Consider the following 57,671-nt stretch of genomic DNA (forward strand, 5'->3'; position numbering starts at 1 on the left):
CACCAGCTTCTCGGACGGCAGCTACAGCGGCAGCTCGGGCGACTTTGGCGGCGCCGAAAGCTCGGATGGAGGTGGAAGCGACGGCGGAGGGGATGGCGGCGGCTGTGGTGGCGGGGGCGGCGATTGACAGACTGTTTGACAGACTGTGCCTATGAACGTCCGCCGCCCGTTCTGCCGCAGGCGCGCAAAATAACTCCTGTTTTCATAGCTGCCAGCGCTTACCAGATAAGCGCTGGCAGCCAAAATAGATCAAAGTCACTCAGGCGACGACCCGACCTGCATTCAGCGGTCTACAGTGGCACCCCATGAACACCCTCACCTGCTTTTCCCTCAGCATCACCAAACACGTGGCCCATCTGGTGCTGAACCGCCCCGAGGCCATGAACACCATGCACCCCACCTTCTGGCGTGAGCTGGACGAGGTGCTGGCCCAGCTCAACAAGGCGGGCGAAGCGCGGGCGCTGGTCATCAGCAGCACCGGCAAACATTTCAGCGCAGGCATGGCGCTCGAAACCTTTGGCGGCGCCATCACCATGGACGACCAGAGCCCCGAGGGCCGCGCCGCCATCTTTGACCTGCTGACCGACATGCAGGCCACCTTCACCCGCATCGACAACCTGCGCATCCCCGTCATCATGGCCATCCACGGCGGCTGCATCGGGGGCGCGGTGGACATGGTGACGGCCGCCTGCATCCGCTACGCCACGACCGACACGTTCTTCTGTATCCAGGAGATCAACATCGGCATGGTGGCCGACGTGGGCACGCTGCAGCGCCTGCCCAAGCTGATCCCGCTGGGTGTGGTGAAAGAGCTGGCCTACACCGGCCGCCGCCTGAGCGCAGCCAAGGCCCTGGGCTACGGCCTCGTCAACGAAGTGTTCGAGACCCAAGAAGCAATGCTTGCCGCCGCGCTGCAGTGCGCGCAAGAGATCGCCGGCAAGCCGCCCGTGGCCATCTGGGGCACCAAACAGGCCGTGAACTACGCCCGCGACCATTCGGTGGAAGACAGCCTGCGCCAGATGGGCTGGCTGCAAGGCGCCATCTGGAGCAACCAGCATGTGCGCGAGTCGGTCACGGCGATGAAGCAAAAGCGCGCGGGCGACTTCCCGGCACTGACGCCGCTGCAACGGTTCAGCGAGCTGGGCTGACCCGCCATCCACCTTCAAAATCTATAGCTGCTCGCGCTTGCCACACAAGCGCGTAAGGCCATTTTGGCTTGAAACCACGCGGCAACCCGCTATCATCCGAGGGCTGAAGGGGCAAGCGTTTGCCCCGCCACCAGGGATGCCGCCATGACCTTGCCCAGCCTCACCCCGCCCACCTACGACGACGTGGCCGCCGCCGCGCACCGGCTCAAGGGCATGGCGCACCACACGCCGGTGCTGCGCTCCACCACCGCCGACGACCTCCTGGGTGCGCAACTGTTCTTCAAATGCGAGAACCTGCAGCGCACCGGCGCCTTCAAGTTCCGGGGCGCCTTCAACACCCTGGCCCAGTTCACCGATGAGCAGCGCGAGCGCGGCGTGCTGGCTTTTTCGGCCGGCAACCACGCGCAGGCCATCGCGCTGTCGGCCCGCATGCTGGACATGCCCGCCGTCATCGTCATGCCCGCAGACGCGCCCGCCTCCAAGATGGCGGCCACACGGGCCTACGGCGCCCAGGTCGTCACCTACGACCGCTACACCGAAGACCGCGAAGCCATCAGCCGCCACCTGGCGCTGGAGCGCGGCATGACGCTGGTGCCGCCGTTTGACCACCCGCACGTCATTGCGGGCCAGGGCACCGCCGCCAAAGAACTGTTTGAAGAAGTGCCCGACCTGGACTACCTGTTTGTCTGCGTGGGCGGTGGCGGCTTGCTGGCAGGCAGCCTGCTGGCCGCGCAGGCCCTGGCCCCCCAGTGCCGCGTGGTGGGTGTCGAGCCCGAAACGGGCAACGACGCCCAGCAGTCACTGCGCGCCGGGCACATCGTGCGCATCCCCACGCCCCACACCATCGCCGACGGCGCGCAAACCCAGGCGCTGGGCGAGCTCACCTTCCCCATCATCCGCGACCATGCCGAAGACATCATCAGCGTGAGCGACGAACAGCTCATGCAATCCCTGCGCTTCTTTGCCGAGCGCATGAAGATCGTGGTGGAGCCCACCGGCGCCCTGGCCTATGCGGGTGCGCAGGCCTTCTCTGGCGCTGACAACGGAGGCAAGCTGCTGCACGGTGAGCGCGTGGGCGTTCTCATCAGCGGCGGCAACGTCGACCTGGCGCGCTATGCGCGGTTTCTGGCGGACTAGCCCGCGCCCCCCTGAGTCGCCTGCGGCGCCTTCCCCTCAAGAGGACGCCGCCAGTGGCCTGGCGAAGCCAGTTCCACGGCGTCCACTGGCCTGGGCCGCGCCAGTTTTTACGGGCGCTGGCGCAAGTACCGTCAAAATACCGCCACCCCTTTCATTTCTACCTGTAGACCATAGGCCTCGCCATGAGCACTGCCAGCACCAACAACAACGTCACCGTCATCACCCACCCCCTCGTCCAGCACAAGCTCACGCTCATGCGCCGAAAGGACGCCAGCACCAACAGCTTTCGCCGCTTGCTGGGCGAGCTAAGCACGCTGATGGCGTATGAAGTCACGCGCGACATGCCGCTGCAGGACATCGAGATTGAAACCCCGCTGGAGACCATGACCGGCAAGGTCATCGACGGCAAGAAGCTGGTGCTGGTCTCCATCCTGCGCGCGGGCAACGGGTTCCTGGATGGCATGCTCAACGTGGTGCCCGGCGCCCGCGTGGGCCACATCGGCCTGTACCGCGACCCGGCCACACTGCAGCCCGTGGAGTACTACTTCAAGATGCCGTCCGAAATGGACGAGCGCGACATCATCGTGGTGGACCCCATGCTGGCGACCGGCAATTCGGCCTCCGCCTGCGTAGACCGCCTGAAAAAGCTCAACCCCCGCTCCATCAAGTTCGTCTGCCTGCTGGCCGCCCCCGAAGGCATCGCCACCATGCAAAAGGCACACCCCGACGTACCTATTTTCACCGCAGCGATTGACCGCGAACTGAGCGACCACGGCTACATCCTGCCGGGCCTGGGCGATGCGGGCGACCGGATTTTTGGCACCAAATAGGCCACGCACCCGCAAAAAAGCCCCGCAAATGCGGGGCTTTTTTGATACTGCGGGTACCGCAGTTCAGCAGATGGCTCCAGGGAGTTGCTGCATGCACTGGTGCGAGGTTGTGTTCGAACGGCCGGGCGCGGGTGCGTTTGCCTTTGCCGTAACCGAGCCAGCCGCTAGGCCTTTCACCACGGCATCCCCGGTCTGAAGCGATCGGTCGAACACCAGCGACTCGCCAAATACCAGCTCCACCCAGGTCGGGTAGGTGTAGGCTGTACCACGGTTATGGTCCACCACTGCGCCGATGACGCCGCCAAGGACGATATTCCCCGCCATCCCGCCATTGGGACGGGATATCAAGCGTGCGTTGGCTGGCTGCTCTCCATTCTTCGTGCAGACGATCGTCATATCGCCCGCTGAACGGCGCAGTGCCTGCGTGCCACCAGACTTGAAGCTTGTCGATCCATAGTCGTTAGTTGCCACACAGTCGGCGCCAGCTACCACCGCGCCACTCTTTTGCCTTGTATCCACGCGGACGCCGTGGGTGGTGTCGTTCGTTACCGAAGCACACCCGACCAACGTCATTGCGGTTGCCACTGCCATCAATGCTTTCACAAGAATCCCTCCCAAGTCATTTTGTAGTCACACACAAGCGCTTCGGGCGAGTTCAGGGGAACCTCGCAAGGCCCCGTCTTCAGCGCCGCCCCCGGCATCCATCCAACGAATTCAAGGGACACCTGAAAACTCCCCGCGCCGTCTCGTACCAGCCAGCCGGTCCAGACGCCCTCATTCGAGCGCAGGATGGTAGTGTGAGAAATACGCTCGACAGCGATGGGCTTGCGAATTTGGGGGGCTACCGAAACACAATGTTTTAACGCTTGCATCTTGCAATCAAGATGCCGCCATGCCCTTTGTGTGCATACTTATTGCTTGGACCCGAGCGCACATCCCCTTTTGTTGCATTTCACAAGGACCCCAACCATGACCACTCGCCGCATCTTCACTGGCAGCCTACTCTGCACCTCCATGGCCCTGTCCACAGCCCTGACGCTCGCACCATCGCTGGCCACAGCGCAGTCCAAGCTCAAGGTCGCGGCGATCTACACGGTGCCCTTCGAGCAGCAATGGGTCAGCCGCATCCACAAGGCCCTGAAAGCCGCCGAAGCACGTGGCGAGATCGAATACAAAGCCAGCGAGAACGTCAGCAACGCCGACTACGAGCGGGTGATGCGCGAATACGCGACCGGCGGCAACCAGCTCATCCTAGGCGAAGCCTTTGCGGTGGAAGCCGCCGCCCGCAAGGTGGCCAAGGATTTCCCCAAGACGTCCTTTCTGCTCGGTTCCTCCGGCAAGCCGCAGGCGCCCAACTTCAGCGTGTTCGACAACTACATCCAGGAACCCGCGTACCTCAGCGGCATGGTCGCGGGCGGCATGACCAAGACGAACAAGATCGGCATGGTGGGCGGCTTCCCCATCCCCGAGGTCAACCGCCTGATGCACGCCTTCATGGCGGGCGCCAAAGAGACCAATCCCAAGGTCGAGTTCACCATCACCTTCATCAACAGCTGGTTTGACCCGCCGAAGGCCAAGGAAGCCACCTTTGCAATGATCGACAAAGGCGCCGACGTGCTCTACGCCGAGCGCTTTGGCGTGAGTGACGCGGCCAAGGAAAAGGGCAAGCTCGCCATCGGCAACGTGATCGACACCCAGCCGCAGTACCCCGACACGGTGGTGGCATCGGCCATCTGGCACATGGAGCCCAGCATCGACCGTGCGCTCAAGCTGGTCAAGGAAGGCAAGTTCACCGCCGAAGACTACGGCCCGTACTCGATGATGAAGCACAAGGGCTCTGAACTCGCGCCGCTGGGCACGTTCGAGAAGAAGGTGCCCGCCGACATCGTGGCCAAGGTCAAGGCGAAAGAGGCCGACATCCTGGCGGGCAAGTTCACCGTCAAGGTGGACGACAGCCAGCCGAAATCGACGGCCAAGTAAGCACTGAATGTGGCGGGCACCCACCCTGCCCGCCCCTGTTCCAGTCTGTGCACAGGCCACCCCAGCAAAGCGGTGGCCTGTTTGTTTTTTCGCGTTGACTGCGCGCACCGCTGTTTTTCTTTGACGAGGCACCACACCCATGCAATCCCTCCCCGCCGCCAAGCCCTCCCTGATCTCCCGGTGCACACGCCTGCTGGGCGCCCTCACCCTCGCCGCCGTGGTGGCAGGCTGTGCCGCCACCTCGCCTGGCAAAACAGCCGTGCGGCTGGACGACACGCCCCGCATCGCCGTCATCTCCGCCTTTGCGCCCGAGCTGACCGTGCTGCTGCCCCAGGTGCAGCAGCCCGCCAAACACAGCATCAACGGCGTGGAGTTCACCACCGGCACGCTGGAGGGCAAACCTGTGGTGCTCTTCCTCTCCGGCATCAGCATGACCAACGCGGCCATGAACACGCAGTTGGTGCTGGACCGCTTCCACGTGAGCCACGTGGTCTTCAGCGGCATTGCGGGCGGCGTGAACCCTAGCCTGCACATTGGCGACGTGACGGTGCCCGCACAGTGGGGCCAGTACATGGAATGGCTGATGGCGCGCGAAGAGCAGCCCGGCCAGTACAGCGCCCCCGCGTGGATGAAAAGCGAGCTGACGATGCCCGCTTTCGGCATGATGCACCCGCGCCCGGTGGAGGTGCGATCGGCTGCCAACCCCCAGCTCAGCAAGAAGTTCTGGTTCGAAGCCGACCCGAAGATGCTGGCCACCGCCCGCAGCCTGCAGAACGTCGGCCTGGAGCACTGCCTGGCCGCCACCTGCCTCAAGCAGCGCCCACAACTGGTGGTGGGCGGCAACGGCGTATCGGGCCAGGCCTTTGTGGACAACAAGGCCTTCCGCGAATACGCCTTCAAGACCTTCGGGGCCAACGTGCTCGACATGGAAACCGCCGCCACCGCCATGGTCGCCCACAGCAACGGCGTACCCTACATCGCCTTCCGGTCGCTGAGCGATCTCGCCGGTGGTGGTGATGGCGAGAACGAAATGGGCACCTTCATGGGCCTGGCGGCCGCCAACTCGGCCAAGGTGTTGCGGGCGTTTCTGGCGGCGTGGAAGTAGATGGCCTCCACCAACGCCCCCGTCCTGAAACTGTCGGGCATCACCAAGCGTTTTGGCAAGCTCGTCGCCAACGACGCCATCAGCCTGACCCTGGCACGCGGCGAGGTGCTGGCCCTGCTGGGCGAAAACGGCGCAGGCAAATCCACGCTGATGTCCATCCTGTTCGGGCACTACGTGGCCGACGAAGGCAGTATCGAAGTCTTCGGCCAGCCCCTGCCGCCCGGCCAGCCGCGTGCAGCGCTGGCGGCGGGCATTGGCATGGTGCACCAGCACTTCACGCTGGCCGACAACCTCACGGTGCTGGACAACGTGCTGCTGGGCAGCGAGCCGCTGTGGCAGCCTTTTTCGCGCCGCAGCGACGCCCGCGCCAAGCTGCTGGCGGTGTCGCAGCAGTTCGGCCTGCCAGTGAACCCCGATGCAAAGGTCGGCAGCCTCTCGGTAGGCGAGCGCCAGCGGGTCGAAATTTTGAAAGCGCTCTACCGGGGCGCCCGCATCCTGATCCTGGACGAACCCACCGCCGTACTCACGCCGCAGGAGAGCGAGGCGCTGTTCGACACCCTGGCGCAGATGGTGGCGCAGGGCCTGTCCATCATCTTCATCAGCCACAAGCTGGGCGAGGTGCTGCGTGTATCGCACCGCGTGGCCGTGCTGCGCCAGGGCAAGCTGGTGGCCGAGGCGCCTGCACAGGGCACCACGCAGGGGCAGCTAGCACAATGGATGGTGGGCCATGCGATTGAGGTGGCCGAGCGCCGCCCAACACAGCATATAGGCGAGCCTGTCTGCACCCTGAGCAACGTCAGCACTGCCCCCATGGGGCGCGATCGATTGAACAATGTGTCTCTCACCCTGCGCACGGGCGAGATCGTGGCAATTGCAGGCGTCAGCGGCAACGGCCAGGTGGCGCTGGCCGATGTGTTGTGTGGCGTACGTGCGGCCTCCTCCGGCGCGGTCACGCTGCGTGGCGCACCGCTCCAAGCCCGGCCCGCGTGGCTGGTGAGCCAGGGCGTGGCCCGCATCCCCGAAGACCGGCACGCCGTGGGCGTCGTGGGCGACTTGCCGGTGTGGGAGAACGCCGTGTCCGAACGCCTGCGCGGCCCTTGGTTCGCACACCCGTGGTTCCGTGCCTTCTGGGTCAAGCGCCGCGCGGCGCGACAGCATGCGCAGCGGGTGGCCGAGACCTTTGACGTGCGTGGCGGCGGGCCGGATGCGCCTGCGCGGTCGCTGTCGGGCGGCAACATGCAAAAGCTCATCCTGGGCCGGGCGCTGATGCCGCCACAGAATGGCGCGGGCAACACCGCGCCCGCCCCCCAGCTCATCGTGGCCCACCAGCCCACCTGGGGGCTAGACATTGGCGCGGTGATGTTTGTGCAGCAGCAGCTCATCAACGCTCGCGACAGTGGTGCTGCGGTATTGCTGATCTCCGACGACCTGGACGAAGTGCTGGCGCTGGGTGACCGCGTGGCAGTGATGCACGACGGGCACTTGAGCGAGGCCCGGCCCGCAGAAGACTGGACGCGCGAAGCCATCGGTCTGGCCATGGCCGGTGCGACCCACTGAGCGACAACAAGAAAAATCCATGAGACTCGAAAAACGCAACCACACCTCCCCCGCCGCCTACGTGCTGGCACCGGTGGGCGCCGTGGTGTTCACACTGATCGTCAGCGCTTTGCTGGTGCTGTGGGCTGGCGCGCCCGTGGGCCAGACCTATGCGCTGCTGCTGCAAGGCGCGTTCGGCTCGGTGTTCGCACTGACCGAAACCCTCACCCGCGCCACGCCGCTGATCCTGACGGGGCTGGCGGCCGCCGTGGCCTTCCGCGCCCGGCTGTTCAACATTGGGGCTGAAGGCCAGCTCTATGCAGGCGCGCTGGCCGCCGTGGCCGTGGGCGGCATGCACGGCGGCACGGGACTGGAGTGGTCGCCCTACCTGCTCTTCCCGCTCATGATGCTGGCGGCTGCGCTGGCCGGTGCCGCGCTGCTGCTGGGCCCGGCGCTGATGAAGGCGCGGCTGGGGGTGGACGAGGTGGTCACCACGCTGCTGCTCAACTTCATCATGCTGCTGCTGGTGTCGGCCCTGCTGGATGGGCCGATGAAAGACCCGCTTTCCATGGGCTGGCCGCAGAGTGTGGCGCTGCAGGGCGACCTGGAACTTTCCAAGCTGGTGCCGCAGACGCGGCTGCACACGGGGCTGCTGTGGGCCATCTCTCTGGCCGTGATGCTGTGGGCGCTGCTGGCGCGCACGGTGCCGGGGTTTGACATCCGCGCCGCCGGGGCCAATGCGCGAGCGGCCGCGTTTGCGGGCGTGCCCATCACCCGCACGGTGGTGCTGGTGGCCCTGCTCTCGGGCGGTCTGGCGGGGCTGGCGGGTGCCATCGAGGTGGCGGGCCGCACTGGATATGTGACGCTCGACATGTCGCCCGGCTACGGCTACAGCGGCATCGTGATCGCCATGCTGGCGGGGCTGCACCCGCTGGGCGTGATTGCGGCGGGCACCTTTGTGGCGGGCGTGCTGGTGGGTGCCGACAGCATGAGCCGTGCGGTGGGCGTGCCGACCTACATTGCGGATGTGATCGTGGCGACCTCGCTGATCGCAGTGCTGGTGGCGGGGCTGCTCACGCAGTACCGCGTGCGCTGGAAGTGAGGGCGGCATGAACCTTCATTCACACCAAAATTTCAAGCAAAATTGGCCTCTGGCGCTTATCCATCAAGCGCCAACAGCTATCAAAACAGAAGTAACTCGCACTGAGGCGGGCACATGACCGAACTGCTCGACATCCTCGCCAACCCCGCGTTCTGGATCGCCACCCTGCGCGTGGCCACGCCGCTCATCCTGGGCACGCTGGGGGTGCTGCTGTGCGAACGCGCGGGTGTGCTCAATCTGGGCATTGAAGGGATCATGGTCGCGGGCGCTTTCACCGGCTGGCTGGCGGTGTACGCCGGCTACGGGCTGTGGACGGGCGTGCTGGTGGCGGCGCTCACCGGCGCTGTCTTCGGGCTATTGCACGCCTGGCTGACCGTGGGGCTGGCGCTGTCGCAGCATGTGTCGGGGCTCGGCATCACGCTGCTGGCCACGGCGCTCAGTTACTACGGCTATCGCGTGAGCTTCCCCAAAGTGAACACACCACCCACCATCGAGCCGTTTGCGCCGATGGAGTGGCTGGGCAGTCCCATCCTGTCTGCGCAGACGCCGCTCACGCTGCTGGCCCTACTGCTGGTGCCGCTGCTGGCCTGGGTGCTGCTGCGCACACCGCTGGGATTGGCCGTGCGCATGGTGGGCGAGAACCCGCAGGCGGCCGAAGGCCAGGGCATCTCGGTGGCGGCCACACGCACGGGCGCCATCGTGGCGGGCTCGGCGTTGATGGGCTTGGCGGGGTCGTTCCTCACGCTGTCGGCGTTCAACGCGTTCTTCTTCAACATGATCAACGGCCGGGGCTGGATCTGCGTGGCGCTGGTGGTGTTTGCGTCGTGGCGGCCCGGCAAGGCGTTGCTGGGTGCGCTGCTGTTTGCGTTCTTTGACGCACTGCAGTTGCGGCTGCAGCAGGCGGGGGATGCATGGCTGCCGTACCAGGTCTATCTGATGCTGCCCTACCTGCTGTCGATCCTGGCGCTGGTGCTGGTGGCGCGCAAGGCGGCGTATCCGCAGGCGCTGATGAAGCCGTATCGCAAGGGAGAGCGATGAAGCTTGTTCCACATACTTTTGTCCGTTGGCTGGCCCCGGCTGTGCTGGCCTGCGCGGGCCAGGCCCACGCACTGGGGATGGAGATGCCGTATGAGTCCTTTGCCACTGCACCCGATGTGGACTGGATCAAGGTCTGTGGCCAGTGGCCCGCGCCCGAGCAGCCCGGAGAAAGCCGCGGCATGTATCGCATCGTGCACGCCACACGCTACGCGCAGTCGTTCTTGTACCTGCAGTGGATCGTGCGCGACAGCACCGACAGTGCCACCGAGGTCCACTCCGAGAGCTTTGCGCAGATCAACAACGACCACGCCTCCCTCACGCTGAGCAAAATGAACTGCCAGGCCACGCGCCGAGGCATTCGTTTTACGGCCCGGGCGGAGTCGGGCCATGGAGACCGTGCTTTCCGCATCACCATCGATGCAGGGCACAAGCCAGGCGATGTGCGTTTTCGCACTACTCAGAAGCGCTGAGCCCCTCGACCATGCCCGCCACACCGGTTCATCCCATCGCACCTGCTGCGCTGCCACCCACGGTACTGGCGCGTTGGCAGTTCGACACCACCGACGCCAACCCCACCACGGTGTTGCCCGATGGCTGCAGCGACCTCATCCTGCATACCAATGCGCGCGGCCAGTCTGCCTGGCATATCTCTGCATTGGCCGATGCCGCAATGGTCGTGCCGGGGCGTGCGGGCGAACAATGGCTGGGCTTTCGCCTTGTACCGGGCACCCGCATTGACACACCAGCCTTGTTGAGGTCTGCACAAGCTATCTGGCAGCAGGCCCAGCACCGCGCAGGGCGGCCCTCCTTCAGCTTGGCCGGTGGTGGCACAACGGCGCCGGAAGCCTTGTTGCTGGAAGCCATCGACCAGCACACCCGCGCGGACCCGCGTGCGCAAGAAGCGCTCCGCTCGCTGGCGCATTGCCGCACCGTAGGCGCAGCGGCGCACAGCCTGGGAGTCTCAGAGCGCAGCCTGGAGCGCCTGACCCAACGTACCACCGGCCAAACGCCCCGCTTCTGGCGCGCCCTGGCCCGCGTGCGCAGAGCAGCACAGGCCTTGGGCACTGTGCAACCGCTGGCCGAAATTGCGGCGGATCACGACTATGCCGACCAGGCGCACTTCAGCCGCGATTGCCTGCGCTGGCTAGGGCAAACACCCGCGGCGTTGCGCGGCACACCGCAATTGCTGGCCACGGTGGCGCAGGCGGGCTATGGCTGATTTTTGGGTGAACCCAGCGCCGATGACGGAGCGACGCTGTCCAAGCCGAAGTGATCCCTGCAGTTCAAGCGGCCGGGGGCGCCACAGGCGTGCACAGCTCCACCAGCGCCCCGTTGATATCCGCCACATAGGCCACGGTCTGGCCCCAGGGCATTTGCTCGGGCGCCTGCACCAAGCGCGCACCGGCATCCACCGCGCGCTGCACAGCAGCGGCCACGTCGGCCGTGGTGAACGCGATCTCGAAACTGGGCGCATCGGCCGACGCGCGCTGCGGGTTCTTGCCCAGCTCGGCCATCAGCCGCAGCGACGAAAAGGCCAGCGCGGTGGCTCCGGTGTCCAGCTCGCCAAAGTCGCCTGCCTCGTGTACAAAGCGGCGAGCAAAGCCGAAGGCAGCTTCGTAAAAAGCGATGGTTTTTGGAACGTCTTCGACGTAGAGAATCGTGTAGCCAAATTGCATGAGAGCTGCCTTTGTAAGAATGGATGCGCTAAAACGTTGATGCGCAAAGCGAGACCCAGAGCTTAGGCACAGAGCCCGCTCACGTCTTGAAAAAACCCGACACTACGACCTGAACCGCCCACGCCATGCTCGACCTGCTAATCACCCACGTCACCCTGCCCGATGGCCGCCAGAATATGTCCATCGCCGTGCAGGACGGCCGCATTGCCGAAGTGACCGAGGGCCTGCAAGCGCCCGCGCATGAGACGGTAGATGCCGGTGGCCTGCTGGTAAGCCCGCCGTTTGTGGATGCGCATTTCCATATGGATTCGACCCTGAGCTACGGCCAGCCGCGCGTGAACGAGAGCGGCACGCTGCTGGAAGGCATTGCGCTGTGGGGCGAACTCAAGCCGACGCTGACGCACGAGGCCATCGTAGAGCGCGCCCTGCGCTATTGCGACATGGCCGTGGCGCGCGGACTGCTGGCCATTCGCAGCCATGTGGACACGAGCCACCCCAGCCTGCTGCCAGTGCAGGCCCTGCTGGATGTGAAACAGCGCGTGGCGCCCTACCTGGACCTGCAGCTCGTGGCCTTCCCACAAGACGGGGTATTGCGCGCGCCGGGCGGGCTCGACAACCTGAAACGCGCGCTCGACATGGGCGTGGACGTGGTGGGCGGCATTCCCCACTTCGAGCGCACCATGGCCCAGGGGGCCGAGAGCGTGAAGATCCTCTGCGAGCTGGCCGCCGAGCGCGGCAAGCGCGTGGACATGCACTGCGACGAATCCGACGACCCGCACTCGCGCCACGTCGAAACCCTGGCGTACGAAACCCAGCGCCTGGGCCTGCAGGGCCGCGTGACGGGCTCGCACCTCACCTCCATGCACAGCATGGACAACTACTACGTGAGCAAGCTCATCCCCCTGATGGCCGAGGCCGATCTGGGCGTGGTGGCCAACCCGCTCATCAACATCACCTTGCAGGGCCGCCACGACACCTACCCCAAGCGCCGGGGCATGACCCGCGTGCCCGAGCTGATGGCTGCGGGTCTCACCGTCGCTTTCGGCCACGACTGCGTGCTCGACCCCTGGTACAGCGGCGGCAGCGGCGACATGCTGGAGGCCGCGCACATGGGCCTGCATGTGGGCCAGATGACCAGCCAGGCAGGCATGCGCCAGTGTTTTGATGCGGTGACGGTAAACCCCGCGCGCCTGCTGGGGCTGGAGGGTTACGGCATTGCGCCCGGCTGCCACGCAGACTTCGTGTTGCTGCACGCGCGCAACCCGGTGGAGGCCATCCGCCTGCGCGCTGCGCGGCTGGGGGTGTGGCGGCGCGGCCAGCGAGTAGCGAGCAGCCCAGCGCCGGTGGCACAGTTGCGCCTGCCAGGGCGGCCAAGCAGTACAAATTTCATTTCAACGGGCAGCTCTTGAGGTCTGTCGCAGTTCGCATGCCTCGACGCCGAACGCCACGACCTCGTGGTGACCCAGCGTGCCAGACGACTACCATCGGGACACTCCCGCGGGGAATGATCATCCCGTGCTGCACCACGTCCAGCGCCTGAACCCCTTGGTCGCTTTCGCCATGCACAAACAACTCCTCCTCTTCATTGCGGCGCTGACATTCAGCGCCACTGCCAGGGCGGAAGCAAGCCTTGCGGATCTGATTTTCATGATGCCCAAGCTCGTCTTGATGGGCATCTACAACGAGTTAGCCAGGCCCTGGCTGCTGGCGGGCCTGTGGGGTGCTGCCGCATTGTTCTGGCTGGTGCGCGCGATCACCGGCCGAGATGCCGTCGGCGAACTTCTGGATACGTTCACCTACCCACGCAAGCCCTGGATCAATACCAGCAGCTACGGTGCCATGGCTTTGCTGGCAATGGCCACGCTGCTTTATGTGCTGGTGGGCTACGCCCTGTGGGGAGCCCCCCAACGCTATGGGGGGCCCAGTTTCCCGCAGCATTCAGCACAGCCATCGAAGGGGCCTGTCGTCAAGCACACCCTGCCCTACCCTCATGGCAAATCACCAGATAACCGGCGAGGCGAATGGCCCAAATCCAGTGGCCGCTTACTCGGCCAACCTTACCTGGCCGCTGGTGGGGACACCCTGATCACGCTAAACAATCCCGGCGATGAAGGACTATGGGTGCGCCTGTGCGCAGCGGATGCCAACCCCTGTTCCCCGCTGAGGCAGGCCTACTTGTCGCCCCGCGGAGGCTACACACTGGACCGCGTGGACGAAGGCAAATACCGCGTGATATTTACCCAGACCAGTGGCAAGAACCTGTCAGGAAGCACCCGCGCGTTCTCAGTCACCGGAGACCGAAGGGGCAGCTTCAATCTGCCCCTGAAAGAATTCGACACCAAGCCCTGAAACTCTCGCCCGGTGTGGGACACAGGAAGCGCTGGTGCACTCATGCCATGCGCGCAATCGTCTTGCGAAACCGCGCCAGCGCCAGGCTGAACAGCACCGCCCCAATGCCCAGCAGCCACACCAGCGACGGCCACACCACCGCCCAGCCCGCGCCCCGGTAGAGGATGGCCTGGGCCAGTTCGGTGAAGTGCGTGGTGGGCGCCAGGGCCATCACGTACTGCACCCACAAGGGCATGCTCTCGCGGGGCGTCATGCCGCCCGACAGCATCTCCAGCGGCATCATCACCAGCACCATCAGCAGCCCGAACTGCGGCATGCTGCGCGCCACCGTGGCCATGAAGATGCCCATGGACGTGGTGGCGAACAGATGCAGCGTGGCCCCCAGCAGAAACAGCGGCACCGAGCCTTCGATGGGCACGCCAATCGCCCAGCGGATCACCGCCGTGAGCGACACCCAGGTAGCGACCAGCACCACCAGCGCCATGGCCCAGACCTTGGCCAGCATGATCTCGCCCGGGGTGACAGGCATGACCAGCAGGTGCTCCACCGTGCCATGCTCGCGTTCGCGGATCAGCGCGGCGCCGGTGAGGATGATGGAGAGCATGGTCACGATGTTGATCAGCTCCATCAGCGACCCAAACCACGCAGGGTTGAGCGCCGGGTTGAAGCGCGAGCGCACCGTCAGCTCGATGGGTTGCTCGGCCACGGTGCGGTCGCGCTGCACGAACTCCGCCACTTCCAGCTGCACAATCTGCTGCACCGCCCCATTGGCCGCAAACGCCTGCCCCATGCGCGTGGCGTCGATGTTGAGCTGCACCTGCGGCACCCGGCCCGCCAGCACGTCGCGCTGGAAGTGGGCGGGGATGTGCAGCACCAGGGTGAAGCGGCCGGCATCCAGCAACGGGTCTACCTCGCGCATGCTGATCATGGCGGGGCGTGTGAACTGGGGCGCATAGAACGCGGTGGCGATGCGCTGGGACAAGGCCGAATCGTCCTCGTCCACGATGGCAATCGGCACGTGGTACAGCGTCTCGGGCTGCGCCATGCCGGCCGAGTACACCGCCAGCGTGGTGGTGTAGACGATGAGGAACAGCATGGCCGGGTCGCGCCACAGGCTCCATAGTTCCTTGATGCCTAACCTGAAAACGTTCGACCAACGACCTCTCAGCGCCATGTCAGGTCTCCTGCTTTTTGAGGAGCGCAATCGCAGCGCCGACGATGACCGGCACCGCCACCAGCATGGGCCAGAACTCGGCCTGGAGGTCTTGCAGGCCCAGCGCCTTGTTGAACACGCCCCGGCTGATGGTGAACATGTGGCTGGCCGGGTAGACCTCTCCAAACCAGCGCGCAAAGCCCGTCATGGACGACACGGGGTTGATGAGCCCCGCAAACTGCACGGCCGGAATGATCGTGCCCACCATGGCAAAAAACATGGCCGCAATCTGGCTGCGCGTGACGGTGGAGGCTAGGAGGCCCATGCCAGTGGAGCACAGGCTGAACAGCACGGCGCCTAGCGTCAGCGTGGCAAAGCTGCCGGTGATTGGCACACCAAACACCGTCACCGCCGCCAGGCACATGAGGCCAAAGTTGAACAGCGCCAGAAGCACATAGGGCAGCTGCTTGCCCAGCATGAATTCGGTGCGCGTGGTGGGCGTGACATACAGGTTGATGATGGAGCCCAGTTCCTTCTCGCGCACCACGGCCAGGGCGGTGAGCATGGCGGGCAGCATGAGCAACAGCAGCGGAATTACGGCAGGCACCATGGACGGCAAGCTGCGCACGTCGGGGTTGTAGCGGTAGCGCGGCTCCACCTCCAGCAGGCCCCGGGGCACCACGCCCGTGCGGCTGCGGCTTTGCTCTACCAGCCACTGCTGGTGCAGGCCCTGGGCGTAACCGATCACGGTTTCGGCGCGCTGTGGCATGGCGCCGTCCACCCACGCACCGATCTGCACCGGCTGGCCGCGTGCCACATCGCGTGCAAAGCCGGGCGGGATCTCCAGCGCCAGCGATATTTCGGCGGAACGCATGCGCGCATCCAGCTCGGCATAGGTGGTGATCGGCGGCTGCTCGGTGAAGTAGCGCGAGCCCGCCAGGTTCAGCGTATAGGCGCGGCTCAGCGCGGTCTGGTCGCGGTCCAGCACGGCAAAGCGCAGGTTCTCCACGTCCATGCTGATGCCGTAGCCCATCACGAACATCAGAATCAGCGAGCCCAACAGCGCCATGGCGCCCCGCACCGGGTCGCGGCGCAGCTCCAGCGCTTCGCGCCACTGGGTGCTGTGGATGCGGGCCAGGCTCTGGCGCAGTCGAGTGGGCCAGGTGGGGGCGTTGGGTGCGTGCCCAGGTGATGGGGTGGGCGGTGCCGTAGCAGCAGCAGGTTCCTGGGCCGGCGCGGTGCCAGCAGCGTCTTCCAGGTAGCCAATGAAGGCCTCTTCCAAGGTGGCCGCACCCCGCTTGGCCACGATGTCCTGCGGCGCAGCGCTCTCCAACACGCGCCCTGCGTGCATCAGCGAGATGCGGTCGCAGCGCTCGGCCTCGTTCATGAAATGGGTGGAGATGAAGATGGTGACCTTGTCGCGCCGCGCCAGCTCCACCATCAGGCGCCAGAAGTTGTCGCGCGCCATGGGGTCCACACCCGATGTGGGCTCGTCCAGAATCAGCAGCTCGGGCTGGTGCACCATGGCCACGGCCAGCGACAGGCGCTGGCGCATGCCCAACGGCAGCTTCATGGGCAACGAACTGCGCACGGCCTGCAGGTCAAAGCGCTCCAGCATGGCCGACACGCGCCCTGGCACCTCGGCCTCGGGCACGTGGAACAGCCGGGCATGCAGCACCAGGTTCTGCTCCACCGACAGCTCGCTGTACAGCGAAAACGCCTGCGACATGTAGCCCACCCGCCGCCGCGTGGCCATGTCCTTGGGGTCCACCGGCTGGCCAAACAGCCAGGCCTGCCCGTCGCTGGCGGGCAGCAGGCCGGTGAGCATCTTCATGGTGGTGGACTTGCCGCAACCATTGCTGCCCAGGAAGCCAAAGATCTCGCCGCGCTGGATGCGAAAGCTCACATGGTCCACCGCCACAAAGTCGCCAAACCGCATGGTCAGGTCGCGCGCCTCGATGGCGACGTTGGCGGCATCGTGGGCCTGCGACCGGTCCAGCGGCGGAATCTGCACCGCCTGGTGGCCCCGGCGCTTGGCCTCGGGCAGCAGGGCCACAAAGGCCTGCTCCAGCGCATCGTGGCCGGTGCGGGCCATCAGCTCGGCAGGCGTGCCGGTGGCCAGAATGCGCCCTTCGTCCATGGCCACCAGCCATTCAAAGCGCTGCGCCTCTTCCATGTAGGCCGTGGCCACGATCACGCTCATGCCCGGCCGCGCGGCGCGGATGCGGCCGATCAAATCCCAGAACTGCGCGCGCGCCAGCGGGTCCACGCCGGTGGTGGGTTCGTCCAGGATGAGCAGGTCGGGGTCGTGGATGAGTGCGCAGCACAGGGCCAGCTTTTGTTTCATGCCGCCCGAGAGCTTGCCCGCAGGCCGCGCCAGGAATGGGTGCAGGCCGGTGCTGCGCGTGAGTTCATCGATGCGCCGGCGACGCTCGGCCGCGTCGTGCCCGAACAGGCGGCCAAAAAACTGCAGGTTCTCTTCCACCGACAGCGTGGGGTACAGGTTCTTGCCCAGGCCCTGGGGCATGTAGGCGATGCGCGGGCACACCCGGCTGCGGTGGCGGCCTTTGGCCATGTCGCCGCCCAGCACCTCCACCGTGCCCTGCTGCACCGCGCGGGCACCCGCCACCAGCGCCAGCAGGCTGGACTTGCCCACGCCATCCGGCCCGATCAGGCCCACCATGCGGCCTGCAGCCACCTCCAGGTCAATCCCATCGAGCGCCAAAGTCCGCCCGTAGCGCTGGCCCACGCCACGCAGGCGGGCCACGGGTGCCGCGCTGCCGGGGAGGTTCACTGGCCGGCCTTGACAGCGAGATTAGCGGGCCATTCCACCGCAGGATCCACCCGCAGCCAGGCCACGCCGGGCAGGCCGGTCTTGACCTGGTCCTGGTGGCGCAGCAGCAGCGCCTTGTCGATCTGGGCCCGCACGCGGAACATGAGCTTCTGGCGCTCGCTGGCGGTCTCCACCGTCTTGGGGGTGAACTGCGCGGTGCTGGCGACAAACGAGACTTCTGCAGGAATCACAAAGCCCGGCGCAGCATCGAGCACGATGCGCACCTCGCTGCCCAGCGCCACGCGGCCCGCCACGGTCTCGGGCAAGAAGAAGGTCATGTACACGTCGCTCAGGTCCACCAGCTGCAGCACCCGGGCGCCCGCGCCCACCACCTCGCCGGGCTGCACCACGCGGAACTGCACACGGCCGTCGCGCGGGGCCTTGAGCTCGCTGTCGGCCAGCTCCACATCAATGCGGGCCAGCGTGGCCTCCAGCGCGCGCACGTTGGCTTCAGCACTCGTCACCTGCGTGCGCGACGCGCCAATGCCCGCCTGTGCGGCCTTGGCCTGGGCCTTGGCAGCCGTCACAGCGGCTTGCTGGCTGCGCACCTTGGCGCGGTCATCATCGAGCAACTGGCTGGAGAAAAAGCCTTCGCGCGCCAGCTGCTCAGAGCGCGGCAGACGGCGGCGGGCAGTGTCGAGGTCGCTCTCGCGCTGGGCCACCACGGCCAGCGCGGCCTGGTAGTCGCTTTCGCGCTGGGCCACCTGCACCTGGGCGCTGCTGATGGCCAGCTGCGCCTGCTGCAGCCGGGCCACGGCCTCTTCGCGCTGGGCCTGGAGGCCGTCGATCTGCATCCGGGCCAGGGGCTGTCCCGCTTTTACAAAGTCGCCCTCGGCCACCAGCACCTCCAGCACCCGGCCCGCCAGCTTGGTGGCCACGGCGATCTCGGTGGCCTCGATGCGGCCGTTGCCGCTCACAAAACCCGGGCCTGGCCCCTGGGCCTGCCAGGGCGCCCAGCGCAGCAGCAGCCATCCCCCCAGCAGCACCACGGCCAGGGCCGCGGCGATCTTCCATTGCTTGCTCATGGTCCATCCTTGTGGGCACATGGGCCCATCGGGGGATGGTAGCTTTGCACTCCACGTTGCCCCAAGCTGCAGCACGCCCTCTCTTGACCTGCATCAATCGTCCCCCCAACATCCGGCTTGCACCGGCCGCGCGTGGCTCTCACAACCGAAACCCATGACCGCCTTCACCCCCCCACCCCTTTCAGACACCCTGGCCTGGTTGCTGGGCCGTCCTGTCAGCGCCGAAGACGGGCTGCCGGAAGATGAACTGGCTGCCGCAAGCCATCGCCTGGGGTGCCAGGTGCCCCCTGCCCTGCACGCTTACTACGCCGCCGTGGGCAGGCGTGCCGATTTGATGGCCGGTTTTCAGCGGTTTGCGCCGCTGCAGGATTTGGAGTGCCTGGGCAACAAGCTGCTGTTTCTGGAAGAAAACCAGGCCGTGTGCTGGTGGGCCACCGATGCGCAGCGGCGGGTATGGCAAACCACCGACCTGGACGCCCCCGACTGGCACGAGGAAGACCTCGGCCTGGATGCGTTTTTGCACACCATCGCCTACTACCAGATGGCCCAGGGTGGCTACCCGTTCTGCGGCATGCGCGCGTGCCATGGGTTCTCAACGCAGGGGGACCTGGCAGCGCTGCTGCACGCCATGCACGCACAGGCCGTGGTGGATGTAGCAGGGCTGCGCATCTTCACCGTGGGGCCGCAGGCGCTGGTGTGGTACCTGCATGCCGAGGGGGCGCTTGCAGAGCCGGGCCTCTTCCTGAGCGCCCTGGACGCCGATCGCTTTGAGGCGCTGTGCGCCAAGTGGGACTTTGACGACCTGGGCTGATCTGACAATCAGAAAATATTGGTGAAAAATGGCTCCAGCGCTTATTGGAAGAGCGCTGTTAGCTATATTATTTGTAGCAAACAATCTCAATCAGAGTTGAATCCACAGCCCACACCGCACGGTTGTACCAGCCCTCCGCTCAGCCCCGCACATCAAACACCGACAGGTGATTGGCCAGGTGCATGGCGTGCGCCTGCTCGTACTGCGCGCGGCTCAACGCCCCGTAGGCAAAGTGCGGCTGCAGCGGCCCGGCATGGGCGGCAAAGTCCTGCACGGCCTTGCGCAGCCGGGCCAGGGCCGCTGACGCGTCGGGCGTGGACGCATCCAGCGCGGGCGCGCCGGGAATGGGTTCTGCCAGGTTGTGGCTCATGCGGCCGCGCAGGGCAAACACGTTGAAAGCCGCTGCACCCAGCGTGTTCTGGAACAGCGCCGACTTGGGGGCCGGAAAACCCTGCAGCGAGAACTCGATGCTCTGTGCGCAGTGCTCCAGCGTCTGCGACCAGCTCCAGGCCGTGGCGGGTGCCAGCGGCTGGACCGCCGCGCCTGCAAGGCGTTCTACCTCTTGCATGGCGCCCGCCAGGGTGCCAAAGACGAGTTGCCGATCGTTTCCGGGCCGGTAAAGCAGATAACCAGCACCACAGACCGCCACCACACCCAGGGTGGCCAACCCCGTACCCGAACGGAGGAACGCCCTGCGCGGTACAGCGGGTGGGGTGGGCGACACATCGAACGGGGCACCCGGATTGCTGCCGTGGGGATTGCTTGCCATGGGATGGTGGTCAGGTTGTTGTGGGCCGAAGGGGTGCCCACCATTTTGCCGCCAGCAAATGCTGCAGCGGCGCAGCGAAGGTCGGGCAGCCGACACAGGCGGTGCGTACGGCGGCTCAAGCAGCAGTCGCTGCTGGCGCCACCGGAGTACCCACGATTTTTTCAGACACTTCCACGCGGTTGCGGCCGCGCTCCTTGGCCAGGTACATGGCCTCGTCGGCGCGCTGCAGCGCAGCGCCCGCCGCGTCGCCGTGGGCACACAGGGTGACGCCCACACTCACGGTCAGCGGAATGGACTGCGGGCCCGTGGCCACTGGCTGGGCTTCGACCAGCGCGCGCAGGCGTTCAGCCACGGCCAGGGCACCAGCGGCGCTCGCGTTGGGCAGGAAGATGGCGAACTCTTCGCCCCCCAGGCGCCCCATCACGTCTTCCTTGCGCAGGCAACGGTGGGCCAGCATCACAAAATGGCGCAGCACATCGTCGCCCGCCCGGTGACCCCAGGTGTCGTTGATGTTCTTGAAGTGGTCCAGGTCCATCACCAGCACGGGCACAGCCGTCCCGGTGCGCTGGGCGGCACTGATGGCCTTGTCCAGCAGCGTGAGAAACGCGCGGCGGTTGAACACGTTGGTCAGCGGGTCCATCTCGGCCAGGTGCCGCAGCTCGCTGGTGATGAACTCGTTGGCCAGCATCAGCGCACCAAACCCCAGCAACACCACGGCCACAATGGCCTCCAGCAGAACAAACTGCGATACCAGCGTCACCAGTCCGGCGTCTGGCAAGCCGCCGGGCGCAACGGGAGCGAGCTTGAACAGTGCCGGACGCAGCAACAAAAACAGGCCATGCAGACCCGCCACCAACGCGAACAGGTAGCGCGCCGGCACGCGGCGCACGCCACCATCGGCCATCGTGCGCGCCGTGAGCAAAAAGCAGATGCCCGCACCCAGCCCCACAAAAACAAACCGCATTCCCAGATGGGGCTGCACCACGGTGAAATACACCGACGCGACCATCAGGGCCCCGATACCCACAACCGCATACCAATGAGAAAACGGGCGTCGCCCCATGTACATGCGGCTGGCCATCAGGCACAGGTAGGCTGCCAGCGACACCGAACCTTGCGAGATCACCACCGCCACCACCTCGGGAAACCAGTCCCGCACCAGCAGACTCACGCTGAACACCGACCCCAGCAGGAACGACACCATCCACAGGCGCAGGCCGGGAATGTTCCGGTTGAACGACCACACGGCATACAACACCGTGGTGACGAGCGCAGTCAGAAGCGCTGCGATGATGAGGAGTGTGGGGCTGTGCACTTTGAGGGCGGGCTGGCGGGCGGCTGGAATGTTAACCGGACCGCCGCCGGGCACCGCGCTGCGCGGCACCTTTCCTTGACCTGTGTAAAGGTGCCGCCTGGTGCAAATGGGATAAATTGAGCGGATGACGGCGCCAAGCCCGCAGCGTGCCGTTCGCGGCTAGGAGGCTGCGCGGAAGAAGGCATCGAAGCGAGACGTGCGAAAACCGAGGATCGCGTGGTGCTACCGACAAGCCCAGGGTGGGCCCCTGGGCGCAAGAGGTGGTCCCACGCGAGACCGGTTTATCGCGCGTTGCAGCCGATGTTCCTTCTGCCGCGCAGCCTCCTAGCCCACCACATTGCATTCCCGGCGCAGCAGGGCCAGGGCATCGTGCATCTGGTAGTCCATGTCGCTGAGCAAGGTTTTTTCTGCGTCCTGCACAAAGCTGGTCCACAGCGCGATGTAGTCCTGCTGGTGCACACCGGGCGCGTGGGTGCGGATGAACTCGGTGGCCAACGCGGGCTGCAGGCCGGATTTGCGCAGTTTGCGCACCAGGCTGGCGGCGGTCTTTTCGGTCAGCAGGGTTTTCTTGGGCACACCCGCAGCCAGGCACAGGAACAGCGTGAGCAGCGAATGCTCGTCATCGTTGCCCTGGGTGGTTTTTGTCCAGGTCTTGCTGGCGGGCAGCGGGGGTTCCTCGCCCTCCTCCAGCGCATCCAGGCTGCGGTGGAAGTTGTCCACCTCGGCCAGCGGGTCGTCCAGCAGAAAGTAGCGCGCGCGGAAAGCGCCGGTGGGGCGCAGCAGCGTACGCACCAGTGTGGCGGAATCCAGCAGCCTCGGCAGGTCGGCCAGCACACTGGCGCAGTGCGCTAACACCACCTCGCGCAGTTCAGCAGGCAAACCAGGGGGCAGGCGCAGCTGTGAAGGCGGCGCCAGCTTCTTCTTGCGCTGTGCCATCAGCATTTTTTCGAACGCGACGGTGTTCGGCCATTCGCCCAGGTCCATGGACCTGGGCGCCAGGGCCAGCATGAGCAGGCCGGTGCGGATGACGGCTTCAGCATCGGCACCCGCAGCTTCGAGCTCGTCCGGGTCCAGGTCGAACTGCTCGGCCAGCCACTGGGCGGCATGGATGGCCTGCGCAATCTGCGTGCGGCGCGCCAGCTCGGCCCGGTAGTCAGCATGGCTACGCAGTGACCACACGGCCAGTAGCGGGGTCTCGGCATCGGCATAGCCCGCCATGCCAAAGTTGCTGCTCTCGGGCATGCCAATCAGGCGCTTGAGCATGTCTGAGCCGCCCTTGGAGCGCGACAGCAACGAATGGTCGCGCAGCGAGATGGCGGCCTGGTGCAGGTCGCCCTCAGTGGTATCGATCAGGTACAGGCTGATGAGGTTGACCATGCGGTCACGCGCCTTCTCCAGCTCGGGCCGCAAAAACTCGCTGCCAAAGTAGCGGGCAATCTGCACCATGCCCTTGGGCGCATCGGCATTGATGGCGGCCAACTTGTCGGCACCAATCACGCCATGCTGGACGCCATAGGCCAGAGCCTTTTCAAAGAACGGGCGGGCGTCGTGCAGTTGCAGGGTGTTCGCGACTGCAACCGGATGGGCATCAGGGGAAGGCGTATCGGGCAGGGTCATGTGGGTATCCATCGCGCTAGGTGTTGCTCACGGGCCCGGCAACTGGCGCGGCCCCAGGCCAGGACCGCCGAGCAAGGGCCGCCCCGCAGCGAGGGCGGTGTCCCCCGTCCCGAATGGCGCAGCCATTCGAGAGAAGGGGGAAGGCGCTACGCGCCTCAGGGGGTTGTTCTCTAAATCGCCGATTCCTCATCCGACGTACGTGCGGCGGGCGTGGCCTTGCCGCGATCCGTCTCGCTGGTCTCGAATTTGCCGTCGTCTTCCTCGGCGGGCGATTCGTCGCCCTCTTCCAGGCCCAGGTCAAAGGCACGTGCCTTGGCGCGCAGCACCAGCAAGGTTTCGATGAACAGGTCGCGGCACTCGTAGCGCAGCAGCCAGGCCATCTGCATCCAGTCACGGTCGGCCACCTCGTCCAGATCGATGCGCGGCTGCACGTAGCCCGAGGCGAGCAGTTCGTCGTCGGTCAGCGTGGGGCCATAGTCTTCCACCGCGTCAAACGTGCCGGTGCGGGCAAAGGCTTCGATGCGGCTCCACTTTTCGGCAAAGTAGTTGGCCAAGGCCTCGGCGCCACCGTCCAGGTCGCCAATGGCAGTAAGAAACTCCACCGGGTCGGCATCGTCGCGGAAGATGACCGCGTTGACCATGCTGCGCAGGTGCGTGTGGGTGAGGTCCTTGTACTGCTTTTCAAGCACCATGGCGCGCGCGAACTGCTCAGGGGTCACCAGCATGTTGACCACAGAGGCCTTGGACTCGTCGTACTCGCGCATCACGGCCAGAATGTCCTTGGGGGCCAGCTGGTCCAGCACCACCATCAAGGCGTTGTCGCCCTCGGCATCCGCCAGCTCCGACAAGGCCGATTCGGCGCCCACGATGTCGCCCGCCGCGATCAGGCTAGTGGTCTTGGTGATAAGGGCGAGGTGTTGGTTGTTGCTGCTCATGGTCGTCACTCCTTGCGGTCAAAACCCGCGTCGGCCAGCCAGTTGGAGCTGGCCTCTTCGCGGCTGCGGCTGTTTTGTGGGTCCGCAGCGTCATCGGCGCTCAGTGCGTTGTAGTCGTCATCATGCTCTGCGGCGTCTTCACCGTCATCGGCGTCGCTGTCACCCTCGGCCGACGAGGCCGCATGGTGCGCCAGGCGGGCGTGCTGCTGCAGGTATTCCAGCCCTGCAGCCACAGCCATGAAGCGGGCGCCCTGCGGTTCGCGCAGCACGGTTTGCGCCAGGCTGCTGGCCCAGGGCTCCAGCGCGATGGCAGGCGAGAGGCTGTGCCAGTCGGGCAGTTCGTCCACCGGCAGGCTCAGCAGGTGTTCCACCACAGCCGGCTTGGTGAAGCGAAAACCCTGGTGGAACACCACGGCCACCATTTCGGGGGCCAACTCCATCATCTGGACCAGAAAGGCAATCTCGTTGCGCTTTTCGGCCAGCCGCTTGCGCAGCACATCCTTGCCTTCGGAGTCGGAAACCAGGTCGTCCAGCTCGGCCTGGTAGGCAGAGCGCAGGTCATAAAAATAAGGGGAAAGTTTCACGGAGTGGTCGTTGTCAAAATGCGCGTGGAATAGGCTTGCCAGATCTCTTGGGCGGTGTGCAGCGGGTCGTCCAGCAGGTTGCGGCGGCGGTTGTCGTCGTAGGCCTGGCGGGCGGTGTCGTCCGACAGCACTTCATAGGCTTTTTGCACAGCCTGAAAGCGCTGGGCAGCGTCGGGGGCGTCGTTGCGGTCCGGGTGGTAGAACGACGCTTTCTGGCGAAAGGCTTTCTTGATGTCGGCCAGCGATGCGTTGGCCGCAAGCCCGAGGGCGGCGTAGTGGTCTGCGGTCATGGATGATTCAATGGAGCGGGGGCGGTATGAAACTGGCACCGGCCACCAGGCCAGCGGGCCACCACCATCAGCCGCCCAGGCTCACAAACACGTTCTGCACGTCGTCGTTGGAATCGATGGCGGCCAGGAAGTTCTCCACCTCTTCGAGCTGTTCGGCGGTCAGGTTGGCGGGGTTTACCGGGTTTTTGGGCTTGTAACCCAGCTTGACCGACAGCACATTGAAGCCGTGGGCGGGCAGCGCACGGCTCACCAGATCGAGGTCGGTGGGGTCGGTCCAGAAGGTGGTGGTGCCTTCTTCGTCGCCTGCTTCAAAATCTTGTGCACCGGCTTCGATGGCGGCCAATTCGGGGTCGGCGTCGGGGTTGGCGGGCTCGGCCTCGATCATGCCGACATGGTTGAAGTCCCAGGCCACCGAGCCCGAGGTGCCCAGCTGGCCCTTGCGGAACAGCACGCGCATTTCGGGCGCGGTGCGGTTGACGTTGTCGGTCAGGCATTCGACCATCACGGCGACCTGGTGGGGCGCAAAGCCTTCGTAAATCACGCGCTCGTAGTTCACGGCATCAGCACCGGTGCCCGAGCCCTTTTTGATGGCACGCTCCAGCGTGTCCTTGGGCATCGAGGCCTTGCGGGCCTGCTCTACCACCAGGCGCAAGCGCGCATTGCTGGCCGGGTCGGCACCGCCGCGCGCGGCCACGGTGATTTCCTTGACCAGCTTGCCAAACAGCTTGCCCTTGGCGTCGGCCACCTGTGCCTTGCCTTTTGCTTTCCACTGCGCGCCCATGGTGATGTCTTTCTTGGAGTTGTGGCGCACCAGGGCGCCTGTCGAAGTGATGGAGGCCCATTCGAGCACCAAAAGCCCGAAAAAAGCCCCTGTGCCGGTTGGAACCGAACCCTATAGGGTACCACCGAGCCACCCGTTGCCTTGCCGCCACGCCCAAGCCTGCGCCCAGCCTGGGGACAGGTAACCTCAGCACCATGCAGGCCCTTCGCTTCCCCGTCATTCAGGACCACTGATGCTCAACACCTTGTGGCTGGGCTTTTTTCTGACCGCTGCCGTGGCCGCACTGGCCCAGTGGCTGGTGGGCGGCAATGCCGAGATCTTTTCGTCGATGGTGCAGGCCCTGTTCCAGATGGCCAAGCTGTCGGTCGAGGTGATGGTGCTGCTGTTTGGCACGCTCACGCTGTGGCTGGGTTTCTTGCGCATTGCCGAAAAGGCGGGCATTGTGGACGCCCTGGCGCGCTGGCTGGCACCGCTGTTTGCCAAGCTCATGCCCGAGGTGCCGCGCGGCCACCCCTCGCTGGGGCTGATCACGATGAACTTTGCCGCCAACGCCCTGGGGCTGGACAACGCGGCCACCCCCATGGGTCTGAAGGCGATGAAAGCCCTGCAGGAGCTGAACCCCGAGCCCGACACCGCCACCAACGCGCAGATCCTGTTCCTGGTGCTCAATGCCTCTTCGCTCACGCTGCTGCCGGTGACGGTCTTCATGTACCGCATGCAGCAGGGGGCGCCCGACCCGACGCTGGTTTTTTTACCCATTCTGCTGGCCACATCAGCGTCCACGCTGGTGGGCCTGCTCAGCGTGGCAGTGGTGCAGCGCCTGCCGCTGTGGAGCCCCGTGGTGCTGGCCTATCTGCTGCCCGTCGCACTGGTTCTGAGCGGCTTCATGGCGCTGCTGACCACCTTGAGCGCCGCCGCGCTGGCCCAGTTGTCGTCCTTGCTGGGCAACCTCACGCTGTTTGCGCTGATCGTCCTGTTCGTGGGCATCGGCGCGTGGCGCAAGGTGCCCGTGTACGAAGCCTTCATCGAGGGCGCGCGCGAAGGTTTTGACGTGGCCAAGGGCCTGCTGCCCTATCTGGTGGCGATGCTGTGTGCCGTGGGGGTATTCCGTGCATCGGGGGCGCTGGGCTATGTGCTCGATGGCATCCGCTGGTGCGTGCAGGTGCTGGGTGCAGACACCCGGTTTGTGGACGCTCTGCCCACTGCGCTGGTCAAGCCGTTTTCAGGCAGCGCTGCGCGCGCCATGCTGATCGAGACCATGCAGACGCAAGGGGTAGACAGCTTTGCGGCGCTGGCTGCAGCCACCATTCAGGGCAGTACCGAGACCACCTTTTATGTACTGGCCGTGTACTTTGGGGCGGTGGGCATTCAGCGTGCGCGGCACGCGGTGGGCTGCGCGCTGTTGGCAGAACTGGCGGGGGTGCTGGCAGCCGTTGTGGTGTGCTATCGGTTTTTTGGTTAAAGTTATTGAATAAAATTGCCCTATCGCTTATCTATCAAGCGCTAGCAGCTATAAATTGAATAGCAACTTGCTCCTACCCAATTCCTTCTCACTGGGGCCATTCCGACGCTCCCACCGGGGGTTGCCCCTGAGCGCACCACGGACCCCAAAGACTTCGGGGTGGCTTGCACGGACCATCCAAAGCCAATTGGTGGTTTCCACCATGCGGGCGACTGAGGCGGTACCTATGCTCTGCCTCATGGGCGCGCAAGCGGCGCCACGGCAGCGATCGAGCATGTCGTCCCTTGCTCCAGGGCTCCCGGAAAACGCCCTTCACCACGTTCCATGACATTGCCCCCCAACCCCACAGCGCCCCATGACGCCGAAGAGCGCAGGCACTCCGAGGCCCTGCTCCAGCTGTGCAAACGCCTGGAACGCGCCTGGACCTTGTCCGACGTGCTCGATGCCGTCAAACCCATGGGAGAGAGTGTTTTTGACTACCGCCACGTCTGGCTGGCCCTGATTGACGAATCCTCGGGGATGCTGGACTTCCTCACACACACCACCAGTGGTGAGGAGGGTGCCCTAAGCCGCCAGCTGCAGACCATGAAAATCCCCGTGAAGGGGGATGCGCTGCTCGAAGAAATCATGCAGGCCACCCACGTCGTGGTGGTGGAAGATGCCCGCACCGACCCACGCACCAACAAGGCCGTGGTCGCCGTGCTGCACAACCGCACCATCGTCAATGTGCCGCTCATCATGGCGGACCAGCGCATGGGCGCACTGGGCATGGGCACTTATGGCGACGAGGAAGGCGTGCGGCCCCCCAAGCCCTGGCAGATCGCACTGATGCAGGCCACCGCTGGGCATCTGGCCGTGGCACTGGACCGGGTGCGGTTCATGACCGCGCGGCACGAGGCCGAAGAAGCGCTGCTGCAGCAAAAGGAGCGCCTGCAGGTCACCCTGCACTCGATCAGCGACGCCGTGGTCACCACCAACGCCACGGGGCTGGTGCAGTACCTGAACCCTGCAGCCCAGACGTTGACAGGCTGGTCGCTGTCCGCCGCCTGCGGACGCAGGCACCAGGACGTGCTGGGCCTGGCCCCCGAACCTGGCACCCAGGCTGCCCCCGACCTGGTGGGCCGCGCACTGGCGCAAGGCAGCACCCAGTTGCATTCCAAGCTGCGGTCCACACCACTGGCAGGAGCCCCCCTGCTGATGGACCTGTCCGCCTCACCACTGCTGCGCCCCGGCGGGGATGCTGACGGTGTGGTGCTGGTGTTTCGCGACGTGACCGAGGCCAGCCGGCTGAGTCGCGAAATGGAGTTCCAGGCCCTGCACGACACGCTCACGAGCCTGGGCAACCGCCGCGCGTTCGAGCACCTGCTGGCCCAGGCCTTTGCCGCCACGCGGGAGGCCTCCGACCGCCACTGCGTGTGCTACCTTGACCTGGACAATTTCAAGGTGATCAACGACACCTGCGGCCATGCGGCAGGGGACGAACTGCTGCGGCAGGTGGCGCGCCTGTTCCTGGCCCACCTGCAGCCTCAGGATCTGCTGTGCCGCCTGGGAGGCGACGAGTTCGGCATCCTGCTGTGGCAGCAGGACCTGCAACAGACTTTGAAGGTCGCAGAGCGCATGCAGCAGGAACTGGCCGCATTCCGTTTTGGTTGGCGCGACCATGTGTTCAGTGTCAGTGTCAGCATCGGAGCCGTGGTGCTGGATGCCGCCACCGAAAGCGTGGGCGCCTTGCTGCAGGCGGCAGACAGCGCCTGCTACGTGGCCAAGGACAGGGGGCGCAATCGCATCCACGTCTATGCCGAGAACGACCCTGCCCTGGCGCAGCGCTATGGCGTCATGGAATGGGTCAGCCGCATCGAGCATGCGCTACAGCATGACCGGTTTGAGCTGTTTGGCCAGCCCATCGCCCGCCTGGGCACACTGCAGGGCAGCCCGCCGCACGGCCTGCATTGCGAGATCCTGCTGCGCATGCGCACGGCCGACGGCCAACGGGTCTCGCCGGGCGAATTCATGCCCGCCGTGGAGCGCTACCACCTGGCCGCGCGGGTGGACCGCTGGGTCATCAAAAAAGCCCTGGCCTGGATGGCCGAACACCAGGAGCGTGTGGAGCTGTGCTGCATCAACCTATCGGGCCAGTCCGTGGGCGACGCCGCATTTTTGAGCCAGGTGCTGCAGGCCATGGACCAGACCCCGGTGCGCTGCGACCGCCTGTGTTTCGAGATCACCGAAACCGCCGCCATGGGCGACCTGGCAGCGGCCAACCGTTTCATCCACGCCCTGCGCGCGCGGGGCTGCCAGTTCGCGCTCGACGACTTTGGCAGCGGGTTATCGTCGTATGCCTACCTGCGCGAGCTGGCGGTGGACATGCTCAAGATCGACGGGCAGTTTGTGAAGAACATGGCCGACGACCCGGTGAGCTTCGCCATGGTGAAGTCCATCCACGAAATTGGCTGCCTGATGGGCAAGAAGACCGTGGCGGAGTTTGCCGAAAGCAAGGCCGTCGTGGACCTGCTGACCGGGCTGGGCGTGCACTTTGCCCAGGGATACGCCCTGGGCCGCCCTGCCCCGCTTGACGAGCTGCTACTGCAAACCGTGGCGCACTGACTCCCTGGTTGCCGCGTCAGCGGCGGGCGCAACGAAGGCGCTTCAGCCGCGCGGCGCGGAAGGCGATGCCGGTGTTACCGGGGCGGGAGGGGCAGCCACCAGCTCCCACTCGGCCAGTTGCTCGTTGGTCGCAATCAACCGCCCCACCAGCAGCTTGATGAAGGCCTTGTCAAAACACGACTGCAGGTCTTCGGACGCCCCGCGCAGCGCGGGGTTGCGCACCTTGAGCACCAGCACTTCGGACTCGGCCACGGCGGTGGCGGTGCGCAGTCTGTTGTCGGGGCGCAGGTAGGTCATTTCACCCAGGGTGACGCCCGCACTCAGTGTGCTGAGATTCCAGCCCTGGCGACTCACGGCCACCTGGCCCTCGATCAGGATGCAGAACGAATCGCCGGGCGTGTTTTCGCGCATCAGCACCGTGCCCCGCTCCAGCCGCCGCCAGTTGCCCAGGCGCATCAGCTCCCACAGAGCCACGTCGTGAAAGTCGGCAAAAAACGGCAGCGCGCGCAGGCGCGCAAAACGCTCGGCCTCGGTGTCTTGGGATTTTTGGCGGGGCAGACTCTGGTGGGCGGCCAGCAGCGCCCGTGCAAAATCGTCCCAGGTCGCAAAACGGTCGGAGGGCTGCTTGGCCAGGGCGCGCAGCAACACGTCGTCCACATGGGCTGGCAGCGACGCGCGCAGCAGGCTCGGTGGCGTGGGCGCCTCGTTGCTGATCTTGTAGAGCGTGGCGAAGTCGGTGTCGCCGTCAAACGGGCGGCGACCCGTGAGCAGCTCGTACACAACAACAGCCAGCGAGAACATGTCGCTGTGGTGCGTGAGGTCGTGTTCACGCACCTGTTCGGGCGACATGTAGGACGGCGAGCCCACCAGGCCCGACAGTTGCGTGGCATCGCTGCGCAGTGACAGCGCCGCACCAAAATCGGTCAGCTTGATGTCGCCGTCTTTGGCCAGCATGAGGTTGGCGGGCTTGATGTCGCGGTGCACCAGGCCTTCGCGGCACGCGTACTCGAGCGCGTTGCAGCACTTGAAGGCAATGTCCAGCACCTGGGGCACGGGCAGCAGTGCATCCGGCGTGGCATAGGCTGACAGGGGCTGGCCATCCACATATTCCAGCACCAGGTAGGGGGGCAGCGCCTCCTCGTCCGCATCGAGCAGGCGCACGATGTTGGGGTGGCGCAGGCGGCCCGACAGCGCAGCCTCGTTGCGCAGCAGCTTGCGGTAGCGCTCGGCCTGCTCGGGTACTTTCAGCAGATGGGCATGCGTCTGCTTGATGGCCACCTTGCGCCCCCTAAAGCCGTCGAGCCCCAGAAACACGATGCCGCTCGCACCCCGGCCCAGTTCACGCTCGATGCGGTACTTGCCGATGCTGGCGGGGGGCGCCGAGGTTGCTGTGGCCATGAGGGACTCCTGGGCGGGTATTTGACAGGTCAGGCACCTGCAAGGGCCTGCTCAAAGTCAGCGAGCAGGTCTTGTGGGTCTTCCAGGCCCACTGACAGGCGGATCATGCTGTCACCAATGTCCATGGAGGCACGCACGGCGGGGCCGGCCTCCCAGAAGATGGTGTGCGCTACCGGGATGATCAGCGTGCGCGTGTCGGCCAGCCCCGTGGCCTTGATGGGCAACTGCAGGCGGTTGCACACGGCCAGGCACTGGTCGGGGTTGCGCAGCTCGAACGACAGCAGCCAGGAACCCGCCTGGAGGAGCTTTTTGGCAAAGGCATGCTGGGGGTGCGAAGGCAGCATGGGGTACAGCACGCGCGAGACGGCCGGGTGCGCCTCCAGCCACTGCGCCAAGGCCAGGGCCGTGGCGCTGGTACGGTCCATGCGCAGCGACAGCGTTTCAGCGCCCAGCGCCAGCTGGTGCGCAGCATGGGACGACAGCGTGCCACCCATGTCGCGCAGGCCCTTTTTGCGCAGCTGCTGAAGGCCCCAGCCCTTGGGGTCGCCCTTGCGGTAGGGCGCAAAGATGTTGGGGTAGCCCGACCAGTCGTACAGCCCCGTGTCGGTGATAGCGCCACCCAGCGCAGCGCCCTGCCCGCCGATGCTTTTGGTGAGCGAATTGACCACCAGGCCCGCGCCCACCGTGGCAGCGCGGAACAGATAGGGCGATGCCACCGTGTTGTCCACCACGTAAAGCACGCCACGTTGCTGGCACAGCGCTCCAATGCCTTCCAGGTCGGGGATCTGCGTGCCGGGATTGGCAATGGTTTCGACAAACACCATGCGGGTGTTGGGGCGCAGGGCAGCAGCCACTTTGGCCGCGTCGGTCACATCCACCGTGGTCACTTCAATGCCCAGGTCGGCCAACGTGCCGAACACGCTGTTGGTGTTGCCAAACACGAACTGGCTGGCCACCAGATGGTCACCCGCCTTGAGCAGGGTGAGGAACACCGCGCAAATGCCCGCCATGCCGGTGGAGAAAACGATGGAGCCGTGCCCGCGCTCCATCTGCGTGATCTTGGCCTCCAGCGCCGCCGTGGTGGGCGTGCCCTGGCGCGCATAGTTGAAGCCGCCCTTGCTCGTGCCCTGGAACACGGCGATCAGCTCTTCCATCTTCTCGTACCCGTACTGAACGGACGTATGGATCGGCTTGTGGATGGCCCCATGCTCGGCGCCGCCCAGGCGGTCGGCGTGCACGATCTGGGTGGTGAAACTGTGGTTCTGCGGTGTCGTCATAAAAATCTGCTGCTGCTTTGTTTCTACTGGTCTACGTACGAGGCGGGGCGATCACTACTGGCGCGCCCTGATGCCAGTGCACCCGTGGAACTGGCTTTACCAGGCCACCGGGTGCGTCCCCCTCCGGGGGAAGGCGCGCAGCGCCTCAGTGGGAGTCATCGTTCAGGTGCGATGTGTTCAGCGTAATCGTACAAGGCGCCCAGAATGTCCTGGGTCCGCTCATCGTCGGCGGTCTCCGAGAGTTCGTCGATCTCGGTGAACAGCTGCTCCACCGTACGCGCCCCGCCCTGCCCGTCGAACAGGCAGGCAGCGCGGTGAGCCTCCCAGCGTTCCTGCTCCTCGGGCGACAGCGTTTGCAGAAAGTTGCGCGCCCGGTAGCGCCACAGCAGCTCGGCCAGGCGCGGGTCATCAAAGTTCGCACGCGCCTTGGCCAGCTTGTCGCCGCTCAGGGTGCGCAGATCGTTCAGCAGGCGCCGGTCGTTGTTGCCCACAAAACCGCCGTACAGGTCCTGGTCCACATCCGGCGCCGGCTCTTGCGGACGGGCAAACACGGCGGGCCAGATGCCGCTCATGTCGGGCAGTGCGCGCGCCACCTCGGCGTGCTGTGCGGCCTGGGCCAGGTCGATGCCCCAGCGCTGCGCCAGCGCAGGCGTGAGCGTGTTCACATTGCCCACCACCATGGGCGACTTGTTCAGGTGAATGGTCTTGATGGGCAGGCGCGTCACGCCCTCGGGCAACGCGTCGGCCTTGCTGAACATGCGCAGGCGGATGTCATCCACATTCAGCATGGCCAGCTCGCGCGGGTCATGGGCCAGGTCCCAGGCGATCAGCTCGTTCTTGTTGGTGGGGTGGCTGGCCAGCGGCCACATCACGGCCAGGCAACCGCGCCCGGTGGGGAACATGCCGGACACATGCAGAAACGGCCGCGCCGTGCTGGTGGTGGCGGGCAGGCGCAGCTCGGCGGCCACGCGGTCTTTCTTGTGCAGGCTCAGTGCAAAGTCAAACAGCTTGGTGTTGTGCTGGCGGATCAGCCGCGCCAGCGCAATGGTGGCGCGCACGTCTGACAGCGCATCGTGCGCCGCGTCGTGCTGCAGGCCATTGGCCTTGGAGAGGTGTTCCAGCTTGAAGCTGGGGGTCACGCCGTCTTCTTTCTTTGGCCAGGTGATGCCATCCGGCCGCAGCGCATAGGTCATGCGCACCACGTCCAGCAGGTCCCAGCGGCCGCACTGGTTTTGCCACTCGCGCGCATACGGGTCGATGAGGTTGCGCCAGAACATGAAGCGCGTGATCTCGTCGTCAAACCGGATGGTGTTGTAGCCCACACCAATGGTGCCGGGCTGGGCAAACTCAGACTCAATGCGCGCAGCGAACGTGTGCTCGGGCACGCCCTTTTCCAGGCACAGCTGCGGCGTGATGCCGGTGATGAGGCACGACACCGGGTCGGGCAAGTAGTCGTTGGCAGGCTGGCAATAGAACATCAGCGGCTCGCCGATTTCGTTCAGCTCCGCGTCTGTGCGGATGGCCGCGAACTGCGCAGGCCGATCGCGGCGCGTGTTGGCACCAAAGGTTTCGTAGTCGTGCCAAAGGAAGGTGTGGGGGGCCATGGTCGATGGGCAAACAGGGGGCGACAGAAGAACAGGGCGAAGGAGACCGTGAACTGTAACCTGAATTACAAGCTTTTTAGGCCCCTAGCGCATACTGATAAAGCGCTAGCAGCTATAAAATATATAGCAAATACAAATACCCCTCGGATGCCGCTTCACGCCGTGATACACCTGCAGCGCAGCACCGCAGCTGCAGCGCGGGACAATGGCGCATGCAAAGCACCCACCCAGCCAATCCCTCCATTTCGCGGCTCCGCCCTTCCCTTTTGTCCTCTTGGTCCCCACGTTCCCTCGCAGCATGTTGGGCAGCCCTGGCTCTGGCGGGCTGCGCCGCAGCGCCTCCCCATCGCCCGGACGCGGTGAAAACACCGCCGCCAGCCAGCGCCCCCCCTGCCACCACCAGCACACCGGCCCAAGATGCCGCTGCATCTACCGGCAGCCCCACCGCTGGCGTGGACCATGCGGCAGGCTTTGCCGTATGGCGCGACGCGTTTTCGGCGCAGGCCTTGCAGGCGGGCATCCAGCCCCGCACGGTGCGCGAAGTGCTGGGCCAGGCCCAATGGCAGCCGCGTGTGGTGGAGCTTGACCGGGCACAGCCTGAATTCACGCGCACACCCTGGGCCTACCTTGACAGTGCGGTGTCGCCGCAGCGCATTGCCCAAGGCCAGGCCAAGCTGGCCGAACACAGCGCCACGCTGGAAGCTACTGCCGCCCGCTATGGCGTGCCTGCCACCGTGATCACCGCCATCTGGGGCATGGAGAGCAACTACGGCAGCAATTTCGGGACGTTCCGCACCGTGGACGCGCTGTCCACGCTGGCCTATGAAGGCCGCCGCCGCGCCTGGGCCCAGGCCGAACTGTTGTCCGCGCTGCGCATCGTGGACCAGGGCGACATCGCAGCAGACCGCATGCTCGGCTCCTGGGCCGGCGCCATGGGGCACACGCAGTTCCTGCCCTCGGTGTTTCTGGCCTACGCCGTGGATGCCGATGGCGATGGCCACCGCGACATCTGGGGCAGCATCCCGGACGTGACGGCGTCTACCGCGCATTTCCTGGCGCGTTCGGGCTGGCAGGCGAGCGAACCCTGGGGGGTGGAGGTGCAGTTGCCCGCGTCCTTCGACCACGCCCGCGCAGATCCTTCCGTACGGCAGACCACAGCCCAGTGGGACGCTGAAGGTGTGCGCGGCATCGACGGGCAGGCATTGCCCACCCTGGCCTCCGCGTCCATCGTCACGCCCGCAGGTGCCCGAGGCCCGGCCTTTCTGGTAGGGGGCAATTTCCGGGTCATCCTGCGCTACAACAACTCGGTCAACTACGCGCTGGGGGTGGCGCTGTTGGCACGCCAGATTGGCGGTGGCGGGCCCGTGGTTGCCGCCTGGCCGCGCGACCTCGCGCCCCTTTCACGCCAGCAACTGCAGGAGCTGCAGGAAGCACTCAACCGCAAGGGATTTGCCGCGGGCACCCCGGACGGCGTGATGGGCCCCGCCACCCGCGCAGGGCTGCGAGGCTACCAGCGCAGCATCGGCGTTGTGGCGGACGGCTATCCCACCGTGGAACTGCTGGAGCGGCTTACGGCGCGCCAGTAGACAGAGCCCCAAGGCCTGCCCAGTTGGCCGCCCCACGGAGTCATGGCGTCACCAGCCCGTCCATGCGCACGACCTCGAAGTCGCGGCCCAGCACCTGGCGCAGTTCGGACTTCAGGCGATCGTTGTTCCAGCGTTCGTCCGGCGCCCCGCTCAGGAACCAGTTGGAGCCGTTGTCGGCCACCATCATCCCGTGGGTCTTGAGGGCGGAGAGGATAGCCTGCGCTTCGGCAGAGAAGCCCGGCGGGATCGCATAGCCCGCCTTCAGGCGCACGCGCATGCCCATGGGGGGAAGGTTGGGGCTGGTATTGCTCGATGCCCAGTGGGTCGCGGGCGGCACGTAAGCGCGGCGGGTCTGGCTGACGGTAAAGCGCAGCGCGTGGCGGATGCCACCGGCGCCCAGCGACGCCTCGTCGTACCGCACCAGGCCCGGAAAAATCGGCAGGCCCGCTGCGTCTGCGCTGGTCCATCGTGGCCTGGCGGTGGGACGCACGTTGTTGCTGTCCAGGTGAAAGACAGCACCACCCGACGCACGCCAGCTGCCGTCGGACTGCGGGTAGCTGTTGCCGGTTTCATACAAGCGGTTGTTGTCGCGGTCGATCACGATCACGTGACGGTCTCCCGCGCTGGAAGGACCGCCTTCAATAGGCGCGTTGGGCGGAATCGGGTACGGGCCTGCATCACTCTCGTCGCCGTAGTCGGTGAACTGCACCGCCACACGCGGCTGGTTACCTGCCACCACCACATAGGGAATGCCAATAGGCGCGCCTTCCCACAGGCCCGCGCCGAAATCCGGGAACAAACCCCGGGAGAGGCCAATGCTGGCGATGAGGTTGTCAGAGTTGGGATCGATGGGGAGCCCACTGATATCCGCGTTCCAGTCATTGTTGGCAGGGAACGGCAGCGCGCCATTGAGCGGCGCGCCCACACCCAGGGTTGCGCCGCGCACATCGCCATACACATGGCCCCCGGGGGGCGGAGCTGGCGCTGGCGCGCCTGGCGCCGGGGAGCCCGGAGGCGGCGAAACCGGCGCCGCATCACCCCCTCCGCCGCCACAAGCTGCCACCAGGGCACCAAAACTGGCAATGGCGAGGCACCGGCTGATCGCGCCCAGACGCCGCTTGCGAGAGGAGGCACCGGGAAACATCGGGGCGGAAGGTGTGGGGGTCATGGTCATGGGGGCGTCTCCTCAGTCAGCGCGCAGTATGCCGCCCCCAAGGTGCTGGTTCGCCACGGAACTGTGCGAAAACGTTTCAATGATTTGGGGCACCGGACGGCGTTCGCGCACACCAGTTCGCTGATCCAGCTCGTCAAAGACTGCCTGTGCAGACTTCGCCACCACCACGCTGTAGACACTGCACTACAGACGAAAAAAAGCCAGCCATCGCAATGATGGCTGGCTTCGGGAGGGTGCCGGTGTGTGTCGGCAAAGCGCCAGTGGCGCCAGTGCCCATCAGTCCGCCGTGGCTTCCTCGGGCTCGGCGGGCTCGGACTTGGCCGAGCGTTCCTTCTTGGCCAGCGGCTGGATGTCCAGCAGCACCTCGGAGGTTTCCACGCCCTTGTCGTCGGTCTTCACCTCGATATCGACCGTCAGACGCCCACCGTCCGTCAGGCGACCGAAGAGCAGCTCGTCGGCCAGCGCGCGGCGGATGGTGTCCTGGATCAGGCGCTGCATCGGGCGGGCGCCCATGAGCGGATCGAAACCCTTCTTGGCCAAGTGCTTGCGCAGCGTATCGGTAAAGGTAACCTCCACCTTCTTCTCGGCCAGTTGCGTCTCCAGCTGCAGCAGGAACTTGTCCACCACGCGCAGGATGATCTGCTCGTCGAGCGCCTTGAAGTTGACGATGGCATCCAGCCGGTTGCGGAACTCGGGCGTGAAGAGGCGCTTGATGTCGCCCATTTCGTCGCCCGCCTGGCGCGGGTTGGTGAAGCCAATCGTCGCCTTGTTCATGGTCTCGGCGCCCGCATTCGTCGTCATGATGATCAGGACGTTGCGGAAGTCAGCCTTGCGCCCGTTGTTGTCGGTCAGCGTGCCATGGTCCATCACCTGCAGCAGCACGTTGAAGATGTCCGGGTGCGCCTTCTCGATTTCGTCGAGCAGCAGCACAGCGTGCGGCTTCTTGGTGATGGCTTCGGTCAACAGGCCACCCTGGTCGAATCCGACATAGCCCGGAGGCGCACCAATCAGGCGGCTGACCGCATGGCGCTCCATGTACTCCGACATGTCGAAGCGCAAGAGCTCGATGCCCATGATGTAGGCCAGTTGCTTGGCCGCCTCGGTCTTGCCCACGCCTGTGGGGCCGCTGAACAGGAACGAGCCGATGGGCTTGTCGCCCTTGCCCAGACCGGACCGCGCCATCTTGACCGCGCTGGCCAGCACTTCCAGGGCCTTGTCCTGGCCGAACACCACACTCTTCAGGTCGCGTTCCAGCGTCTGGAGCTTTCCACGGTCGTCATTGGACACATTCGCAGGCGGAATACGCGCAATCTTGGCCACGATCTCTTCGATCTCGGCCTTGCCGATGGTCTTCTTGCGCTTGCTCGGCACCATGATGCGCTGCGCAGCACCGGCTTCGTCAATGACGTCAATCGCCTTGTCAGGCAGATGGCGGTCATTGATGTACTTGGCGCTCAGCTCGGCTGCAGCCTGCAGGGCGGCCGCCGCGTACTTCACGCTGTGGTGCTCTTCAAAGCGCGACTTCAGGCCCTTGAGGATGTCGATGGTTTCGGCCACGCTGGGCTCCACCACGTCCACCTTCTGGAAACGGCGCGACAGCGCTGCATCTTTTTCGAAGATGCCACGGTATTCCGTGAAGGTCGTTGCGCCAATGCACTTGAGCTGACCGCTGGAAAGCGCGGGCTTGAGCAGGTTGGAGGCATCCAGCGTGCCGCCCGACGCGGCACCCGCACCGATCAGCGTATGGATCTCGTCGATGAACAAAATCGCATTGGGCTTGTCCTTCAGCGACTTGAGAACACCCTTGAGGCGCTGCTCAAAATCACCCCGGTACTTGGTGCCTGCCAGCAATGCGCCCATGTCGAGCGAGTACACCGTGGCCTCGGCCAGGATTTCAGGCACATCGTTCTGGGTAATCCGCCAGGCCAGACCCTCGGCAATCGCTGTCTTGCCCACGCCAGCCTCACCCACCAGCAGTGGGTTGTTCTTGCGGCGGCGGCACAGGATCTGGATCGTGCGCTCCACCTCGTAGTGGCGCCCGATCAGCGGATCGATCTTTCCGTCTTTGGCGGCCTGGTTCAGGTTCTGGGTGAACTGTTCCAGCGGCGAGGCTTTCTCGTTGCGCTCAGAAGAACCACCCTCTTCGCCTTCCGCCTGGTTGTCCGGCTTGGCAGGCTCTGGGGGTTCGCCCTTCTTGATACCGTGGGCAATGAAATTGACCACGTCCAGACGCGTCACGCCCTGCTGGTGCAGGTAGTACACGGCATGCGAATCCTTCTCGCCAAAGATGGCCACGAGCACGTTGGCACCCGTGACTTCCTTCTTGCCATTGCCCGTGGATTGCACGTGCATGATGGCGCGCTGGATCACACGCTGGAATCCCAGCGTGGGCTGCGTGTCCACCTCATCGGTGCCAGCCACCTGGGGCGTGTTGTCTTTGATGAAGTTCGCCAGCGATGAGCGCAGATCATCGATATTGGCCGAACATGCGCGCAGCACCTCCGCTGCGCTGGGGTTATCGAGCAGTGCAAGCAACAGATGCTCCACGGTGATGAACTCGTGGCGCTGCTGACGGGCCTCAACAAAGGCCATGTGCAAGCTGACTTCCAGTTCCTGGGCAATCATGTGAACTCCTTTGTGCTTGCGTGGAAGGGATAACTGTAGATCGGGATCAAAAACCTGTTATTCAACAGGTTCACTGACACATTGGAGTGGGTGGCCCGCCTTGAGGGCGGCGTCAAGCACTTGTTCCACCTTGGTGGCAGCCACATCGCGGGAATAAACACCGCAGACGCCTTTGCCATCTAGATGGATCTTCAACATGATCTGGGTGGCTTGTTCACGGTCCTTGCTGAAAAACTCCTGCAAAACCACGATGACGAACTCCATGGGGGTGTAGTCGTCATTGAGCATGACCACCTGGTACATCTGCGGCGGCTGGGTCTTCTGGGTGCGTCTTTCGAGCACGACCGAACCGCCATCATCCCGCGCGGGCCGGGTCACGGGCAGCGCGGTGGGGGGTGAAGGTGGTTTTGTTGCCATGAAAATCATTCTAGCGATCCGCGCGGCATGCTGCCGTGAGAGAAATCTGACGTTGATCCGGTTTTTTTCAAGCTGTCGCCTTCACGATATTCACCGAATGGTTCCCAACACCCGATTTATTCGTAAACCACGGTGGCCGAACCACTGCCCGCCTGGGCGGTCCAGGCGGCCAGCGCAGCATCGGTGGGATAAAAACGGGCACTCTCCCCCAGTTGCAGCTCCGCCACAGCGGCCGCGTCCTGCGCCACACAGCGCACCCCCATGCGCACACGCAGGCCGTGGAGCAATTCACCCTCGGCAAGCTCCTCTCTGCGCGGCGGAAACTCCTTGACCAGGCGGTGCACATCCGGGCCCTTGTCGCCGACGGTGACATGCAGGTATTTGCCAAAACGGCAACGCGCCCCTGCCAAGTCCCACACCTGTTGCACCTTCACGCGCAGGCCACCGCTGAAATGGTCCATTTGCAAGCGGCCCATCATCACCACAAACTCATCTTCCTTGAGCTGGTTGCGGTACGTGTTGAGCAAGGCCTCATCGGCAGACGCCTCAATGACGGCAGACTTGTCGTCCAGTTTGAACAGGCCCAATTTGCCCCGCTGTCCATTGATGACCCGGAAATCACTGATGATCCCGGCCAAGACCTGGGGTTCGCGACTGTCCAGCAGCTCATCGATCTGGGTGCGCACAAAGCGGCGCACCTCGGTGGCCACTTCATCGAACAGATGGCCCGACAGATAGAACCCGACCGCCGTTTTCTCCAGGGTGAGTCGCTCCTTGATCCCCCAGGGAACAGCGTCCACCAACTCGGGCTCCTGCGTACTGGAACCGTGGGCATCGTCGCCCATCATGTCGAACAATCCACCCTGGTTCACGTTGGCCAGCGTGGCGGCCGCAAAGTCAAAAGCCCGGTCGATGGACGCCACCATCGATGCCCGGTTCATGTTGATGGAATCAAATGCACCCGCCTTGATCAGCGCCTCCACCGTGCGCTTGTTCATGCGCGCCTTGTCCACGCGCAGGCAGAAATCGAAAAGGCTCTTGAAAGGCCCGGTGGTGGCGCCGTGGGGCCCTTCGCCACGCCCCTCGCGCGCCGCCACCATGGCCTCGATGGCCTGCTGGCCCGTGCCCTTAACGGCGCCCAGGCCGTAGCGGATGATTTTGTCGGTCACTGGCTCGAACCGGTAGAAGCCACGGTTGACGTCCGGCGGCTCGAAAGAGAGCCCCATTTTTTGCGCGTCTTCGAACAGCACCTTGAGCTTGTCGGTGTCATCCATTTCCACGGTCATGTTGGCGCAGAAGAACTCTGCGGTGAAATGCACCTTGAGCCAACCCGTGTGGTAAGCCAACAGGGAGTAAGCAGCCGCGTGCGACTTGTTAAAGCCGTAGCCTGCAAACTTCTCCATCAAATCGAACACTTCGTCAGCCTTCTCCTGGCTGATGTTCTTTTCGGCCGCACCCTTTCGGAAGATCTCCCGGTGCTCGGCCATCTCCTCGGCCTTCTTCTTGCCCATGGCGCGGCGCAGCATGTCGGCGCCGCCCAGGCTGTAGCCCCCCAGAACCTGGGCGGTCTGCATCACCTGCTCCTGGTACACCATGATCCCGTAGGTCTCGGCCAGCACGGGCTCCACCAGCGGATGGGGGTACTCCACCACTTCCTTGCCGTGTTTGCGGTTCACGAAACTCGGGATCAGATCCATGGGACCCGGCCGGTACAGCGCGTTCAGTGCAATCAGGTCTTCAAGCCGACTCGGCTTCGCCTCCTTGAGCATGCCCTGCATGCCACGGCTTTCAAACTGGAACACGGCCTCGGTCTTGCCGTCGGAAAACAGCCGGTAGGTGGGGCCATCGTCCAGCGGAATGTTCTCGAAGGCGAAGTTCTCCTGGCCTTTGTGGCGCTTGATGATGAACTCACGCGCGATTTCCAGAATGGTGAGAGTGGCGAGACCCAAGAAGTCGAACTTCACAAGGCCAATAGCTTCCACGTCGTCCTTGTCGTACTGGCTCACAGCCGATTCGCTGCCCGGCTGCTGGTAGAGCGGGCAGAAATCCGTGAGCTTGCCAGGCGCAATCAAAACCCCACCCGCGTGCATACCGATGTTGCGGGTCATGCCTTCGAGTTTTTGCGCCATCTCGATGATGGTCTTGACGTCTTCTTCCTTCTGCACGCGTTCGTACAGCAGCGGCTCCAGCTCCAGTGCGTAGTTGTTCTTGTCGCCTTCCTTTTTCACCTCGGGCGGATAGGCCAGCGTGTACGACATGCCGGGCTTGCCCGGTACCAGCTTGGAGATGCCGTCGCAGAACATGTAGCTCATGTCCATCACCCGGCCCACGTCGCGGATGGCGGCTTTGGCAGCCATGGTCCCGAAGGTGGCAATCTGGCTCACGGCATTCTTGCCGTACTTGTCCTTCACATAGTCGATCACCCGGTCACGATTGGACTGGCAAAAGTCAATGTCGAAGTCAGGCATGGACACCCGCTCGGGATTCAGAAACCGCTCGAACAGCAGGTTGTATTGCAGCGGATCCAGGTCGGTGATCTTGAGGGCATATGCCACCAGCGAACCGGCACCAGATCCCCGTCCCGGCCCCACGGGGCACCCGTTGGCCTTGGCCCACTGGATGAAGTCCCCCACGATGAGGAAGTAGCCCGGAAAACCCATCTTGAGAATGGTTCCGATCTCGAACTCCAGGCGTTCCACATAGCGGGGACGCTGCTGATCGCGGTCGGACTCCTTGGGGAAGAGAAGCTTCAGGCGCTCCTCCAGCCCCTCGAACGAGGCAAAACGAAAGAACTCATCGATCGGCATGCCATTGGGGGTGGGAAAGTCCGGCAACTGCGGCTTGCCAAGCACCAGCGTGAGGTTGCAACGCTGGGCAATTTCCACCGTGTTCGCAATGGCCGACGGAACATCAGCGAACAAGGCCTGCATTTCTGCAGACGACTTGAAATACTGGTCGCGCGTGAACTTGCGCACGCGGCGCGGGTTGGCCAGGATCTCCCCCTCTGCAATACAGACGCGCGCCTCGTGGGCCTCATAGTCGTCTGGAGTGGCGAACTGCACAGGATGTGTGGCCACCACGGGCAAGCTCAGGCGCGCCGCCAACTGCGCAGCAGCCACCACGTGGCTTTCATCGTCGACACGGCCCGCACGCTGCAACTCGATGTAAAACCGGTGTGGAAACAGCCCTGCCAGGCGCAAGGCAATCTCAGCGGCGCCCGACTCGTCCCCCTTCAGGAGAGCCTGGCCCACGGGCCCAGCCTGTGCCCCGGCCAGAGCAATCAGCCCTTCCGACAACTCTTCCAGCCAGGCCCAGGTGCACAGCGCCAGGTTCTTGACGACATTGCGCGTCCACGCACGCGCGAGCAGTTCGGACAGATTGAGGTAGCCCTGGCGGTTCTGCACCAGGACGATCAGGCGTGAGGGGGCTGCGCCCGCTTCGCCTTCCAGAAAAATCTCGGCCCCCAGGATGGGCTTGACACCCTTGCCCCGCGCCTCCTTGTAGAACTTGATCGCGCCAAAAAGGTTGTTGAGATCGGTGATGGCCAGTGCAGGCTGGCCGTCTTTGGCAGCCGCCTTGGCCACCTCATCGATTCGATTGGTACCGTCTACGACGGAGAACTCGGTGTGCAGGCGCAAGTGAACAAACATGGGGACCATTGTAGAAAGCCCAGCACCTCCACCGAGAGAAAGCTGGCAGCGCAACGCCTCTTGACAGGTGCCACCCCCAGTACAATGCTTTTTCGTGCCCTGGATGCCAGCGGCGCCTGGCCCTCTGGACCGGCCCAGCTATCCTGCACCCTTGTTTCCTTTTTTGCTGAAAGCTGCCTGCGATGCTGCGTGCCCCACTGCCCCTCGTTTCTGCCCTGCTGCTTGCTGGTCTGCTTGCGGGTTGCTCCAGCACAACCGAAGACAAAACGGCCAACTGGAGCCCCAATCGCATCCATTCGGAAGCACAGGACGAAATGAACAGCGGCGCCTACGACAAAGCGGTTCCTCTGCTCGAAAAGCTGGAGGGGCGTGCAGCCGGCACCCCGCTGGCGCAGCAGGCCCAGATCGACAAGGCCTACGCGCACTACAAGGCTGGCGAAAAAGCCCAGGCCATTGCAACGCTGGACCGCTTCATGAAGCTCCATCCCGCCAGCCCCGCACTGGACTATGCGCTGTACCTCAAGGGCCTGGTGAACTTCAACGACAACCTCGGCCTGTTCTCGTTCATCTCGCGCCAGGACCTTTCCGAGCGCGACCAGAAAGCAGCCAAGGACTCCTTCGAGGCCTTCAGTGAGCTGGCCACCCGCTTCCCGGAATCCCGCTACGCACAGGATGCACGCCAGCGCATGACGTACATCGTGAATTCGCTCGCGCAGTACGAAGTGCATGTGGCGCGCTACTACTTCCAGCGCGGCGCGTATGTGGCAGCCATCAGCCGTGCCCAGGTAGCCCTGGCGGACTACCAGGGCGTGCCCGCGCTCGAAGAAGCTCTGTATATCCTGATCCAGTCGTACGACGCACTGGGCATGACGCAGCTGCGCGACGATGCACGCCGCGTGATGGACACTTCGTACCCCCAAAGCGCCTATCTGCGCGGTGGCCTCAGGGAAAAGGCGGAGCCGTGGTGGAAGCTCTGGTAAGCGCCTGAAGAGCAGCTTCAAACTCAGGCTCTGACTCCAGGCGCCGCATCGGGGGCAAGGCCGCCAGCAGGCGCTTGCCATAGCCCATGGTGACAAGGCGGGTGTCACCCACCACCAGAATGCCCTGGTCGGACTCACGCCGGATCAACCGCCCCGCCCCCTGCTTGAGCGCAACGGCTGCCTCGGGCAGTGCGTAAGACTTGAACGCTTTCCCGCCAGATTTCTCAATACGCTGCGTACGCGCCTCCACCAAAGGGTCGCCCGGGGGAGGAAAAGGAAGCTTGTCAATCACAACAAGCTGCAAGGCATCCCCAGGCACATCAAAACCTTCCCAGAACGTCGCGGAAGCCACCAGCACACAGCCTTGCTGCCCGTGCTCGCTCCCTTCGCGAAAACGCTCCATCAGCCGCCGTTTGGGCCACTCGCCCTGCACCAGCACCTCCAGGACAGCGGAGCCCGCAAACTGCGCTTTCAACGCATCGCCAATGGTGCGCAAGGCCTTGAGCGTCGTGGTCAGCACCAGGGTGCGGCCACCCAGTTGCGCTGCAGCCTCGCCCACCCAGCGCGCAAGCGCCATGCTGTGCGAAGGATCGGCCGGAGACGGCAGGTGGCGTGGCACATACAGTGCTGCCTGCGCCCCATAGTCAAACGGGCTCGCAACCCGCAGGATCTGCGCGTCTTGCAAACCCGCCCGCTCCGTGAACCAGCTCAGTTGCTCGTCATCGCCCAAGGTGGCCGAGGTGAAGACCCAGGCCCTGCCGGGTCCGGCAGCAGGCTCCCCGGGCCACCCATCGTCACCCACGGGTTCCGCAGGGGTGGCCAGCAGGCGTGTGCGCATGGCCTCGGCAATGTCCAGGGGGGATTCCGTCAAGCGCAGCTGCGGCCCCACATCGACCCAGCGCACCGCATCCGGATTGCCGGGGCCAGAAAAATGGGCCAGGCGCGCCAGCAGTTCAGTCCCGCGCTCATACAGGCGCACAAAGTCGGGCGCTATTTCGCTGACAGTGTCGAGCGCCTCCTGCGCCTGGGCGCAGGCGAGCGACACGTGGCGCAGGGCAGTCTGCCATTCATCCGGCCTGACGCTCTCCGGCGTTTCATCGGTCCAGCGCAGCTTTGCGCTGCCCCGCATATCTCCCGCCGCCAGGCGCAAATCTCGGGCAGACAGATCCACCTGGCTCGCAAGCCCCGTCCAGTCCGCAAGGCCCCGCGCATGCTGCAGCCCTGCTGCCAGCAGGTCCCTGCCAAAATCCATCAGCTGGCCCGTGGACAGCGTAAGCCCCAGAAACTGCACGCCCGTCTCGTTGATCTGGTGCGCCTCATCAAACACCACCACACGCACGGACGGTAAGAGCTCGGCCATGCCCGACTCGCGCACAGCCACATCGGCGAAGAAAAGGTGGTGGTTGATGACCACGATGTCCGCCGCCAAGGCCTCGCGCCGCGCCAAATGCACGTGGCATTCGCGAAATCGGGGGCACTGCGAGCCCAGGCAGTTCTCACGGGTGGAGGTGACCAGCGGTATCACGGGCGAGCGTTCGTCCAACCCCGTCAGCTCTGCAAGATCGCCCGAGCGCGTGCCATGCGACCAACTCTCGACCTTGGCCAAAACCCGTGCCACGCCAGGCTCACGGGCTGACACATCCTGGCGCGCCAGTTCCATGCGGTACAGGCACAGATAGCTCGCCCTGCCCTTCAGAAGCGCCATGCGCACCGGCAAGCCCAGGGTCTGCGCCAGGCGCGGGAGATCGCGCGCAAACAGCTGGTCCTGCAAGGCCTTGGTGGCGGTGGACAACAGCACCCGCTCGCCGCTCAGGAGTGCCGGAACCAGATAGGAAAAAGTCTTGCCCACCCCCGTGCCTGCCTCCACGACCAGCGCCCCGCCCGCTTCAATGGTGTGCGCCACGGCCATGGCCATTTGTGTCTGGCCTTCGCGCGGCTGGAAATGCGTGTCGGCCCGCGCCAGCACGCCGCCGGGGGCAAACACCTCCTGCACCATCTCCACCAGCGCCATCAAGCGGGCTCTTGGGGTTGAAGGTCCCGTTCCAGGCGATCCAGGGCATCACGCAGAGCGAGACGGCGCTTTTTGAGGCGGCGCAGCGTGAATTCGTCGGCCACGCCGTCGGGGGCACACCGGTCGATCAGAGCGTCCAGATCGGCATGCTCGATGCGCAGCTCAATGAGTTGGCGTTGGGGGGAATGGAGGCTGGGGTTCAAGGCAGGGGCCGTGGGATGGCAAAAATGCCACAGGCGGGCGGATAATACGCGCTTGCCCCCGTTTGCGCGATGGCCCTTTGCGTACGCGCCCCCACAATCACCAGCATGACCAAAGCGTTTCGCCTCATCGCGTCCACCGGCATCCACAAGGGTGACCGGGAGTACCAGCAAGACCAGGTGATCCTGATCTCCCACGAGCGGCACAATGGCTGCATACTGGGTGTCATTGCCGATGGCATGGGCGGGCGCAGCGGCGGGCGCAAGGCGTCGGACCAGGTCATGATGACTGCGCGCCAGCTCTTCGAGCGCTATTCGCCCGACACCGACGACCCGGTGGCCATGCTCAAGAGCATGGTGGAAGAAGCTCACATCGTGATCCGGCTCACAGCCATTTCTGCCGAGCAGGAACCGCACAGCACCATTGCAGCCTTTCTTATCAACCCGCGTGGCGACTGCCACTGGGTGCATGCCGGCGATTCACGCATCTACCACTTCCAAGGTGCGCGCATGGTGTTCCGCACCAGCGACCACTCCTATGTACAGGCTCTCGTGGACCGGGGCGAGCTGACCGAAGCCGAGGCCAACAACCATCCGCACTCGAACATTCTGGTGGGCTGCCTCGGCACTGAAAGCGACCCGCCCATCACCACCCATGTGATCCCCCAGCTGCAGCCTGGCGATGTGCTCATGGCCTGCAGTGATGGGGTGTGGCACTACTTTTCGCCCACCGAACTTGGCTCCGTGGTTGATTCCCTCTCGCCACGGGAAGCCACGGAGTTTCTGATTGAAAAAGCCCGCTCCCGCGCGCGGGGCGGTGGCGACAACCTCTCGCTGGTCATCGTGAAGATGGAGGCGCTGGTGGAGGAAAAGAAGGTCGCTCGCCTGGTACCCGCTGACGCAGGGCGTCCCTGAAGCAGCGCCCCACCCGCTGGTGCGTGCGTGGGTCGGTGACCAAAAGGGCGAGTGGCTCGGCGGCCCTTGAAGAATGCGGCGCTGACGCGGACCGAGCCTCTGCACCCACTGGCCCGCTGCGCCTTTTGGGCGCCACGCGCACTTTCAACACCTGGGGCAGCCACCCCAAATAAACCTGTTTCAGCGTGCTGCCGAGCCCGCTGGCAACGGAGCCGCAGGGACCCGCCCCTGGGCTGCGGCCTCTGCCCGTGACTTTTCGACTCGGTCGCGGCGCTCCTGCGCAGCCTGAAGCGTTTGCGCGTGGCGTGCGCGCGCCTCTGCGGCACGCTCGGCATTGCCACTGGTGCGCGCTGCCTGCTCCTGGGCCTGCTTTTGCACCTTAATGCGCTGCTGCTGTGCTCGCAGCTCAGCCTCGTGGTCACGCTGCGATTTCAGGCCCTGGGGGTCTTGCGACGGCTTGCGCACCACAGCGCTTGCAGCACCGCTGCCCGCTGAGGGGCTATCTGGCACGCCGCGCTGTTTTTCTTCAATGGATTTCAGACGCTCCGCCGCTTTTTCCTTGCGCTCGGCATCATTGAGCTCGATCTCCTGTGCACGCAAACGGGCTTCCGCATCGCGCACGCCCGCCCGCACACTGCGCAGACAGTCTTCTACGGAAAATCGCTGGTAACAGGCCGATTCGTCCTGTTGTCGCCTGGCCTTGATGGCCTCGCGTTCGGAGCGGATGCGGTCGTGTTCCGCTTTACGTTCGGCCGCCTTGGCGGCTGCCTGCTGGCCGTTGGCCTCCGCACCAGCAGCTACCGGCTGCGCCATGGCCGAGGCAGACAACCCCCAGGCAAGCAAGGAAATCGCCACAGACACGAAGCGTCTGGAGATCATGTCAGCCCCGTATCGACAGTGCGGCGCTCCAGCGCCAGGAACTCCTTGGACTGCATCTCGTTGAGCCGCGAAATCGTTCGCGGAAACTCGTGCGCCAAGGGGCCTTCGGTGTAAAGCTGCTCGGGGGGTACTGCTGCAGACAGGATGAGCTTGACGCGCCTGTCGTACAACACGTCCACGAGCCAGGTAAAACGCCGCGCAGGCGACGCCATGCTCACCGGCATGTAGGGCACATCGGACAGCAGCACAGTGTGGAACTGCGTCGCGATTTCCAGATAGTCGTTCTGCGACCGGGGGGCACCACACAGGGTCTTGAAGTCAAACCACACCACACCACCGGCCTTGCGGCGTGCCCGGATCTCCCGGGCCTCGATGTGCAGCACCGGGTCTTCGTCGTGCACTTCGGCCAGTTGGTCAAACGCCTGGCCCATTTCAGCATCTGCCTCGGGGCCCAGCGGCGTGTGGTACAGCTTCACGTGCTCCAGAGTGCGCCGACGGTAATCGGTACCGTTGTCCACGTTGACCACTTCAAGCTTTTCATTGAGCAGGGCAATCGCCGGGAGAATGCGGTCGCGGTGCAGGCCGTCGGGGTACAGGTCGTCGGGCTTGAAATTCGAAGTGGTCACAAAGCCCACGCCGTTATCGAACAGTGCCGCCAGCAGGCGGTGCAGGATCATGGCGTCGGTAATGTCCGCCACGTGAAACTCGTCAAAACAGATGAGCTTGTAGCGCTTGGCAATGCGCGCGCCCAGCACGTCCAGCGGGTTGACGGTGCCCTGCAGGCCCGCCAGTTCGCGGTGCACTTCGCGCATGAACTCGTGAAAGTGAAGGCGCACCTTGCGCTTCAAGGGAACGGCGTCGAAAAAGCATTCCATCAGAAAGCTCTTGCCCCGCCCCACCCCGCCATACATGTACACGCCGCGCGGCACATCAGGCCGGTTGATCAGCTTCTTGAGTGCGTTGGAACGCTGGGCCTTGTATGCGGCCCAATCATCAGCGCAACGCTGAAGGGCATCCACTGCGCGCAATTGGGCAGGGTCACTTTGGTAGCCTTTAGCGGCCAACTCGGCCAGGTAAGCCTGTTTAACAGTCACGTGGTGGATGCTCAGAAACTATGATTTTTATAGCTACCAGCGCTTATCAGATAAGCGCCAGAGCCCGATTTGACCCAAAAATCAGAAGTTCAGAGTGCGCTTATCCACGGCCAGGGCCGCTTCCTTGGTGGCTTCGCTCAGGCTGGGGTGTGCGTGGCAAATGCGAGCGATGTCTTCGCTGCTGGCCTTGAATTCCATGGCCACAACAGCTTCGGCAATCAGCTCGCTGGCCTGCGGGCCCACGATGTGCACGCCCAGAATCTCGTCAGTCTCGGCATCGGCCAGCATCTTGACCATGCCTGTGGTGTCGCCCAGTGCGCGTGCGCGGCCGTTGGCCAGGAAGGGGAAGCTGCCCGCCTTGTACTTGACGCCGTCGGCCTTGAGCTGCTGCTCGGTGCGGCCCACCCATGCGATTTCGGGGCTGGTGTAGATGACCCAGGGAACGGTGTTGAAGTTCACGTGGCCATGCTGGCCGGCAATGCGCTCGGCCACGGCAACGCCCTCTTCCTCGGCCTTGTGCGCCAGCATCGGGCCGCGCACCACGTCACCCACCGCCCACACGCCGGGCAGGTTGGTCTTGCAGTCGGCATCGACCACGATGGCGCCGCGCTCGTCGAGCTGCAGGCCCACGGATTCGACGTTCAGGCCAATGGTGTTGGGCACGCGGCCGATGGAGACGATGAGCTTGTCCACGTCCAGCGACTGGGCTTCGCCCTTGGCGTTGGTGTAGGCAATGCTCACGCCCTTCTTGCCGGTCTTGATCTCGCCGACCTTCACGCCCAGCTCGATCTTCAGACCTTGCTTGTCGAAGGCCTTCTTGGCTTCCTTGGCGATCTGCTCGTCCACCGCGCCCAGGAAGGTCGGCAGGCCTTCGAGGATGGTGACTTCGGCACCCAGGCGGCGCCACACCGAGCCCATTTCCAGACCGATCACGCCCGAGCCGATCAGGCCGAGCTTCTTGGGCACAGCGCCCACGCGCAGCGCGCCGTCGTTGGACAGCACCAGTTCTTCGTCGAACGGCGTGCCGGGCAGCGCACGGGCATTGGAGCCGGTGGCAATGATGATCTGCTTGCCCGTCAGCGACTCTTCGGCGGCGCCAGCCACCTTGATCTCGTAGCCGCCTTCAGCAGCCTTCACGAACGAGCCGCGGCCATGGAAGAAGCTGACCTTGTTCTTCTTGAACAGGTACAGGATGCCGTCGTTGTTCTGCTTCACGACGGTGTCCTTGCGGGCAATCATCTTGGCCACGTCCATCTTGACGCCCGTGGCGGTGATGCCGTGCTCGGCGAAGTGCTTGTTGGCGTGTTCGAAATGCTCGGACGATTGCAGCAGCGCCTTGGACGGAATGCAGCCCACGTTGGTACAGGTGCCGCCGGGTGCGGGGCCACCCTTGTCGTTCTTCCACTCGTCGATACAGGCGACGTTGAAGCCTAGCTGGGCTGCGCGGATGGCGGCAATGTAGCCACCGGGGCCACCGCCGATGACGATCACATCAAATTGTTTGCTCATGGGAAATCTCGTTCAGTCTGTTGGAGAAAGACCCACCGGCGGGCACAACCAGAGGTCGGCCACGCGGGTGGGTCCATGCGGTCAGGAGGTTAGATGTCGAACAGCAGGCGCGATGGGTCTTCCAGCGCATCCTTCATCGCCACCAGGCCCAGCACAGCTTCGCGGCCGTCGATGATGCGGTGGTCGTAGGACATGGCCAGGTAGTTCATCGGGCGCACAACGATCTGGCCGTTCTCCACCACAGCGCGGTCCTTGGTGGCGTGCACGCCCAGGATGGCCGACTGGGGCGGGTTGATGATGGGCGTGGACATCATCGAGCCGAAGGTGCCACCGTTGGAAATCGAGAACGTGCCACCGGTCATTTCTTCAATGCCCAGCTTGCCTTCAGCGGCCTTCTTGCCGAATTCGGCGATCTTCTTCTCGATGTCGGCAAAGCTCATCTGGTCGGCATTGCGCAGGATAGGCACCACCAGGCCACGGGGCGAGCCCACGGCGATACCGATGTCGAAGTAGCCGTGGTAAACGATGTCGTTACCATCGACCGAGGCGTTCAGCACGGGGTACTTCTTCAAGGCGTGCACGGCAGCCTTCACGAAGAAGCTCATGAAGCCGATCTTCACGCCATGCTCCTTGGTGAACGTGTCCTGGAACTTCTTGCGCATGTCCATCACCGGCGCCATGTTCACTTCGTTGAACGTGGTCAGGATGGCGTTGGTCGATTGCGACTGCAGCAGGCGCTCGGCCACGCGGGCGCGCAGGCGGCTCATGGGCACGCGCTGCTCGGGGCGGTCGCCCAGGTCTTCCTTGGCGGCCGGGGCCGACACCTGGGGCAGTGCCTTGGTGGGCACGCCCGTGGGGATGGCGCTCGGGGCCGCCACAGCAGCCTTGGCGGCACCACCAGCCACAGCGCTGAGCACGTCGCCCTTGGTCACGCGGCCATCCTTGCCGCTGCCGGCCACAGCCGATGCGGACAGGTTGTTCTCGGCCAGCAGCTTGGCGGCAGCGGGCATCGCCACATCGCCCTTGGAGCCGCCAACAGCCGCTGGTGCGGGGGCAGGAGCCGATGCCGTGGCGGCAGCGGGTGCTGCAGCAGCGGCGGCAGGAGCGGCCGCGCCGGCCTTGCCTTCGGTATCAATCTTGGCAATGAGCTGCTCGGCCACCACGGTGGCGCCGTCGCCCTGGATGATTTCAGCCAGCACACCAGCCGAGGGGGCAGGCACTTCAAGCACCACCTTGTCGGTTTCGATCTCGATCAGGATCTCATCCACTGCCACAGCCTCACCGGCCTTTTTCTTCCACGTCAGCATGGTGGCCTCGGCCACGGATTCGGACAGCTGGGGGACTTTGACTTCTACGATAGCCATATCAATTCTTTCGGAATGGGGTTTTGTTCTGTTATCGGGTCGCAGCTGGCCTTACTTGGTCAGGACAAAACCCTTGAGCTTGGCAAACGCGCCGTCCACCAGCGCCTTTTGTTGTTCCTGGTGCAGGTGCGAGTAGCCCACGGCAGGTGACGCGGAAGCCGCGCGGCCGGAATAGCCCAGCTTCTGGCCTTCGAGCATGTTCTCGTGGATGTAGTGCTGCACGAAGAACCAAGCGCCCTGGTTCTGCGGCTCGTCCTGGCACCACACCACGTCGGTGGCGTTGGGGTAGCGCTTGATTTCAGCGGCGAATGCCTTGTGCGGGAAGGGGTAGAGCTGCTCCACGCGGATGATGGCCACATCGTCGTCTTCGCGCTCGGTGCGCTTCTTCACGAGGTCGTAGTACACCTTGCCGGAGCAGGCGATCACACGCTTGACCTTGGCTGCCTTCTTGACGATGGCCTCGTCCTGCTCGGGAATCACCGTCTGGAAGCTGCCCTTGGTGAACTCGGACAGCGGCGAAGTCGCATCCTTGTTACGCAACAGCGACTTGGGCGTCATGATGATCAGCGGCTTGCGCAGATCACGCACCATCTGGCGACGCAGCACATGGAAGATCTGGCTGGCGGTGGTGGGCTGCACCACCTGCATGTTGGCGTCGGCCGACAGCTGCATGAAGCGTTCGAGGCGGGCAGAGCTGTGCTCAGGGCCCTGGCCTTCGTAGCCGTGTGGCAGCATCAGCGTGATGCCGTTGACGCGGCCCCACTTCACTTCACCCGAGGCGATGAACTGGTCGATCACGACCTGCGCACCGTTGGCAAAGTCGCCGAATTGCGCTTCCCAGATCACCAGGGTGTTGGGGTCGTTGGAGGCGTAGCCGTATTCAAAGCCCAGCACCGCTTCTTCCGACAGGATCGAGTCGATCACAACGAACGGAGCCTGATTCTCGGCCACATTCTGCAGTGGCACATAGGTGCCGATGTCCCACTTCTCGCGCTTTTGGTCATGAATAACCGAATGGCGGTGCGTGAACGTGCCACGGCCACAGTCTTCGCCCGACAGGCGCACGGGGTAGCCGCTGGCCACCAACGATGCGAATGCCATGTGCTCGCCCATACCCCAGTCCACGGGGATCTCGCCACGGCCCATGGCAGCGCGGTCGTCATAGACCTTCTTGACCAACTGGTGCGGCGTCACGCTCTCAGGAATGGTCGTGATCTTCTCGGCCAGGCGCTTCCACTCAGCCAGAGGAATGGCCGTGTCACCAGCGTCCGTCCACTTCTTGCCCAGGAACGGGCTCCAGTCCACGGCGTACTTGCTCTTGAAGTTGGTCAGGACGGGATCGACCGTGTGCTTGCCGGCATCCATGGCGGCACGATAGGCCTTGACCATATCGTCGCCCAGCGACTCACCCAGGCCCTGTGCCGCCAGCTTGTCGGCATAGAGCTTGCGCGTGCCAGGGTGCTGGCCGATCTTCTTGTACATCAGCGGCTGGGTCAGAGCCGGGGTGTCCTGCTCGTTGTGGCCCAGTTTGCGGAAGCAGATGATGTCCACCACCACGTCCTTCTTGAATTCCATGCGGAACTCCAAGGCGAGCTGGGTGGCCAGCACCACGGCTTCGGGGTCATCACCGTTCACGTGCAGCACGGGCGACTCGATCATCTTGACGATGTCGGTGCAATACAGCGTGGAACGCGTATCACGCGGATCGGAGGTGGTGAAACCGATCTGGTTGTTGATGATGATGTGCACCGTGCCACCCGTGTAGTAGCCACGGGTCTGGGCCAGCGCCAGGGTTTCCTGGTTCACACCCTGGCCGGCAAAGGCCGCATCACCATGCACCAGCACCGGCAGCACCTGCTTGCCGTGCGGGTCGGCGCGGCGGTCCATGCGGGCACGCACGGAGCCTTCGACCACGGGGTTCACGATTTCCAGGTGGGAAGGATTAAATGCCAGCGACAGGTGGACCGGGCCGCCAGGGGTGGTCACATCCGAGCTGAAGCCCTGGTGGTATTTCACGTCACCGGCAGGCAGGTCTTCGGGAGCGGTGTGGTCGAACTCGGCGAACAAGTCCTTGGGCATCTTGCCCAACGAATTGACCAGCACATTGAGACGACCCCGGTGGGCCATGCCGATCACGATTTCCTGAACGCCCTTGGCACCGGCAGACTGGATCAGCTCGTCCATGGCGGCGATGAAGCTTTCACCCCCTTCCAGGGAGAAACGCTTCTGGCCGACGTACTTGGTGTGCAGGAAACGCTCCAGACCTTCGGCGGCCGTCAGGCGGTCCAGTATCTGCTTTTTCTTGTCCACACCAAAGCTGGGCTTGCTGCGGATCTTTTCCAGCTTTTCTTGCCACCAGCGCTTCTGGTTCTGGTCAGTGGCATACATGTACTCGGCGCCGATGGAGCCGCAGTATGTTTCGCGCAGCGCGTTAATCAACTCGCGCAGGGGCATCGACTCTTTGCCGAAGAACGTGTTGCTCGTGTTGAACACCGTTTCCTGGTCCGCGTCGCTGAAACCATAGAAAGAGGGTTCGAGTTCAGGAATGGCGGGGCGCTCGGTGCGCTTGAGGGGATCCAGATCAGCCCAGCGTTGGCCCACGTTGCGGTAGGCAGCGATCAGCTGCTGAACGGCAGTGCGCTTGCGGCCCAGCTCAGAGTCCGCACCCGTTGCCACAACAACCTTGGTGCCGCCCTGTTTGGCGCGCTCGGCAAAAGCGTTGATGACGGGGAGGTGGGGGACGTCTTTGGCATTGCTGCCATCCACCGCAGGCACATGTTGAAGTGCATCAAAGTACTCGCGCCAATTGTCTGGCACGCTACCTGGGTTGGCGAGGTAGTTCTCGTACATCTCTTCGACATAGGGCGCATTGCCGCCGAAGAGGTAAGTGTTGCCTTGGTAGGCTTGATAGACGGACGTCGTATCGCTCATATTCCGCTGACCTCCGCTTTCCTTGGGAAAGCATTAGCTGGTTGAGAAACCTTCCGCGACACGGCTGAACCGATTGGCGGATGCGACTGTGGCTGGGGAAGGGCCTTGGTACGGGCGCCATTGTGCCACCGAATGGCCGACCGCCCTACGGAAATGGTGGGGCCGGTGCTGACACGCTGGCGCAACAAGCGGCTACAAACCTGGCTCGCGTACATTCCGGGTATCTCATTGCCACCTACCCTCATGACGCCACCCACCCTCCAGAACAAAGTCTTCTTGCTGCTGCTGGCCCTTGTCACCATCGCCTTTGGAGCCATCCTTTGGCAGTTCCACGGCGCGGTCTTCTGGGGCGTCATCCTGGCCATCTTGTTTGCCCCCCTGCACCGCAAACTGTTGCGGCGCATGCCCCGGCGGCGCAATCTTGCAGCGCTGTGTACTCTGGGACTGTGCCTTATTGTGGTCATCCTTCCCATGACAGCGATCACGGTATCCCTGGCCCAGGAAGCCACGATAATCTATGAACGGATGCGGTCGGGCCAGCTAAATTTTGGACTCTACCTACAGCAGGTGATCGCCGCCCTGCCCGCCTGGGCCGCCAATTTGTTGGACCGGTTGAATCTCACGACCGTTGGCGAGCTGCAACAAAAGTTCTCTTCCGTCGCCGTCCAGGCCAGCCAGTTTGTGGCCACACAGGCACTGAGCATTGGCCAGAACACGCTGCAGTTCATCGTGAGCTTCGGCATCATGCTCTATCTGCTGTTCTTCCTGTTGCGTGACGGATCGAGCCTGGCCTTGCGCATTGGCCAGGCCACCCCCCTGGACGAAACACACAAGCGGCAACTGGTCAGCAAGTTCACCACCGTCATTCGCGCCACGGTCAAAGGCAACATTGTCGTGGCAGCCTCCCAAGGAGCGCTGGGCGGTTTGATTTTCTGGATCCTGGGCATCCAGGGCCCCGTGCTGTGGGGGGTTTCCATGGCCTTCCTGTCGCTGCTTCCCGCCGTGGGAGCGGGGCTGATCTGGGTACCGGTGGCAATCTACTTCCTGGCCACGGGTGCGGTCTGGCAAGGCGTGGTGCTGACTGCGTTTGGCGTTGGCGTTATTGGACTCGTTGACAACGTCCTTCGTCCGATTTTGGTGGGCAAGGACACCAAGATGCCAGACTACGTTGTGCTGATATCCACCCTGGGAGGCATGGCGCTCTTTGGGTTGACGGGCTTCGTGATAGGACCAGTTATTGCGGCGCTTTTCATTGCGAGCTGGGACCTGTTTTCACCCAGCGCCAGCACTGAATCCGCGTAGCAAAATGGAGTGATACAACAATCGGGGCCATGAACAACATGGCACTGCATTGAACGTGCGGATCACAAAAAACAAAGGCCTCCGCAAGGAGGCCTTTGTTCACGCCAAAAGACTGGCGCCTGGATTCGGGTGGTAGGACGTACAAGATTCGAACTTGTGACCAACGGATTAAAAGTCCGCTGCTCTACCAACTGAGCTAACGTCCCAACCGGTTGCAATCAATCATGACTGACTGCTGCAAAGCCTTGGATTATAGCGTCGTTTTTTCAGTGTTTTTGGAAGTTGCGGCAAGTTTGTCCAACACCCACCCTGCAGCGCACTGACCAAAGGTCGCCGTCACTGCAACGACCGAACCGTATCCATGGCAGTTCAGAGAACCATCGCCATCCACATTGCAGGACGCATCGGGAGGCGCCACGGCTTCTCTGCTGAAGACGCAGGTCACTCCGATTTTTTTGCCATCACGGGCTGCCCGATGGTGCTTGCGCAAGCGATAGCGCAGCTGCGCCAGCAGAGGATCGTGGGTTGTCAAAGCGAGATCATCCACATCCACCTTGTGCGCATGGCGCTTACCGCCAGCCGCCCCGACCGTGATGTGCAGAGCCTTCTGGGCCTGAGCCCAGGCCGCGATGATCGTTTTGGCTTGCACCTGATCACACGCATCAATCACCGCAT

Annotated in this window: 47 protein-coding genes and 1 tRNA gene (2 of these 48 cut by a window edge); 20 read left to right on the plus strand and 28 right to left on the minus strand. The window is 64.3% G+C overall.

What is annotated here, in order from left to right; translation table 11 throughout:
* The 4 genes from ACT89O_RS14170 to upp form a co-directional block, all read left to right on the plus strand.
* Positions 1 to 127, plus strand: the 3' end of a protein-coding gene (locus ACT89O_RS14170; protein WP_487260380.1) for a glycine-rich domain-containing protein. It extends 680 nt beyond the left edge of the window; only the last 127 of its 807 coding nucleotides appear in the window; the start codon falls outside the window, past its left edge; it ends in the stop codon at positions 125 to 127.
* 178 nt (positions 128 to 305) lie between these two features.
* On the plus strand, positions 306 to 1,148 hold the full coding sequence (locus ACT89O_RS14175; protein ID WP_487260381.1) for an enoyl-CoA hydratase-related protein: 843 nt from the start codon (positions 306 to 308) through the stop codon (positions 1,146 to 1,148).
* A 144-nt stretch (positions 1,149 to 1,292) separates the two neighbouring features.
* Positions 1,293 to 2,285, plus strand: a complete 993-nt coding sequence (locus ACT89O_RS14180; protein WP_055401172.1) for a threo-3-hydroxy-L-aspartate ammonia-lyase — start codon at positions 1,293 to 1,295, stop codon at positions 2,283 to 2,285.
* Between the two features lie 182 nt (positions 2,286 to 2,467).
* Entirely contained in the window at positions 2,468 to 3,115 is a 648-nt protein-coding gene (upp, locus tag ACT89O_RS14185; RefSeq protein WP_121420316.1) for a uracil phosphoribosyltransferase, read from the plus strand.
* A gap of 63 nt (positions 3,116 to 3,178) precedes the next feature.
* Here the strand turns inward: upp and ACT89O_RS14190 are convergent, their stop codons facing one another.
* A complete protein-coding gene (locus tag ACT89O_RS14190) occupies positions 3,179 to 3,718 on the minus strand; it encodes a hypothetical protein (RefSeq protein ID WP_199731217.1) in 540 nt (179 codons plus the stop codon).
* A 366-nt stretch (positions 3,719 to 4,084) separates the two neighbouring features.
* Between ACT89O_RS14190 and ACT89O_RS14195 the strand changes: the two genes are divergently transcribed.
* From ACT89O_RS14195 to ACT89O_RS14225, 7 genes are all read left to right on the plus strand, one after another.
* On the plus strand, positions 4,085 to 5,095 hold the full coding sequence (locus tag ACT89O_RS14195; RefSeq protein WP_121420318.1) for a BMP family protein: 1,011 nt from the start codon (positions 4,085 to 4,087) through the stop codon (positions 5,093 to 5,095).
* Positions 5,096 to 5,234: 139 nt separating this feature from the next.
* Entirely contained in the window at positions 5,235 to 6,200 is a 966-nt protein-coding gene (locus ACT89O_RS14200) for a 5'-methylthioadenosine/S-adenosylhomocysteine nucleosidase (RefSeq protein ID WP_487260382.1), read from the plus strand.
* Entirely contained in the window at positions 6,201 to 7,757 is a 1,557-nt protein-coding gene (locus ACT89O_RS14205; protein WP_487260383.1) for an ABC transporter ATP-binding protein, read from the plus strand. It begins immediately after the preceding gene.
* Between the two features lie 19 nt (positions 7,758 to 7,776).
* On the plus strand, positions 7,777 to 8,838 hold the full coding sequence (locus ACT89O_RS14210; protein ID WP_218299835.1) for an ABC transporter permease: 1,062 nt from the start codon (positions 7,777 to 7,779) through the stop codon (positions 8,836 to 8,838).
* Positions 8,839 to 8,952: 114 nt separating this feature from the next.
* A complete protein-coding gene (locus ACT89O_RS14215) occupies positions 8,953 to 9,876 on the plus strand; it encodes an ABC transporter permease (RefSeq protein WP_487260384.1) in 924 nt (307 codons plus the stop codon).
* On the plus strand, positions 9,873 to 10,346 hold the full coding sequence (locus ACT89O_RS14220) for a hypothetical protein (protein WP_487260385.1): 474 nt from the start codon (positions 9,873 to 9,875) through the stop codon (positions 10,344 to 10,346). Before ACT89O_RS14215 ends, ACT89O_RS14220 begins: the two co-directional genes overlap by 4 nt.
* A gap of 11 nt (positions 10,347 to 10,357) precedes the next feature.
* The gene (locus ACT89O_RS14225) at positions 10,358 to 11,095 is read left to right on the plus strand and encodes a helix-turn-helix domain-containing protein (protein ID WP_487260386.1); all 738 of its coding nucleotides are present in this window, start codon (positions 10,358 to 10,360) and stop codon (positions 11,093 to 11,095) included.
* 64 nt (positions 11,096 to 11,159) lie between these two features.
* Here the strand turns inward: ACT89O_RS14225 and ACT89O_RS14230 are convergent, their stop codons facing one another.
* Complete coding sequence (locus tag ACT89O_RS14230; RefSeq protein ID WP_487260387.1) at positions 11,160 to 11,552, minus strand: VOC family protein; 393 nt, start codon at positions 11,550 to 11,552, stop codon at positions 11,160 to 11,162.
* 125 nt (positions 11,553 to 11,677) lie between these two features.
* On the opposite strand from ACT89O_RS14230, the gene ACT89O_RS14235 reads away from it, so the two are divergent.
* Entirely contained in the window at positions 11,678 to 12,961 is a 1,284-nt protein-coding gene (locus ACT89O_RS14235; protein ID WP_487260388.1) for an amidohydrolase family protein, read from the plus strand.
* A gap of 151 nt (positions 12,962 to 13,112) precedes the next feature.
* Positions 13,113 to 13,901: a hypothetical protein gene (locus ACT89O_RS14240; protein ID WP_487260389.1), complete on the plus strand. Its 789-nt coding sequence runs from the start codon at positions 13,113 to 13,115 to the stop codon at positions 13,899 to 13,901.
* A gap of 40 nt (positions 13,902 to 13,941) precedes the next feature.
* Here ACT89O_RS14240 and ACT89O_RS14245 read toward each other — a convergent pair whose 3' ends face one another.
* From ACT89O_RS14245 to ACT89O_RS14255, 3 genes are read right to left on the minus strand one after another with little or no spacing between them, the layout of a single operon-like run.
* The gene (locus ACT89O_RS14245) at positions 13,942 to 15,075 is read right to left on the minus strand and encodes an ABC transporter permease (RefSeq protein WP_487260390.1); all 1,134 of its coding nucleotides are present in this window, start codon (positions 15,073 to 15,075) and stop codon (positions 13,942 to 13,944) included.
* A gap of 1 nt (position 15,076) precedes the next feature.
* The gene (gene rbbA / locus ACT89O_RS14250) at positions 15,077 to 17,848 is read right to left on the minus strand and encodes a ribosome-associated ATPase/putative transporter RbbA (RefSeq protein WP_487260391.1); all 2,772 of its coding nucleotides are present in this window, start codon (positions 17,846 to 17,848) and stop codon (positions 15,077 to 15,079) included.
* Positions 17,845 to 18,912, minus strand: coding sequence for an HlyD family secretion protein (locus tag ACT89O_RS14255; protein ID WP_487260392.1), 1,068 nt, complete (start codon positions 18,910 to 18,912; stop codon positions 17,845 to 17,847). The genes rbbA and ACT89O_RS14255 overlap by 4 nt, the downstream gene beginning before the upstream one ends.
* Positions 18,913 to 19,066: 154 nt before the next feature.
* Here ACT89O_RS14255 and ACT89O_RS14260 point away from each other — a divergent pair, with 154 nt between their 5' ends.
* Positions 19,067 to 19,723: a hypothetical protein gene (locus ACT89O_RS14260; protein WP_487260393.1), complete on the plus strand. Its 657-nt coding sequence runs from the start codon at positions 19,067 to 19,069 to the stop codon at positions 19,721 to 19,723.
* A 139-nt stretch (positions 19,724 to 19,862) separates the two neighbouring features.
* Here the strand turns inward: ACT89O_RS14260 and ACT89O_RS14265 are convergent, their stop codons facing one another.
* From ACT89O_RS14265 to ACT89O_RS14295, 7 genes are all read right to left on the minus strand, one after another.
* The gene (locus tag ACT89O_RS14265; protein WP_487260394.1) at positions 19,863 to 20,492 is read right to left on the minus strand and encodes a DUF1569 domain-containing protein; all 630 of its coding nucleotides are present in this window, start codon (positions 20,490 to 20,492) and stop codon (positions 19,863 to 19,865) included.
* 115 nt (positions 20,493 to 20,607) lie between these two features.
* Positions 20,608 to 21,807 (minus strand): GGDEF domain-containing protein, encoded by a 1,200-nt coding sequence (locus ACT89O_RS14270; RefSeq protein ID WP_487260395.1) that lies wholly within the window; start codon positions 21,805 to 21,807, stop codon positions 20,608 to 20,610.
* Between the two features lie 324 nt (positions 21,808 to 22,131).
* Positions 22,132 to 23,424, minus strand: a complete 1,293-nt coding sequence (locus ACT89O_RS14275; protein WP_487260396.1) for a hypothetical protein — start codon at positions 23,422 to 23,424, stop codon at positions 22,132 to 22,134.
* Positions 23,425 to 23,594: 170 nt separating this feature from the next.
* Positions 23,595 to 24,359 (minus strand): hypothetical protein, encoded by a 765-nt coding sequence (locus tag ACT89O_RS14280; RefSeq protein WP_121420331.1) that lies wholly within the window; start codon positions 24,357 to 24,359, stop codon positions 23,595 to 23,597.
* A gap of 5 nt (positions 24,360 to 24,364) precedes the next feature.
* Positions 24,365 to 24,943 (minus strand): hypothetical protein, encoded by a 579-nt coding sequence (locus ACT89O_RS14285; protein ID WP_121420332.1) that lies wholly within the window; start codon positions 24,941 to 24,943, stop codon positions 24,365 to 24,367.
* Positions 24,940 to 25,233 carry a J domain-containing protein gene (locus ACT89O_RS14290; protein WP_055396708.1) on the minus strand — a complete coding sequence of 98 codons (294 nt, stop codon included), beginning with the start codon at positions 25,231 to 25,233 and terminating at the stop codon, positions 24,940 to 24,942. The genes ACT89O_RS14285 and ACT89O_RS14290 overlap by 4 nt, the downstream gene beginning before the upstream one ends.
* Positions 25,234 to 25,300: 67 nt before the next feature.
* Positions 25,301 to 26,014 carry a YebC/PmpR family DNA-binding transcriptional regulator gene (locus ACT89O_RS14295; protein WP_055396756.1) on the minus strand — a complete coding sequence of 238 codons (714 nt, stop codon included), beginning with the start codon at positions 26,012 to 26,014 and terminating at the stop codon, positions 25,301 to 25,303.
* A 232-nt stretch (positions 26,015 to 26,246) separates the two neighbouring features.
* Here ACT89O_RS14295 and ACT89O_RS14300 point away from each other — a divergent pair, with 232 nt between their 5' ends.
* Entirely contained in the window at positions 26,247 to 27,476 is a 1,230-nt protein-coding gene (locus ACT89O_RS14300; RefSeq protein WP_487260397.1) for a nucleoside recognition domain-containing protein, read from the plus strand.
* A 324-nt stretch (positions 27,477 to 27,800) separates the two neighbouring features.
* Complete coding sequence (locus tag ACT89O_RS14305) at positions 27,801 to 30,080, plus strand: EAL domain-containing protein (RefSeq protein ID WP_487260398.1); 2,280 nt, start codon at positions 27,801 to 27,803, stop codon at positions 30,078 to 30,080.
* 42 nt (positions 30,081 to 30,122) lie between these two features.
* Here the strand turns inward: ACT89O_RS14305 and ACT89O_RS14310 are convergent, their stop codons facing one another.
* The 3 genes from ACT89O_RS14310 to sbcB all read right to left on the minus strand — a co-directional run bounded on the left by ACT89O_RS14310 (position 30,123) and on the right by sbcB (position 34,359).
* The gene (locus ACT89O_RS14310) at positions 30,123 to 31,478 is read right to left on the minus strand and encodes a protein kinase domain-containing protein (RefSeq protein ID WP_121420335.1); all 1,356 of its coding nucleotides are present in this window, start codon (positions 31,476 to 31,478) and stop codon (positions 30,123 to 30,125) included.
* 29 nt (positions 31,479 to 31,507) lie between these two features.
* Positions 31,508 to 32,755, minus strand: a complete 1,248-nt coding sequence (locus ACT89O_RS14315; protein WP_487260399.1) for a cystathionine gamma-synthase family protein — start codon at positions 32,753 to 32,755, stop codon at positions 31,508 to 31,510.
* Positions 32,756 to 32,910: 155 nt separating this feature from the next.
* Positions 32,911 to 34,359 carry an exodeoxyribonuclease I gene (sbcB, locus tag ACT89O_RS14320; protein WP_487260400.1) on the minus strand — a complete coding sequence of 483 codons (1,449 nt, stop codon included), beginning with the start codon at positions 34,357 to 34,359 and terminating at the stop codon, positions 32,911 to 32,913.
* A 212-nt stretch (positions 34,360 to 34,571) separates the two neighbouring features.
* Between sbcB and ACT89O_RS14325 the strand changes: the two genes are divergently transcribed.
* Complete coding sequence (locus ACT89O_RS14325; RefSeq protein WP_487260401.1) at positions 34,572 to 35,945, plus strand: lytic murein transglycosylase; 1,374 nt, start codon at positions 34,572 to 34,574, stop codon at positions 35,943 to 35,945.
* A gap of 40 nt (positions 35,946 to 35,985) precedes the next feature.
* Here ACT89O_RS14325 and ACT89O_RS14330 read toward each other — a convergent pair whose 3' ends face one another.
* The 4 genes from ACT89O_RS14330 to dnaE form a co-directional block, all read right to left on the minus strand.
* Entirely contained in the window at positions 35,986 to 37,119 is a 1,134-nt protein-coding gene (locus tag ACT89O_RS14330) for a hypothetical protein (protein ID WP_487260402.1), read from the minus strand.
* Positions 37,120 to 37,395: 276 nt separating this feature from the next.
* Entirely contained in the window at positions 37,396 to 39,744 is a 2,349-nt protein-coding gene (gene clpA, locus ACT89O_RS14335; protein ID WP_055396695.1) for an ATP-dependent Clp protease ATP-binding subunit ClpA, read from the minus strand.
* 57 nt (positions 39,745 to 39,801) lie between these two features.
* Complete coding sequence (clpS, locus tag ACT89O_RS14340; protein WP_055396693.1) at positions 39,802 to 40,170, minus strand: ATP-dependent Clp protease adapter ClpS; 369 nt, start codon at positions 40,168 to 40,170, stop codon at positions 39,802 to 39,804.
* 107 nt (positions 40,171 to 40,277) lie between these two features.
* Entirely contained in the window at positions 40,278 to 43,811 is a 3,534-nt protein-coding gene (gene dnaE / locus ACT89O_RS14345) for a DNA polymerase III subunit alpha (RefSeq protein WP_487260403.1), read from the minus strand.
* Positions 43,812 to 43,993: 182 nt separating this feature from the next.
* Between dnaE and ACT89O_RS14350 the strand changes: the two genes are divergently transcribed.
* Positions 43,994 to 44,791: an outer membrane protein assembly factor BamD gene (locus tag ACT89O_RS14350; RefSeq protein WP_487260404.1), complete on the plus strand. Its 798-nt coding sequence runs from the start codon at positions 43,994 to 43,996 to the stop codon at positions 44,789 to 44,791.
* On the opposite strand, the gene yoaA is transcribed toward ACT89O_RS14350, so the two are convergent.
* Positions 44,754 to 46,802, minus strand: coding sequence for a DNA repair helicase YoaA (gene yoaA, locus ACT89O_RS14355; protein WP_487260405.1), 2,049 nt, complete (start codon positions 46,800 to 46,802; stop codon positions 44,754 to 44,756). The two genes, ACT89O_RS14350 and yoaA, sit on opposite strands and share 38 nt — an antisense overlap.
* A complete protein-coding gene (locus ACT89O_RS14360; RefSeq protein WP_055396751.1) occupies positions 46,802 to 47,005 on the minus strand; it encodes a YdcH family protein in 204 nt (67 codons plus the stop codon). Before ACT89O_RS14360 ends, yoaA begins: the two co-directional genes overlap by 1 nt.
* 105 nt (positions 47,006 to 47,110) lie before the next feature.
* On the opposite strand from ACT89O_RS14360, the gene ACT89O_RS14365 reads away from it, so the two are divergent.
* Positions 47,111 to 47,917 (plus strand): PP2C family protein-serine/threonine phosphatase, encoded by an 807-nt coding sequence (locus tag ACT89O_RS14365; protein WP_121420339.1) that lies wholly within the window; start codon positions 47,111 to 47,113, stop codon positions 47,915 to 47,917.
* A gap of 180 nt (positions 47,918 to 48,097) precedes the next feature.
* Here ACT89O_RS14365 and ACT89O_RS14370 read toward each other — a convergent pair whose 3' ends face one another.
* From ACT89O_RS14370 to ACT89O_RS14390, 5 genes are all read right to left on the minus strand, one after another.
* Complete coding sequence (locus tag ACT89O_RS14370; protein WP_218299854.1) at positions 48,098 to 48,796, minus strand: hypothetical protein; 699 nt, start codon at positions 48,794 to 48,796, stop codon at positions 48,098 to 48,100.
* Positions 48,793 to 49,890: a cell division protein ZapE gene (zapE, locus tag ACT89O_RS14375; RefSeq protein WP_487260406.1), complete on the minus strand. Its 1,098-nt coding sequence runs from the start codon at positions 49,888 to 49,890 to the stop codon at positions 48,793 to 48,795. Before zapE ends, ACT89O_RS14370 begins: the two co-directional genes overlap by 4 nt.
* 81 nt (positions 49,891 to 49,971) lie before the next feature.
* Complete coding sequence (lpdA, locus tag ACT89O_RS14380) at positions 49,972 to 51,399, minus strand: dihydrolipoyl dehydrogenase (RefSeq protein WP_487260407.1); 1,428 nt, start codon at positions 51,397 to 51,399, stop codon at positions 49,972 to 49,974.
* An 89-nt stretch (positions 51,400 to 51,488) separates the two neighbouring features.
* A complete protein-coding gene (gene odhB / locus ACT89O_RS14385; RefSeq protein ID WP_121420343.1) occupies positions 51,489 to 52,763 on the minus strand; it encodes a 2-oxoglutarate dehydrogenase complex dihydrolipoyllysine-residue succinyltransferase in 1,275 nt (424 codons plus the stop codon).
* Positions 52,764 to 52,814: 51 nt separating this feature from the next.
* Positions 52,815 to 55,694 (minus strand): 2-oxoglutarate dehydrogenase E1 component, encoded by a 2,880-nt coding sequence (locus ACT89O_RS14390; RefSeq protein ID WP_055396677.1) that lies wholly within the window; start codon positions 55,692 to 55,694, stop codon positions 52,815 to 52,817.
* 243 nt (positions 55,695 to 55,937) lie between these two features.
* Here ACT89O_RS14390 and ACT89O_RS14395 point away from each other — a divergent pair, with 243 nt between their 5' ends.
* A complete protein-coding gene (locus ACT89O_RS14395) occupies positions 55,938 to 56,996 on the plus strand; it encodes an AI-2E family transporter (RefSeq protein ID WP_055396675.1) in 1,059 nt (352 codons plus the stop codon).
* Positions 56,997 to 57,126: 130 nt separating this feature from the next.
* Here ACT89O_RS14395 and ACT89O_RS14400 read toward each other — a convergent pair.
* Together ACT89O_RS14400 and ACT89O_RS14405 are read right to left on the minus strand one after the other, a co-directional pair.
* Positions 57,127 to 57,202 (minus strand) — tRNA-Lys (locus tag ACT89O_RS14400).
* Between the two features lie 44 nt (positions 57,203 to 57,246).
* On the minus strand, positions 57,247 to 57,671 hold the 3' portion of the coding sequence (locus ACT89O_RS14405; RefSeq protein ID WP_487260408.1) for a tRNA threonylcarbamoyladenosine dehydratase. The gene runs 397 nt beyond the window's last position; 425 of the gene's 822 nt are visible here — the last part of the coding sequence; its start codon lies beyond the right edge, outside the window; the stop codon is at positions 57,247 to 57,249.

The sequence above is a fragment of the Acidovorax sp. NN32 genome (assembly GCF_057597245.1).

What these genes read in the sequence shown, in the direction of transcription:
- sbcB (WP_487260400.1), bottom strand. Translation starts at nt 34,359, where the DNA reads ATGGCCCCCCACACCTTCCTTTGGCACGACTACGAAACCTTTGGTGCC.
- ACT89O_RS14265 (WP_487260394.1), bottom strand. Translation starts at nt 20,492, where the DNA reads ATGGCAAGCAATCCCCACGGCAGCAATCCGGGTGCCCCGTTCGATGTG.
- ACT89O_RS14235 (WP_487260388.1), top strand. Translation starts at nt 11,678, where the DNA reads ATGCTCGACCTGCTAATCACCCACGTCACCCTGCCCGATGGCCGCCAG.
- ACT89O_RS14370 (WP_218299854.1), bottom strand. Translation starts at nt 48,796, where the DNA reads ATGATCTCCAGACGCTTCGTGTCTGTGGCGATTTCCTTGCTTGCCTGG.
- lpdA (WP_487260407.1), bottom strand. Translation starts at nt 51,399, where the DNA reads ATGAGCAAACAATTTGATGTGATCGTCATCGGCGGTGGCCCCGGTGGC.
- ACT89O_RS14350 (WP_487260404.1), top strand. Translation starts at nt 43,994, where the DNA reads ATGCTGCGTGCCCCACTGCCCCTCGTTTCTGCCCTGCTGCTTGCTGGT.
- ACT89O_RS14395 (WP_055396675.1), top strand. Translation starts at nt 55,938, where the DNA reads ATGACGCCACCCACCCTCCAGAACAAAGTCTTCTTGCTGCTGCTGGCC.
- ACT89O_RS14180 (WP_055401172.1), top strand. Translation starts at nt 1,293, where the DNA reads ATGACCTTGCCCAGCCTCACCCCGCCCACCTACGACGACGTGGCCGCC.
- ACT89O_RS14225 (WP_487260386.1), top strand. Translation starts at nt 10,358, where the DNA reads ATGCCCGCCACACCGGTTCATCCCATCGCACCTGCTGCGCTGCCACCC.
- ACT89O_RS14305 (WP_487260398.1), top strand. Translation starts at nt 27,801, where the DNA reads ATGACATTGCCCCCCAACCCCACAGCGCCCCATGACGCCGAAGAGCGC.
- ACT89O_RS14245 (WP_487260390.1), bottom strand. Translation starts at nt 15,075, where the DNA reads ATGGCGCTGAGAGGTCGTTGGTCGAACGTTTTCAGGTTAGGCATCAAG.
- ACT89O_RS14330 (WP_487260402.1), bottom strand. Translation starts at nt 37,119, where the DNA reads ATGACCATGACCCCCACACCTTCCGCCCCGATGTTTCCCGGTGCCTCC.
- ACT89O_RS14280 (WP_121420331.1), bottom strand. Translation starts at nt 24,359, where the DNA reads ATGAGCAGCAACAACCAACACCTCGCCCTTATCACCAAGACCACTAGC.
- ACT89O_RS14200 (WP_487260382.1), top strand. Translation starts at nt 5,235, where the DNA reads ATGCAATCCCTCCCCGCCGCCAAGCCCTCCCTGATCTCCCGGTGCACA.
- ACT89O_RS14210 (WP_218299835.1), top strand. Translation starts at nt 7,777, where the DNA reads ATGAGACTCGAAAAACGCAACCACACCTCCCCCGCCGCCTACGTGCTG.
- yoaA (WP_487260405.1), bottom strand. Translation starts at nt 46,802, where the DNA reads ATGGCGCTGGTGGAGATGGTGCAGGAGGTGTTTGCCCCCGGCGGCGTG.
- ACT89O_RS14195 (WP_121420318.1), top strand. Translation starts at nt 4,085, where the DNA reads ATGACCACTCGCCGCATCTTCACTGGCAGCCTACTCTGCACCTCCATG.
- ACT89O_RS14205 (WP_487260383.1), top strand. Translation starts at nt 6,201, where the DNA reads ATGGCCTCCACCAACGCCCCCGTCCTGAAACTGTCGGGCATCACCAAG.
- ACT89O_RS14290 (WP_055396708.1), bottom strand. Translation starts at nt 25,233, where the DNA reads ATGACCGCAGACCACTACGCCGCCCTCGGGCTTGCGGCCAACGCATCG.
- ACT89O_RS14275 (WP_487260396.1), bottom strand. Translation starts at nt 23,424, where the DNA reads ATGACCCTGCCCGATACGCCTTCCCCTGATGCCCATCCGGTTGCAGTC.
- ACT89O_RS14315 (WP_487260399.1), bottom strand. Translation starts at nt 32,755, where the DNA reads ATGACGACACCGCAGAACCACAGTTTCACCACCCAGATCGTGCACGCC.
- ACT89O_RS14230 (WP_487260387.1), bottom strand. Translation starts at nt 11,552, where the DNA reads ATGCAATTTGGCTACACGATTCTCTACGTCGAAGACGTTCCAAAAACC.
- clpS (WP_055396693.1), bottom strand. Translation starts at nt 40,170, where the DNA reads ATGATTTTCATGGCAACAAAACCACCTTCACCCCCCACCGCGCTGCCC.
- odhB (WP_121420343.1), bottom strand. Translation starts at nt 52,763, where the DNA reads ATGGCTATCGTAGAAGTCAAAGTCCCCCAGCTGTCCGAATCCGTGGCC.
- upp (WP_121420316.1), top strand. Translation starts at nt 2,468, where the DNA reads ATGAGCACTGCCAGCACCAACAACAACGTCACCGTCATCACCCACCCC.
- ACT89O_RS14325 (WP_487260401.1), top strand. Translation starts at nt 34,572, where the DNA reads ATGCAAAGCACCCACCCAGCCAATCCCTCCATTTCGCGGCTCCGCCCT.
- ACT89O_RS14220 (WP_487260385.1), top strand. Translation starts at nt 9,873, where the DNA reads ATGAAGCTTGTTCCACATACTTTTGTCCGTTGGCTGGCCCCGGCTGTG.
- ACT89O_RS14295 (WP_055396756.1), bottom strand. Translation starts at nt 26,014, where the DNA reads ATGGGCGCGCAGTGGAAAGCAAAAGGCAAGGCACAGGTGGCCGACGCC.
- ACT89O_RS14390 (WP_055396677.1), bottom strand. Translation starts at nt 55,694, where the DNA reads ATGAGCGATACGACGTCCGTCTATCAAGCCTACCAAGGCAACACTTAC.
- ACT89O_RS14310 (WP_121420335.1), bottom strand. Translation starts at nt 31,478, where the DNA reads ATGGCCACAGCAACCTCGGCGCCCCCCGCCAGCATCGGCAAGTACCGC.
- clpA (WP_055396695.1), bottom strand. Translation starts at nt 39,744, where the DNA reads ATGATTGCCCAGGAACTGGAAGTCAGCTTGCACATGGCCTTTGTTGAG.
- ACT89O_RS14240 (WP_487260389.1), top strand. Translation starts at nt 13,113, where the DNA reads ATGCACAAACAACTCCTCCTCTTCATTGCGGCGCTGACATTCAGCGCC.
- ACT89O_RS14365 (WP_121420339.1), top strand. Translation starts at nt 47,111, where the DNA reads ATGACCAAAGCGTTTCGCCTCATCGCGTCCACCGGCATCCACAAGGGT.
- ACT89O_RS14300 (WP_487260397.1), top strand. Translation starts at nt 26,247, where the DNA reads ATGCTCAACACCTTGTGGCTGGGCTTTTTTCTGACCGCTGCCGTGGCC.
- ACT89O_RS14260 (WP_487260393.1), top strand. Translation starts at nt 19,067, where the DNA reads ATGACCGCCTTCACCCCCCCACCCCTTTCAGACACCCTGGCCTGGTTG.
- ACT89O_RS14255 (WP_487260392.1), bottom strand. Translation starts at nt 18,912, where the DNA reads ATGAGCAAGCAATGGAAGATCGCCGCGGCCCTGGCCGTGGTGCTGCTG.
- ACT89O_RS14175 (WP_487260381.1), top strand. Translation starts at nt 306, where the DNA reads ATGAACACCCTCACCTGCTTTTCCCTCAGCATCACCAAACACGTGGCC.
- dnaE (WP_487260403.1), bottom strand. Translation starts at nt 43,811, where the DNA reads ATGTTTGTTCACTTGCGCCTGCACACCGAGTTCTCCGTCGTAGACGGT.
- ACT89O_RS14215 (WP_487260384.1), top strand. Translation starts at nt 8,953, where the DNA reads ATGACCGAACTGCTCGACATCCTCGCCAACCCCGCGTTCTGGATCGCC.